Source organism: Polaromonas sp. (assembly GCF_035638815.1).
Taxonomy (GTDB): domain Bacteria; phylum Pseudomonadota; class Gammaproteobacteria; order Burkholderiales; family Burkholderiaceae_C; genus Polaromonas.
Window position 1 is genome coordinate 57,274 of record NZ_DASQZG010000005.1, and the last position, 55,316, is coordinate 112,589.

Annotated in this window: 58 protein-coding genes and 1 pseudogene (2 of these 59 only partly in view); 28 read left to right on the forward strand and 31 right to left on the reverse strand. The window is 61.0% G+C overall.

Annotated elements, in window-relative coordinates; genetic code table 11:
* From VE934_RS02465 to VE934_RS02525, 13 genes and pseudogenes are all read left to right on the forward strand, one after another.
* A protein-coding gene (locus tag VE934_RS02465; RefSeq protein WP_324883985.1) for a CopG family transcriptional regulator crosses the window boundary here: on the forward strand, positions 1 to 90 show its final stretch. Its footprint begins 399 nt before the window's first position; only the last 90 of its 489 coding nucleotides appear in the window; its start codon lies beyond the left edge, outside the window; it ends in the stop codon at positions 88 to 90.
* Between the two features lie 40 nt (positions 91 to 130).
* The gene (gene trbB / locus VE934_RS02470) at positions 131 to 1,096 is read left to right on the forward strand and encodes a P-type conjugative transfer ATPase TrbB (RefSeq protein WP_324884105.1); all 966 of its coding nucleotides are present in this window, start codon (positions 131 to 133) and stop codon (positions 1,094 to 1,096) included.
* A complete protein-coding gene (locus VE934_RS02475) occupies positions 1,093 to 1,422 on the forward strand; it encodes a TrbC/VirB2 family protein (protein WP_324883987.1) in 330 nt (109 codons plus the stop codon). The genes trbB and VE934_RS02475 overlap by 4 nt, the downstream gene beginning before the upstream one ends.
* On the forward strand, positions 1,419 to 1,691 hold the full coding sequence (locus VE934_RS02480; RefSeq protein ID WP_324883989.1) for a VirB3 family type IV secretion system protein: 273 nt from the start codon (positions 1,419 to 1,421) through the stop codon (positions 1,689 to 1,691). The genes VE934_RS02475 and VE934_RS02480 overlap by 4 nt, the downstream gene beginning before the upstream one ends.
* Positions 1,692 to 1,698: 7 nt before the next feature.
* Positions 1,699 to 4,066: pseudogene (trbE, locus tag VE934_RS02485) on the forward strand (conjugal transfer protein TrbE).
* On the forward strand, positions 4,063 to 4,791 hold the full coding sequence (gene trbJ / locus VE934_RS02490; RefSeq protein ID WP_324883990.1) for a P-type conjugative transfer protein TrbJ: 729 nt from the start codon (positions 4,063 to 4,065) through the stop codon (positions 4,789 to 4,791). The pseudogene trbE and the gene trbJ overlap by 4 nt, the downstream one beginning before the upstream one ends.
* Before the next feature lie 11 nt (positions 4,792 to 4,802).
* Positions 4,803 to 5,084, forward strand: coding sequence for an EexN family lipoprotein (locus tag VE934_RS02495; RefSeq protein ID WP_324883992.1), 282 nt, complete (start codon positions 4,803 to 4,805; stop codon positions 5,082 to 5,084).
* Between the two features lie 3 nt (positions 5,085 to 5,087).
* Positions 5,088 to 6,455: a P-type conjugative transfer protein TrbL gene (trbL, locus tag VE934_RS02500; protein ID WP_324883994.1), complete on the forward strand. Its 1,368-nt coding sequence runs from the start codon at positions 5,088 to 5,090 to the stop codon at positions 6,453 to 6,455.
* A 9-nt stretch (positions 6,456 to 6,464) separates the two neighbouring features.
* The gene (gene trbF, locus VE934_RS02505) at positions 6,465 to 7,178 is read left to right on the forward strand and encodes a conjugal transfer protein TrbF (protein ID WP_324883996.1); all 714 of its coding nucleotides are present in this window, start codon (positions 6,465 to 6,467) and stop codon (positions 7,176 to 7,178) included.
* Positions 7,175 to 8,185, forward strand: coding sequence for a P-type conjugative transfer protein TrbG (gene trbG / locus VE934_RS02510; protein ID WP_324883997.1), 1,011 nt, complete (start codon positions 7,175 to 7,177; stop codon positions 8,183 to 8,185). Before trbF ends, trbG begins: the two co-directional genes overlap by 4 nt.
* Positions 8,182 to 9,468, forward strand: coding sequence for a TrbI/VirB10 family protein (locus tag VE934_RS02515; RefSeq protein WP_324884107.1), 1,287 nt, complete (start codon positions 8,182 to 8,184; stop codon positions 9,466 to 9,468). Before trbG ends, VE934_RS02515 begins: the two co-directional genes overlap by 4 nt.
* Positions 9,465 to 9,722 (forward strand): DUF2274 domain-containing protein, encoded by a 258-nt coding sequence (locus tag VE934_RS02520; RefSeq protein WP_324883998.1) that lies wholly within the window; start codon positions 9,465 to 9,467, stop codon positions 9,720 to 9,722. Before VE934_RS02515 ends, VE934_RS02520 begins: the two co-directional genes overlap by 4 nt.
* Positions 9,723 to 9,770: 48 nt before the next feature.
* A complete protein-coding gene (locus tag VE934_RS02525) occupies positions 9,771 to 10,673 on the forward strand; it encodes a nucleotidyl transferase AbiEii/AbiGii toxin family protein (protein ID WP_324883999.1) in 903 nt (300 codons plus the stop codon).
* Here VE934_RS02525 and VE934_RS02530 read toward each other — a convergent pair.
* Complete coding sequence (locus tag VE934_RS02530; RefSeq protein ID WP_324884001.1) at positions 10,650 to 11,540, reverse strand: hypothetical protein; 891 nt, start codon at positions 11,538 to 11,540, stop codon at positions 10,650 to 10,652. The genes VE934_RS02525 and VE934_RS02530 overlap by 24 nt on opposite strands.
* Before the next feature lie 399 nt (positions 11,541 to 11,939).
* Between VE934_RS02530 and VE934_RS02535 the strand changes: the two genes are divergently transcribed.
* Positions 11,940 to 12,464 (forward strand): hypothetical protein, encoded by a 525-nt coding sequence (locus tag VE934_RS02535; protein ID WP_324884003.1) that lies wholly within the window; start codon positions 11,940 to 11,942, stop codon positions 12,462 to 12,464.
* Positions 12,465 to 12,584: 120 nt separating this feature from the next.
* Here VE934_RS02535 and VE934_RS02540 read toward each other — a convergent pair whose 3' ends face one another.
* Entirely contained in the window at positions 12,585 to 13,454 is an 870-nt protein-coding gene (locus VE934_RS02540) for a LysR family transcriptional regulator (RefSeq protein WP_324884005.1), read from the reverse strand.
* A gap of 32 nt (positions 13,455 to 13,486) precedes the next feature.
* Here VE934_RS02540 and VE934_RS02545 point away from each other — a divergent pair, with 32 nt between their 5' ends.
* From VE934_RS02545 to VE934_RS02560, 4 genes are all read left to right on the forward strand, one after another.
* Positions 13,487 to 14,449, forward strand: a complete 963-nt coding sequence (locus VE934_RS02545) for a DMT family transporter (protein ID WP_324884007.1) — start codon at positions 13,487 to 13,489, stop codon at positions 14,447 to 14,449.
* Between the two features lie 605 nt (positions 14,450 to 15,054).
* On the forward strand, positions 15,055 to 15,813 hold the full coding sequence (locus VE934_RS02550; RefSeq protein WP_324884009.1) for a type IV toxin-antitoxin system AbiEi family antitoxin: 759 nt from the start codon (positions 15,055 to 15,057) through the stop codon (positions 15,811 to 15,813).
* Positions 15,806 to 16,720 (forward strand): nucleotidyl transferase AbiEii/AbiGii toxin family protein, encoded by a 915-nt coding sequence (locus VE934_RS02555; RefSeq protein WP_324884011.1) that lies wholly within the window; start codon positions 15,806 to 15,808, stop codon positions 16,718 to 16,720. Before VE934_RS02550 ends, VE934_RS02555 begins: the two co-directional genes overlap by 8 nt.
* 107 nt (positions 16,721 to 16,827) lie before the next feature.
* On the forward strand, positions 16,828 to 18,132 hold the full coding sequence (locus VE934_RS02560; protein ID WP_324884013.1) for a hypothetical protein: 1,305 nt from the start codon (positions 16,828 to 16,830) through the stop codon (positions 18,130 to 18,132).
* Between the two features lie 69 nt (positions 18,133 to 18,201).
* Here the strand turns inward: VE934_RS02560 and VE934_RS02565 are convergent, their stop codons facing one another.
* Both VE934_RS02565 and VE934_RS02570 read right to left on the reverse strand, forming a co-directional pair.
* Entirely contained in the window at positions 18,202 to 18,606 is a 405-nt protein-coding gene (locus VE934_RS02565) for a response regulator (protein ID WP_324884015.1), read from the reverse strand.
* A 129-nt stretch (positions 18,607 to 18,735) separates the two neighbouring features.
* Positions 18,736 to 19,017 (reverse strand): hypothetical protein, encoded by a 282-nt coding sequence (locus VE934_RS02570; RefSeq protein ID WP_324884017.1) that lies wholly within the window; start codon positions 19,015 to 19,017, stop codon positions 18,736 to 18,738.
* 121 nt (positions 19,018 to 19,138) lie between these two features.
* Between VE934_RS02570 and VE934_RS02575 the strand changes: the two genes are divergently transcribed.
* Positions 19,139 to 19,309, forward strand: a complete 171-nt coding sequence (locus VE934_RS02575; protein WP_414693800.1) for a hypothetical protein — start codon at positions 19,139 to 19,141, stop codon at positions 19,307 to 19,309.
* Positions 19,310 to 19,651: 342 nt separating this feature from the next.
* Positions 19,652 to 20,155 carry a hypothetical protein gene (locus VE934_RS02580; RefSeq protein WP_324884019.1) on the forward strand — a complete coding sequence of 168 codons (504 nt, stop codon included), beginning with the start codon at positions 19,652 to 19,654 and terminating at the stop codon, positions 20,153 to 20,155.
* 179 nt (positions 20,156 to 20,334) lie between these two features.
* Here the strand turns inward: VE934_RS02580 and VE934_RS02585 are convergent, their stop codons facing one another.
* The gene (locus tag VE934_RS02585; RefSeq protein WP_324884021.1) at positions 20,335 to 21,081 is read right to left on the reverse strand and encodes an aspartate/glutamate racemase family protein; all 747 of its coding nucleotides are present in this window, start codon (positions 21,079 to 21,081) and stop codon (positions 20,335 to 20,337) included.
* An 80-nt stretch (positions 21,082 to 21,161) separates the two neighbouring features.
* A complete protein-coding gene (locus VE934_RS02590; protein WP_324884024.1) occupies positions 21,162 to 22,046 on the reverse strand; it encodes a transporter substrate-binding domain-containing protein in 885 nt (294 codons plus the stop codon).
* Positions 22,047 to 22,320: 274 nt separating this feature from the next.
* Here VE934_RS02590 and VE934_RS02595 point away from each other — a divergent pair, with 274 nt between their 5' ends.
* Together VE934_RS02595 and VE934_RS02600 are read left to right on the forward strand one after the other, a co-directional pair.
* Positions 22,321 to 23,532 (forward strand): D-amino acid dehydrogenase, encoded by a 1,212-nt coding sequence (locus VE934_RS02595; RefSeq protein WP_324884026.1) that lies wholly within the window; start codon positions 22,321 to 22,323, stop codon positions 23,530 to 23,532.
* An 85-nt stretch (positions 23,533 to 23,617) separates the two neighbouring features.
* The gene (locus VE934_RS02600; protein ID WP_324884028.1) at positions 23,618 to 24,541 is read left to right on the forward strand and encodes an ornithine cyclodeaminase family protein; all 924 of its coding nucleotides are present in this window, start codon (positions 23,618 to 23,620) and stop codon (positions 24,539 to 24,541) included.
* Positions 24,542 to 24,577: 36 nt separating this feature from the next.
* Here VE934_RS02600 and VE934_RS02605 read toward each other — a convergent pair whose 3' ends face one another.
* The 5 genes from VE934_RS02605 to VE934_RS02625 form a co-directional block, all read right to left on the reverse strand.
* Positions 24,578 to 25,477: a LysR substrate-binding domain-containing protein gene (locus tag VE934_RS02605; RefSeq protein WP_324884030.1), complete on the reverse strand. Its 900-nt coding sequence runs from the start codon at positions 25,475 to 25,477 to the stop codon at positions 24,578 to 24,580.
* 68 nt (positions 25,478 to 25,545) lie between these two features.
* Positions 25,546 to 26,898: a cation:proton antiporter gene (locus VE934_RS02610; RefSeq protein ID WP_324884031.1), complete on the reverse strand. Its 1,353-nt coding sequence runs from the start codon at positions 26,896 to 26,898 to the stop codon at positions 25,546 to 25,548.
* A gap of 120 nt (positions 26,899 to 27,018) precedes the next feature.
* The gene (locus VE934_RS02615) at positions 27,019 to 28,236 is read right to left on the reverse strand and encodes a phospholipase A (protein ID WP_414693801.1); all 1,218 of its coding nucleotides are present in this window, start codon (positions 28,234 to 28,236) and stop codon (positions 27,019 to 27,021) included.
* Positions 28,230 to 28,769 (reverse strand): hypothetical protein, encoded by a 540-nt coding sequence (locus tag VE934_RS02620; protein ID WP_324884033.1) that lies wholly within the window; start codon positions 28,767 to 28,769, stop codon positions 28,230 to 28,232. The genes VE934_RS02615 and VE934_RS02620 overlap by 7 nt, the downstream gene beginning before the upstream one ends.
* Positions 28,770 to 28,780: 11 nt before the next feature.
* A complete protein-coding gene (locus VE934_RS02625) occupies positions 28,781 to 30,949 on the reverse strand; it encodes an ATP-dependent helicase (protein ID WP_324884034.1) in 2,169 nt (722 codons plus the stop codon).
* Positions 30,950 to 31,069: 120 nt separating this feature from the next.
* On the opposite strand from VE934_RS02625, the gene VE934_RS02630 reads away from it, so the two are divergent.
* Positions 31,070 to 32,023 carry an AEC family transporter gene (locus tag VE934_RS02630; protein ID WP_324884035.1) on the forward strand — a complete coding sequence of 318 codons (954 nt, stop codon included), beginning with the start codon at positions 31,070 to 31,072 and terminating at the stop codon, positions 32,021 to 32,023.
* Between the two features lie 94 nt (positions 32,024 to 32,117).
* Here VE934_RS02630 and VE934_RS02635 read toward each other — a convergent pair whose 3' ends face one another.
* The 7 genes from VE934_RS02635 to VE934_RS02665 form a co-directional block, all read right to left on the reverse strand.
* Positions 32,118 to 32,951, reverse strand: coding sequence for a hypothetical protein (locus VE934_RS02635; RefSeq protein ID WP_324884036.1), 834 nt, complete (start codon positions 32,949 to 32,951; stop codon positions 32,118 to 32,120).
* A gap of 296 nt (positions 32,952 to 33,247) precedes the next feature.
* On the reverse strand, positions 33,248 to 35,371 hold the full coding sequence (priA, locus tag VE934_RS02640; RefSeq protein WP_324884038.1) for a replication restart helicase PriA: 2,124 nt from the start codon (positions 35,369 to 35,371) through the stop codon (positions 33,248 to 33,250).
* Positions 35,372 to 35,737: 366 nt separating this feature from the next.
* Entirely contained in the window at positions 35,738 to 36,838 is a 1,101-nt protein-coding gene (gene hemE / locus VE934_RS02645; RefSeq protein WP_324884040.1) for a uroporphyrinogen decarboxylase, read from the reverse strand.
* Positions 36,839 to 36,987: 149 nt separating this feature from the next.
* The gene (locus VE934_RS02650; RefSeq protein WP_324884042.1) at positions 36,988 to 37,734 is read right to left on the reverse strand and encodes a hypothetical protein; all 747 of its coding nucleotides are present in this window, start codon (positions 37,732 to 37,734) and stop codon (positions 36,988 to 36,990) included.
* Between the two features lie 71 nt (positions 37,735 to 37,805).
* Entirely contained in the window at positions 37,806 to 38,249 is a 444-nt protein-coding gene (locus VE934_RS02655) for a CoA-binding protein (protein WP_324884044.1), read from the reverse strand.
* Between the two features lie 8 nt (positions 38,250 to 38,257).
* Positions 38,258 to 38,845, reverse strand: a complete 588-nt coding sequence (locus VE934_RS02660; RefSeq protein ID WP_324884109.1) for a redoxin domain-containing protein — start codon at positions 38,843 to 38,845, stop codon at positions 38,258 to 38,260.
* 94 nt (positions 38,846 to 38,939) lie between these two features.
* Positions 38,940 to 41,087, reverse strand: a complete 2,148-nt coding sequence (locus VE934_RS02665) for a protein-disulfide reductase DsbD family protein (protein ID WP_324884111.1) — start codon at positions 41,085 to 41,087, stop codon at positions 38,940 to 38,942.
* Positions 41,088 to 41,199: 112 nt separating this feature from the next.
* On the opposite strand from VE934_RS02665, the gene VE934_RS02670 reads away from it, so the two are divergent.
* From VE934_RS02670 to VE934_RS02685, 4 genes are all read left to right on the forward strand, one after another.
* Positions 41,200 to 42,837, forward strand: coding sequence for a B12-binding domain-containing radical SAM protein (locus VE934_RS02670; protein ID WP_324884046.1), 1,638 nt, complete (start codon positions 41,200 to 41,202; stop codon positions 42,835 to 42,837).
* Between the two features lie 432 nt (positions 42,838 to 43,269).
* The gene (locus VE934_RS02675; RefSeq protein WP_324884048.1) at positions 43,270 to 44,118 is read left to right on the forward strand and encodes a creatininase family protein; all 849 of its coding nucleotides are present in this window, start codon (positions 43,270 to 43,272) and stop codon (positions 44,116 to 44,118) included.
* 88 nt (positions 44,119 to 44,206) lie between these two features.
* A complete protein-coding gene (locus tag VE934_RS02680) occupies positions 44,207 to 44,629 on the forward strand; it encodes a DUF3995 domain-containing protein (protein ID WP_324884050.1) in 423 nt (140 codons plus the stop codon).
* Between the two features lie 160 nt (positions 44,630 to 44,789).
* A complete protein-coding gene (locus VE934_RS02685) occupies positions 44,790 to 46,094 on the forward strand; it encodes a sorbosone dehydrogenase family protein (protein ID WP_324884113.1) in 1,305 nt (434 codons plus the stop codon).
* Positions 46,095 to 46,173: 79 nt separating this feature from the next.
* Here VE934_RS02685 and VE934_RS02690 read toward each other — a convergent pair whose 3' ends face one another.
* Together VE934_RS02690 and VE934_RS02695 are read right to left on the reverse strand one after the other, a co-directional pair.
* The gene (locus VE934_RS02690) at positions 46,174 to 46,842 is read right to left on the reverse strand and encodes a histidine phosphatase family protein (RefSeq protein WP_324884051.1); all 669 of its coding nucleotides are present in this window, start codon (positions 46,840 to 46,842) and stop codon (positions 46,174 to 46,176) included.
* A 109-nt stretch (positions 46,843 to 46,951) separates the two neighbouring features.
* Positions 46,952 to 47,710, reverse strand: a complete 759-nt coding sequence (locus VE934_RS02695; RefSeq protein WP_324884053.1) for an SDR family oxidoreductase — start codon at positions 47,708 to 47,710, stop codon at positions 46,952 to 46,954.
* A 122-nt stretch (positions 47,711 to 47,832) separates the two neighbouring features.
* On the opposite strand from VE934_RS02695, the gene VE934_RS02700 reads away from it, so the two are divergent.
* Positions 47,833 to 48,441 (forward strand): TetR/AcrR family transcriptional regulator, encoded by a 609-nt coding sequence (locus VE934_RS02700; RefSeq protein WP_324884055.1) that lies wholly within the window; start codon positions 47,833 to 47,835, stop codon positions 48,439 to 48,441.
* 14 nt (positions 48,442 to 48,455) lie between these two features.
* Here VE934_RS02700 and VE934_RS02705 read toward each other — a convergent pair whose 3' ends face one another.
* The 11 genes from VE934_RS02705 to VE934_RS02755 all read right to left on the reverse strand — a co-directional run.
* Complete coding sequence (locus VE934_RS02705) at positions 48,456 to 49,454, reverse strand: threonine dehydratase (RefSeq protein ID WP_324884056.1); 999 nt, start codon at positions 49,452 to 49,454, stop codon at positions 48,456 to 48,458.
* Positions 49,451 to 50,089, reverse strand: a complete 639-nt coding sequence (locus VE934_RS02710; RefSeq protein WP_324884058.1) for a LysE family translocator — start codon at positions 50,087 to 50,089, stop codon at positions 49,451 to 49,453. The genes VE934_RS02705 and VE934_RS02710 overlap by 4 nt, the downstream gene beginning before the upstream one ends.
* Positions 50,089 to 50,805, reverse strand: a complete 717-nt coding sequence (locus VE934_RS02715) for a VOC family protein (protein ID WP_324884060.1) — start codon at positions 50,803 to 50,805, stop codon at positions 50,089 to 50,091. Before VE934_RS02715 ends, VE934_RS02710 begins: the two co-directional genes overlap by 1 nt.
* Before the next feature lie 2 nt (positions 50,806 to 50,807).
* Positions 50,808 to 51,734 carry a PhzF family phenazine biosynthesis protein gene (locus VE934_RS02720; RefSeq protein WP_324884063.1) on the reverse strand — a complete coding sequence of 309 codons (927 nt, stop codon included), beginning with the start codon at positions 51,732 to 51,734 and terminating at the stop codon, positions 50,808 to 50,810.
* Between the two features lie 22 nt (positions 51,735 to 51,756).
* A complete protein-coding gene (locus tag VE934_RS02725; protein WP_324884065.1) occupies positions 51,757 to 52,377 on the reverse strand; it encodes a glutathione S-transferase in 621 nt (206 codons plus the stop codon).
* A gap of 44 nt (positions 52,378 to 52,421) precedes the next feature.
* On the reverse strand, positions 52,422 to 53,615 hold the full coding sequence (locus VE934_RS02730; RefSeq protein ID WP_324884067.1) for a PLP-dependent aminotransferase family protein: 1,194 nt from the start codon (positions 53,613 to 53,615) through the stop codon (positions 52,422 to 52,424).
* Positions 53,616 to 53,703: 88 nt separating this feature from the next.
* Positions 53,704 to 53,964: a cupin domain-containing protein gene (locus VE934_RS02735; RefSeq protein WP_324884069.1), complete on the reverse strand. Its 261-nt coding sequence runs from the start codon at positions 53,962 to 53,964 to the stop codon at positions 53,704 to 53,706.
* Positions 53,961 to 54,419 (reverse strand): DUF6196 family protein, encoded by a 459-nt coding sequence (locus VE934_RS02740; protein ID WP_324884071.1) that lies wholly within the window; start codon positions 54,417 to 54,419, stop codon positions 53,961 to 53,963. Before VE934_RS02740 ends, VE934_RS02735 begins: the two co-directional genes overlap by 4 nt.
* A 7-nt stretch (positions 54,420 to 54,426) precedes the next feature.
* Positions 54,427 to 54,756, reverse strand: coding sequence for a DHCW motif cupin fold protein (locus tag VE934_RS02745; protein ID WP_324884073.1), 330 nt, complete (start codon positions 54,754 to 54,756; stop codon positions 54,427 to 54,429).
* 68 nt (positions 54,757 to 54,824) lie between these two features.
* On the reverse strand, positions 54,825 to 55,157 hold the full coding sequence (locus tag VE934_RS02750) for an antibiotic biosynthesis monooxygenase (RefSeq protein ID WP_324884075.1): 333 nt from the start codon (positions 55,155 to 55,157) through the stop codon (positions 54,825 to 54,827).
* A gap of 24 nt (positions 55,158 to 55,181) precedes the next feature.
* Positions 55,182 to 55,316, reverse strand: the end of a protein-coding gene (locus tag VE934_RS02755) for a LysE family translocator (protein ID WP_324884077.1). It continues 504 nt past the right edge of the window; 135 of the gene's 639 nt are visible here — the last part of the coding sequence; its start codon lies beyond the right edge, outside the window; the stop codon is at positions 55,182 to 55,184.

A 55,316-nucleotide genomic window follows, 5' to 3' on the forward strand; every position in this document is an offset into this window, starting at 1 on the left:
GGCCCCGCTGAAGGCGCCGAACCAACGCAGCCTGGCGCTCAGGCAGGGCCTGGTGCCGACACTGAGGAGATTCAACGTGAATCTGCCTGAGCCTATCGCCAAGGACGCCTCGTTGGAACGGCGCATCCGCATGCTGCGGACGGCCATGGGGCCGGAGATCGCGGCAGCGTTGGAGGACCCGGAGGTGGTCGAAGTCCTGCTGAATCCCGATGGCTCGCTATGGGTGGATCGTCTGGGTACGGGGCGCGAGCCGACCGGGACTGCGCTGCCGCCGGCCGTGGCCGAACGGATCATCCGCCTGGTGGCCGCGCACGTGCGCACCGAGGTGCATGCGGGCGCGCCAATCCTGTCGGCCGAGCTGCCGGAAACCGGAGAACGCTTCCTGGGCGTGCTGCCGCCTGTCGTGCGCGCGCCGTCCTTTGCGATCCGCAAGCGGGCGCTGCGCATCATGACGCTGGCGCACTACGTGGCCGATGGCGTGATGACCGAGGACCAGGCAGCGTTCCTGCGCCGCGCGGTACGCGAGCGCCTGAACATCGTCATCGCGGGCGGCACCAGCACCGGCAAGACGACGCTGGCCAATGCCTTGCTCGACGAGATTGCCGAGACGCGCGACCGGGTGTTGATCCTTGAAGACACGGTGGAGTTGCAGTGCCGCAGCGACGACCACGTGGGTATGCGTACCGAACCGGGTGTGAGCAACATGGCCGATCTGGTGCGTGCCACGCTGCGGCTGCGGCCGGACCGCATTGTCGTCGGCGAGGTGCGCGGCTCCGAAGCACTCGACCTGCTCAAGGCCTGGGGTACCGGGCATCCCGGCGGCATTGCCACCGTGCATGCCGGCTCCGCACACGGCGCGCTGACGCGACTGGAGCAACTGGTGCAGGAAATCAGCGTGACGGTGCCACGCGCCCTGATCGCCGAGGCTGTCAACGTCATTGTCTTCATCGCCGGCCGCGGCCGTGCGCGCCACGTGCGCGAGATCGCCCGCGTCATCGGCCACGACAGCCACGGCTACCAGCTCAGCACCGAGCTGCTGTCTGTCTTCCCGTCCCTTCTTTCATCCATCCCTTCCACCACCGGAGAAACTTCATGACGACTTCACGCCTTTCCGTAAAACCGCTTCTGCACGTCGCCGCCGCAGCGCTGCTGCTAGCCGTGGCCCTGCCCGCGCAGGCGGCCGGCTCGAACATGCCTTGGGAAGCACCGCTGCAATCGGTGCTCGAATCCATCCAGGGGCCGGTGGCACGGATCATCGCGGTGATCGTCATCATCTCGACGGGCCTCGCTCTGGCCTTTGGCGATACCAGCGGCGGTTTCCGCAAGCTAATCCAGATCGTGTTCGGTCTGTCGATCGCCTTCGCCGCGTCCAGCTTCTTCCTGACCTTCTTCAGCTTCACGGGTGGGGCGGTGCTGGCATGAGCGCGGCGCCCGGAACCATCGCCGGCTTTGAAGTGCCGCTGCACCGTTCGCTGACCGAACCCATCCTGCTGGGCGGGGCGCCTCGCACCGTGGCGATTGCCAACGGCACGCTGGCCGCCGCCGTCGGGCTCGGGTTGCAGCTTTGGCTGCCCGGCCTGGTGCTGTGGATCGTCGGGCATTCGCTGGCCGTCTGGGGTGCGCGCCTCGACCCGCAGTTCATGCAGGTCTTCTCACGGCATATCAAGCACCGGCAGTTGCTGGACGTGTGAGGTTGCCATGTTGAACCTCTCCGAATACCGCAAGCGCCCGGCGCTGCTGGCCGACTGGCTGCCTTGGGCCGGACCTGGACAGCGCGACCCAGGGCGAACTGGTCGCTACGTCGGCTCGCCTCAACAACGCGCTGCGGCGTCTGGGCTCCGGTTGGGCGCTGTTCGTGGACGCCGAGCGGCGCGAAGCGGCCGACTACCCAGAATCGGCTTTTCCCGAACCCTTGTCTTGGCTGGTCGACGAAGAGCGTCGCGCCGCTTTTGAGGAGGACGCCAGCCACTTCGAAAGCAGCTATCACCTGACGCTGCTGTACCTGCCGCCCGAGGAGTCGACGGCACGCGCCGCCCGGCTGCTCTACGAGAACCATCATTCCCAAGGCGTTGATTGGCGCGAGCGGCTGGAAGCCTTCGTATCCGAGACAGAACGCCTCTTCGGTTTGCTCGACGGCGTGATGCCGGAGATTTCGTGGCTCGACGATGCGCAGACCCTGACCTACCTGCACGCCTGCGTCTCCACGCGCCGGCATGCGATGGCCGTACCCGAGATCCCCATGCACCTGGACGCGCTGCTGGCCGATCAGCCGCTGGTGGGCGGTCTGGCGCCGATGCTGGGGAATCAGCACCTGCGGGTGCTGTCGATCCGCGGCTTTCCGACCTCGACCTGGCCGGGCCTGCTGGACGATCTGAACCGTCTGGGCTTCGCCTACCGCTGGAGTACGCGCTTCCTGTGCCTTGAGAAGGCCGAGGCGGAGAAGGAGTTGCGCCGCCTGCGCCGCCAGTGGTTCGCCAAGCGCAAGAACATCGTCGCGCTGCTGCGCGAGACCATTTTCCAGCAGGAGAGCCCGCTGGTGGACTCGGATGCGTCGAACAAGGCATCAGACGCCGACGCAGCCCTGCAGGAGCTGGGCAGCGACCAGGTGGCTTTCGGCTACGTCACGGCGACCGTGACGGTGCTCGACGCCGACGCGGCGGCGGCCGACGAGAAGCTGCGTGCCGTGGAGCGAGCTATCCAGGGTCGCGGCTTCGTCACCATTCCCGAGACCTTGAATGCGGTTGACGCATGGCTGTCCTCAGTGCCGGGCCACGCCTATGCCAATGTCCGGCAGCCGATCGTTTCGACGCTGAATCTGGCGCACATGATGCCGGTGTCGGCAGTGTGGGCAGGGCCGGAGCGCAATGCGCATCTGGATGGCCCGCCCCTGATCGTCACTCGCACCGATGGTGCGACGCCGTTTCGGCTGGTCACGCATGTCGGCGATGTGGGACACACGCTGGTCGTGGGTCCGACCGGCATGGGCAAGTCGGTGCTACTCGCGACGCTGGCGATGCAGTTCCGCCGCTACCCGGACTCGCGCATTTTTGCTTTCGATATGGGCCGGTCGATGCGCGCCACAATTCTCGGGCTCGGCGGAGAGCACTATGACCTGGGCACCGACGGCGCCATTGCATTCCAGCCTTTAGCCCGCATCGACCAGCACGGCTACCGCGCCTGGGCGGCCGAGTGGATCGAAGGCCGGCTGCTTCAGGAAGGCGTGGCCGTAGACCCGCCTGATAAAGACGCCGTCTGGTCCGCACTCAACAGCCTGGCCAGCGCGCCGGTCGAACAGCGCACCATGACCGGGCTGTCGGTGCTACTGCAGTCCAACGCCCTGCGTCAGGCCCTGCAGCCCTACGTTCTGGGTGGCGCCTACGGCAAGCTGCTTGATGCCGACACCGATCGGCTCGGTGCTGCATCTGTGCAGGGCTTCGAGATGGAAGAGCTGATGCACAGCAAATCGGCTGTGCTGGCAGTGCTCGGCTACCTGTTTGCCCGCCTCGACGAGCGCTTCGACGGGGCGCCTACCTTGCTGATCCTGGACGAGGCCTGGCTGTTCCTGGATGACCCCGTGTTCGCCTCGCGCATCCGCCAGTGGCTCAAGACGCTGCGCAAAAAGAACGCCTCGGTGATCTTCTCCACACAGTCGCTCGCAGATATCAAGGATTCGACCATCGCGCCGGCCATCGTGGAAAGCTGCGCGAGCCGCATCTTCCTGCCAAATCCGCAAGCGACCGAGCCGCAGATTCGCGTGATCTACGAAGGCTTCGGACTCAACAGCCGGCAGATCGAGATCGTCGCGACTGCGCAACCCAAGCGGGACTACTACTACCAGTCGCGGCTGGGCAACCGCGTCTTCGACCTCGGGCTCGGGTCGGTTGCGCTGGCCTTCGCCGGCGCGTCCTCGCCCGAAGACCAACGAGCCATGGACGCCGTGTCCGCTGGCATCACCTCCTCGGACTTCGCAGCAGCCTGGTTGCGCCATCGGAGCCTCGATTGGGCCGCCGGCCTCATCTCCTCGTTTCCGCCTATTCCTTCGTCACCTCAGGAGAACTCACCATGAAGAAGCACCTTCTTGCCGCCTTTGCGGCGTCGCTCATTGCGCTTGCGCCAGCCGCTCAGGCGCAGTGGGTCGTGATCGACCCGACCAATTTGGCGCAGAACATCATGACAGCCGCCAACACCCTTGAGCAGATCAACAACCAGATCAAGCAACTTCAGAACCAGGCGCAGTCGCTGACGAACCAGGCGCGCAATCTCGCAAGCCTGGATTTCAGCGCGTTGGGTGAGCTGCGGGCCGCCTTGTCGGCGACAGCCCAGTTGATCCAGCAGGGCCAGGGTCTGGCCTTCAATGTCACTCAGATGGAATCGGATTTCCGGCGGCTTTATCCCGAGTCGTACACGGCGGCAATCTCGGGTACGCAGATGGGGGCCGATGCGCGCACGCGCTGGACCCATTCGCTCGAAGCACTGCGCACCGCGACCAAGGTGCAATCGCAGGCGGTGCAGAACTTCACGTCGGACGAGCGGACCTTGACTGACCTGGTGAACCGCAGCCAGTCGGCCACAGGCGCATTGCAGGCGATGCAGGCGACGAACCAGCTGCTAGCCCTGCAGTCGCGCCAGGCGATGCAGGCCCAGCAACTGCAAATCACGCAAGACCGTGCGGCGGCGCTGGAGCAGGCCCGGCAGGTCGCGGTGCAGGAGCGCGCGCGCGAGGTGCGTCGGCGCTTCCAGGGCGATGGCACGCCGTACACGCCTTACACGGTCAACTTCTACGGCAACTGAGGGGAGCGACCATGAAACAGCCTCTAAGCATGATCCTGGCCGCAGTCGCAGCCATGTTGCTGGCCGCCTGCGGCAAGCCCGCGCCTATTGAGTCCGTCGAGTCGCTGGTGGCCAATCCCGAGCGCCTGAAGGAACTGCGCGCGCAATGCAAGGCCGACCACGCAAAGGTCGGTGACGACCAGTGCAATGCCGTGGCCGAGGCCACGCGCCGGCGCTTCTTCCGAAGCGGCGGGCCGAAACACACACCGGAAGCGCTGGCACCCGCGGCTTCGGCACCAGCGCCCAAGGACTGAGCAATGAATGATCTGTCGGTCATCGATCGCTTCCTTGACGTCTTCTCGCGCTACATCGATTCCGGGTTCGGTCTGCTGGGCGGAGAGGTGGGGTTTCTGACCGCCACGCTTGTCGTGATCGACATGACGCTGGCAGGCCTCTTCTGGGCGATGAGTAATGCCAGCGGCGGCGGTGGCGACGATGTCATCGGCAAGCTGATCAAGAAGGTGCTGTATGTCGGCGCCTTCGCCTTCATCCTGAACAACTTCAACAGCCTCTCTAGCATCGTGTTCCGATCCTTCGCCGGGCTCGGCCTGGTGGCGTCCGGTTCGTCGATGACCCAGGGCGAACTGCTGCAACCCGGTCGACTGGCGCGCGTAGGCGTGGAGGCAGGCGCGCCGATCATGAAGCAGATCAGCGACCTGACGGGCTTTCCAGAGGTGTTCGCCAACCTCGATGTCATCACCGTGCTGTTCCTGGCGTGGCTGGTGCTGATCGTGAGCTTCTTCGTGCTCGCGGTCCAGCTTTTCGTCACGCTGATCGAGTTCAAGCTCACCACGCTCGCGGGTTTTGTGCTGGTGCCGTTTGCGTTGTGGAACAAGACCGCCTTTCTGGCCGAACGGGTGCTGGGCAACGTGGTGTCTTCGGGCATCAAGGTGCTGGTACTGGCCGTGATTGTCGGAATCGGCACGGGCCTGTTCGCCGAGTTCACGGTGCCGCCGGGTACCGAGCCGTCCATCGACCACGCGCTGGTCATCATGCTGGCCGCGCTGGCGATGCTGGGTTTGGGGATTTTCGGGCCGGGCATTGCCACCGGGCTCGTGTCTGGTGCGCCGCAGCTTGGCGCCGGAGCGGCAGCGGGGACGGCATTGGGTGCCGCGGGTCTGGCCGTCGCTGGCGGCGCGGCCGTGGCGGGAGCCGGTTCGGCGGTGGCTGCAGGGGCTCGCATGGCGCCGGGTGCTGCGCGTGCTGCCATCGGCGGGGGCGCCGCCGCAGCACGGTCCGCCAGTTCAATGGCCAGCGGCGCGAAGTCGGCCTATCAGGCCGGCGCCGCCGCATCGGGCAGCGGTGGCGTGCGTGCAGCCGGCGCCGGCTTGACCAACGTCGCGCGCAGCGGTGCCAGCACCGTCGGCCAGCGTGTGGCGTCCGGTGCGAAGGCGGTCAAGGACGGTGTGGGGAGCTTTGTCGCCGATGCCGCTGCACCCGCCTCAGCCAAGTCGACGGACGCAAGCGAATCGAGCAGGCCAGCGACTGAGCCCGCATGGGCCAAGCAGATGCGCCGTAAGCAGCAGATAACGCACGCGGTCACAACGTCCGCCCACGCATTGCGCTCCGGCGATGCCGGCGGCAGTGGCGCCAGCCCGAGCTTGCGCGATGACTCAAATTCTTAGGAGATCCAGATGATGTTCAAACGTCCCCAGGTGCGGTACTCGGCGACGCCCGAGCCCGTCACTCCCTACCAGGCCGCTGCGCAGGTCTGGGACCAGCGAATCGGCAGCGCACGCGTACAGGCCAAGAACTGGCGGCTGATGGCTTTCGGTTGCCTGTCCCTCGCGCTGCTGATGGGCGGCGGTCTCGTGTGGCGTTCGGCCCAGTCCATCGTGACGCCTTTCGTCGTCGAGGTGGACAACGCCGGCCAGGTGCGCGCTGTCGGCGAAGCCGCCTCGCCCTACAAGCCCAATGACGCCCAGATCGCGCACCACCTGGCGCGCTTTATCACTGACGTGCGTTCCCTGTCCATCGACCCGATCGTGGTGCGGCAGAACTGGCTTGAGGCCTATGAGTACACGACGGACCGTGGCGCCGCGACGCTGAACGATTACGCGCGAGCGAACGATCCGTTCTCGCGCATTGGGCAGAGCTCGGTGGCCGTCGAGGTCACGAACGTGGTGCGGGCCAGTGACACGTCGTTCCAGGTGCGCTGGATTGAACGCAGCTATGCGAATGGCGCGCCTTCCGGCATGGAGCGCTGGACAGCCGTTCTGTCCGTGGTGCTGCAGCCGCCGCGCACCGAACAGCGCCTGCGCAAGAACCCACTCGGGATTTACGTCAACGGCCTGTCCTGGAGCCGTGAGCTCGAAGCCACCGATGCAATGAAAGGAACAAAGCCATGAATACTCATCTCCGTGAATCCGTACTGCCGCTGATCTTGCTGGTCCTCGCTGGTTGCGCCACGCGGGGCAAGCCGCCGCCGACGATCTCTCTGGACGAACCCGTTGCCGTCGCTGCGCATCAACTGCCGGATCCACCCAAGCCCATCGAGGTGGTTGAGGTTCCAAAGCCCTTGCCGCTGCCCGACCAGATGAAGGCGCTGCCGAGCGAGTCCGATGCGAAGTTAGCACCGGAACCCGTAGATGAAAAAGTCCGCGTTGCCCGTGCGAACATGGAGGCCCGGATCGCGCCCTCACGTGAGGGCTATGTCAACGCGATCCAGGTCTGGCCCTACGCCGATGGCGCGCTCTATCAGGTGTATGCCAGCCCTGGACGTGTGACCGTCATAGCCTTGCAGCAGGGCGAAGAGCTGGTAACGGTGTCGGCCGGGGACACGGTGCGCTGGGTCGTCGGCGATACGGCCAGCGGAGCCGGTGCGACGCTGCGCGTGAATATCCTGATCAAACCCACACGCATTGGCTTGAAGACCAACCTGGTGGTGACAACGAATCGTCGCACTTACTTGCTCGAACTCTCATCGACGCCGCAGGCCTGGATGGCTTCGGTGTCCTGGGACTACCCGAAGGACCGGATGTTGGCCCTGCAGAAGCAGGCGCAGCAGGCCCAGGCCAGCGCGCCAGTGGAAACTGGCATGACGCTGGAGCAGATCAAATTTCGCTACGTCGTCAGTGGTGACAACCCGCCTTGGAAGCCCTTGCGCGCCTTCGACGATGGTGAGCGTGTCTACATCCAGTTTCCCGGCGGCATCTCGCAGGGTGAGTTGCCGCCGTTGTTCGTGATCGGTGCGCGAGGCGATGGGCAACTGGTGAACTACCGTTTCCGCTCGCCGTACTACGTGGTGGACCGGCTGTTCGGCGCGGCTGAGTTGCGGCTGGGTGGTGACAAGGCGCAGGTGGTGCGCATCGAGCGCACCGACGGTGTGAGCTCCGGAGCCACGCGGAGGAACTGAGTATGAACACATCCCCCGATGCAGCGCCAGCCGCGGCGCCGAAAGTAGATCCTGAATCCGTGGCCTTACGCGCTTCGCCGCGCCCCGTCACGCGCCTGAATCGCCGCATGCTTGCGCTCGGCGCCGGCGCCCTGGCCGCTATCGTACTTGGCGGCACCCTGTGGTCGCTGCAGTCGAACAAGCGCCAGCGCAATCCAGCCACCGAGCTGTACAACGTTGATCGGGTCTCGCGAGCTGAAAACCTGGACCAGCTGCCCAAGGACTATGCCGGGATTCCACCAGCCGTGAAGCAGGGGCCGCCCGTGCTGGGCGAGCCGCTGCCCGGAGACTTGGGGCCCGCCATCGTCAAGGCGCAGCAGCCGATGGAGATGCGGCCTCCGGGTGGCGGCGTCGATCCTGCGCAAGCCGAGCGACTGGCATCCGAAGAGGCTGCGAGGTCTTCGGTGTTCTTCCGAAGCGGTGCAAGCAGCGGAGGACCGAAGCCGAGCGCCGCGCATGCCGTCGTCGATCCTCCGGCATTGGCTTCAGGCAATCAGCCGTTCAATCCGATGGGGTCCACTGCTCCCGCAGCGCAGCCCGTCGATCCTACGGCGGTGCAGAATCGGCAGGATCAGAAGGAATCGTTCATCGCGAAGGCAGGCGACACATCGGCGCGCAATCCTGGCGGTTTGCAACTGCCCGCGTCGCCCTACCAGGTGATGGCGGGCACGATTATCCCGGCGGCGCTGGTGACAGGGATCAACTCTGACCTGCCTGGGCAAGTCATCGCAAACGTGTCGGAGGCGGTCTACGACACCGCCACGGGTCGCCATCTGCTGATTCCACAGGGCTCGCGCCTGATCGGCCGCTACGACAGCCAGGTGGCCTTCGGCCAGCGGCGAGTGCTGCTGGTGTGGACGCGGTTGATCCTGCCCGACACTTCGTCCGTGGCGCTCTACCGCTTGCCGGGCATCGACCCTGCCGGCTACGCCGGCCTCGAAGATGGCGTCGACTGGCACTGGGACCGCATCCTGGCCGGCGCTGCTTTGTCTACGCTGTTGGGCATCGGGGCCGAGCTGGCGGCACCGGAGAGCCGCACCGATGGCAACCGCATCGTCATTGCTGGGCGCGAGAGCGCGCAGGACACGGTGAACCTGGTCGGGCAGGAGATCACGAAGCGCAACATGAGCATCCAGCCGACGCTGACGATCCGGCCGGGCTTCCCGATGCGGGTGATGGTCAGCAAGGACCTGGTGTTGCGGCCTTATCAGCCTCTGTTTTTCCAGCGAGGATCGTCGCAATGAGCACGAACAAGCTGCGGCTGGGACCTTTGCCAAAGGCTGAGAGCGTCAAGCTTACGGTGACCCTGCCGGGCGAATTGAAGCAACGCCTCGAGCGGTACGCGCAATTGCACAGCCAGGCGCATGGCGAACCGGTCGATGCGGTTGCACTGATTCCGCACATGCTGGATGCGTTCATTGCGCGTGACCGGGAGTTCCTGAAGCGCAGCCGCAAGAACGACGCGTTGTCTGCCCTGCCGCCTAAGCCAAGCCTTTGAATGCTTCGGCGATCGGCTCTCGATACCGGCTGTGCTACCGTCCTTGTCATGAAGAAAGCTGGTGTGAAGGCCTCTGAGGCGGCCGCGTTGCTGGACAGGATCAAGATCCTTGCAGTTCAGGCGATGTTTTCGGACGATGAGCTGCTGGAGCAACTGGTTCTTAAGGGCGGCAACGCCATGGCCCTGGTGCATCAAGTCAGCGCCCGCGCCTCAGTTGACCTGGACTTTTCGTTGAAGCAGGACTTCGGTCATGACGTCGCAGATGCTGAAGCTCGTATCCACAAGGCTTTGACCGAGACGTTTCGCGCAAGTGGGCACGAGGTATTTGACTTCCGCATGATCGAGAAGCCGCGGGCAATTTCAGAGGACATGCGCCATTTTTGGGGCGGCTACGACGTCGAATTCAAGCTGGCAAGTGCCGAGGTGTTCGCGGAGCATCGCGACGACGTGGAGGTCTTGCGCCGGCGTGCAGTGAACCTCGGGCTGGGCACCAAGTTCCTGATTGACATCAGCCGCTTCGAGTATGTCGACGACAAGCAGCCAGTCGACTTCGAGGGCTACATGATCTACGTGTACTCGCCCGTCATGATCGTGTGTGAGAAGCTCCGGGCGATCTGCCAACAGATGCCTGAATACGGTCCCATCATCAAGCGGGATCGCGCTGGCAGCGCTCGCCCGCGAGACTTCGTTGACATCTTTGTGCTGATGGATACGCTGAAGCTGGACCTGACGACGGACAAGACGGTCCAGATCTTGAAGTCGATGTTCGAGGTCAAGAAGGTGCCACTGGCATTCTTGGGCAAAGTGCCGGAGGTGTACGAGTTCCACCGGGCCGGCTTCGCCGCGGTGGAGGCAACTGTCACGCCAGGGTTCGATCTCAAGGAGTTTCGCTTCTACTTTGACTATGTGTTGGCCCTGATCGACAAACTAAAACCCGCTTGGGATGTGTAGTCGCCAATCGCTGTCGTAGCGCGTATCGTTCATCTCGTGCGTCAGATAAAAGTCTTGCTCCTGGGGCAGGCGCCGCACCAGGTCGAGCTGGCTAGGCTTGTAGTCCGCGCGCTGCAGGTAATAGCCGACGGCCTGGTGGTAGGGATAGACAAAACTCAACTTGTGCAGCATCGCCACCAGCTTGTTGATGGACACGCGCTCCTTTGCCAGCTCGTACGCTTTTGCCACCTCAAAGACGCCGCCCGCATAGACCGGCCGCACTGTGATGTCGATCAAGGTGCGTTCTAGATTCGTCAGTCGGGCTTGGACCTCGGCCCCGCTTTCGTCTGTCATCAGTTCGGTGACGACGCCCAGGTGGCCGGTGTCGGCGCCGTTCAGCAAGTAGATCTTCTTGTCGTCGTATTCCACCCAGTTACTTGAGGCGCGTGCCGGCTTCTTGAAGGCGTTGTCAATATCTGCCTGGCTGATCTTGCTGTCGCGTTCGCTTGCATTCGAGGCGGTTCGTTCGTCCGTGAGATAGATGGACTTGGGTGACTGCTCGGTCAGCCCGTGTGCGCGCATCGCCGTGTAGTGGCTGAAGTGCAGGTCTTTTTTCAAACCAAGCAAGATGGCGAGCAAAGGGGCCTGGTCCCAGACGTAGCACTTCTCAGCCCGCTGAGGGAAGCGAAACTCATACTGTTTGAGCTTCGAATGCTTCTCCAGAAATTCGATAAATTGTTCAGCAGTTGTGTTTTGTGCGAGGCGCCAGAAATCCCGCTGTTCCGCGAGGATTGCGTAAATCTCTTTCGGCTTCAGGACATGGTCGGGAAGCGCGTCAAAGTGTCGAACGATGTCCGGCTTTGCGATCTGGATTCGAGTGCGATTCATCCGAGGGGGTGAGCCCGCGAATCGATGTGATCGGCGTACTTAGCAGCATGCATGCTGCTAAGTATGCCATTGACGAAGCAAGGCTACAAGGCATTTACCTCGAAGTCCATAGGGGGAATGAGCTGTTGCAGCGCTGTGCTGTGCAGCGTTCACGCTGCACAGCATAACATTGGCATCATGGCGAGTCAATCGCATCTTCGCCAAGGAGCCAGGTTGAAGCGCTGTTTACAGGGGGGCTCGCTGACTGCTAGGCTGGGGCATATATGCCCCAGCCTAGCAGTCAAGCCATAGCCCTGCGCTTGCAATTTCTCTCTGGAGTGGTTATGCTGTGGAGCGCATGCGCTCCACAGCACCGTGCATCACTTGCGCATACGGCCCAACAGATCTCGGGAGATAGTCATGACGATAGGCACGATCGAACTGGCCGAACAAGAGCTTGCCCTTCTTGAACAAATCGATTTCAACTGGCACTCCCATGACAGCGGCCGGCGTTCGTGTGACGCGGCTGCGAGGTTGATGCCGTTGCTTTTGCAGCGCAAAGCGATCCCGGAGCGCCGTTTGCGCTACTTTGACGATCCGGAGCTCAATGGAGGAAGAAAGTCCCGCCTGCAAGTGTTCGAAGGCAACGGAACTGTGGGAGCCGACATCTTTGGACACGGAAACTTTCTCCGTCATCTCCGCTACTTCATCCATGGGGCGGCTTTGCCTGAACGCATCAAAAGCCAGATGGCCGAGCTGGTCGGCGACCCCTCGTACTTCACCAGCGGCGACCTTGAGCCGGCGCGCAAGCTCGCTCGACAGTTGGCTCGATCGTCCGGGCTCGGATCTGCTTCGTCGGACAGCTTTTTCCAGTTGATGAATGACCTTGGGTTAAGTCCAAGTTGCGCGGACTCTGTGCGACGAGCGGTACTTTCCGTGCGGTAGGCGACATCTGGGTTGCCACGGGGTTTCGCTTGGCACCTGGCCTCGCAATGAGCTGGCAACGATTAATCGCTCTCGATAATAAGGTGGCGCAGAAAAGGGGCTGACGCACCCGCGAGACGGTCAGGTGGGGACTGACTGGCGCAAGGTGTTCACCAACAGCGCCTGCAAGCCGTCGACTGCCTTGTTGCCGTGCGAGGCACGACTGCGGTACACCGATACTTCCATCGGCGCCAAGGGTCCCAGTCCATGCTCGGCTCCAAGGATCTGCAGGTGGTCCGGTGCGCTGCAACGCGTCAAGGCGGCGATGGCCAGCCCGCTCTCCACGGCCGCGAGCTGTCCAGCGAGGCTGGAGCTGTGATACACCACGCGGTAGCGTCGTCCTTGCAGCGCAAGCGAGTTGATTGCGCTGCGGCGGGCCAGGCTCAGGTCCTCGTAGACCGCAATGGGCAGCGGGTCACTGTGCCACGCATCGAACTGGGGAGAGCCGACCCAGACCATCGGTTCATGGAAAAGCAAAGTGCCGCGACGAGAGTGATCCCGCGAGACCAGAGCGAGGTCCAACTCGCCACGTCCAACCCGGGGGATCAACGAGGTCGATTGCTCGCAGTCGAGCTCGATTTCGACGCCTCTGTGCCGGGGCGCAAAGCGCTTGAGCACGGGCGTCAGATAGCTGCTCGCATAGTCGTCGGGAACCCCGAGCCGCACGCGCCCCGTGAGCACCTCCCCCTGGAATGCGGCCTGCGCTTCTGCGTGGAGGGCAAGCAAGCGCCTGGCATATCCCAGCAGCTGCTGCCCCTCGGGGGTTAGCTCGTGCTGGCGGGGCCCGCGCAGGAGGAGGGGGTGGCCGCAAGCGACCTCCAGTTTTTTCAGCTGCATGCTTACGGCGGACTGGGAACGATGCACCACGGCGGCGGCAGCCGACAGCGAGCCTGCCTCCACCACGGCAACAAAGCACTTGAGCCAATCGACCTGCAAATCCTGTTGCGCCATCCCGGTAGGCCATTCGATTAGCGAATGGTTATGTGCTGAATTATGCGCTTTTCTACTACGTTCCGCTGCTCCACACTGCGGCGATGCATCACCAGTCCACAGCCAAAGTGCCCGAAGCGAGCAGCACGCGATCGCGCTCCGGCGCTCTGCCTTTCGTGGCCGGCAGCATGTTGCTGGGGACGATCGGCATCTTCGTGCATGAAGCCAATGTGGATGCGATCACGGCCACTTGGTTTCGCTGCGCGTTCGGGCTGCTCACCCTCACCGCCTGGCTTGCGGCACGACGGGACCTCGGCGCGCTGCGTCTCGCGGCGGCTAACGGTAGATGGATTTTTGCTGCCGCTGTCCTCATGGTGGCGGCATGGACGCTTTTCTTTGCTGCCATCGCTAGAACTTCCGCCGGCGTGGCCAGCGTCCTGTTCCATGTGCAGCCGCTGTGGATGCTGGCCCTTAGCGCCTGGTTTCTAAAGGAGTCGGTTACGCGCCGGCGCCTAGTGGCCGTGCTAACCGCCATGGCGGGGCTGGTCCTCGCCACTGGGGTTCTCGACGAGCTTGCCGCACGCTCGCCTGTGCTGTTTGCACCCGGCTATTGGATCGGGATCGTCATGTGCCTCATCGGCGCGCTCTGTACTGCGGTCGTCACCCTTATCGCCAAGAGGGCCGTACGCGCCCCGGCCGGCGTGCTTGCGTGGTGGCAGTGCGCGGTGGGGACAGTGATGTTGCTAGCGTGGCCCGCGACCCAGGGCTGGCCTGCCTGGGGAATGACCTGGGCCTGGCTGGGCGGACTCGGCATCGTCCACACAGGCTTGGCCTACAGCTTGATGTACCTGGGCCTGCCACGCTTGAGCACGGACCGGATCGCTGTCCTGCAGTTCGTGTACCCCGCGCTGGTGATCCTGCTCGATTGGCTGCTCTACGATCAGCGGCTTGGCCACCTCCAAGTGGTCGGGATGGCGCTCATGGCAGCGGCCATTTGGTTCGCAGAGCGGGAATAGGGACGATCGAACGGGCACACTCAGCGCCAGCCTGTCCGATAGCTTGGCAGAAGGCAGACGGCTGCTTTGGGTCGAAAGCGGCAATTGCGGCGGCTACTTCAGATTGTCATCCTTGGCTGCCGCTAGCCAGTTTTGGTGTACTCCAACGTGTACCCGGCAGATAGGACGAATTGGTGAAAACGAGTACTGGTGCGGGCTGCAGGCGATCTTAGGATTCCGCCCCAGTTTTGGACGCTGCCGGGATCGCTCGAATGGTCTAGGGAAATCAATGACTTACGGCTGCGATCCGAAGTCTGTGGTTCGATTCCAAGTTTCCGCAAGACAAGCTGCCCATTGTTTTGCGTCGTCCATCAAGCCCCTTTCATGCCGCCTTCAATTGTTCGGAAGGCCGCCAGCTTCGCTTTTTCACTCTAAGTGAGCTTTTCAACATTCGTTGAACACGGCATTTCTGGTGAATGTCCCAGCAAACCGTTGAGAGCGATACTATGCCCAACCGCAGTGATTTGATTGAATAATGCATAAAAAATAGTACAAGACACTAAAAATCAAATGATATTCAATCGTCGTTCTTTGAAATTGATTAGAAAATGTGTTATTTTTAGCACATGGATAGAACTCCACGACACGCTCTAATCAAGAAGCTCCAGACCAGCCTGCCGCGCGGGATGCCGTTCGATCTGGCCGCGCTGGAGCGTATCGGCGTGTCGGCCCAACTGGCGGCTCACTACGCTGAAAGCGGCTGGCTGGACCGCTTGGGCCAAGGCGTTTATGCGTTTGCCGGTGACACCTTGAGCGCGCATGGCGCGATCAAGCTCCTGCAAACCCGTGTCACCGGCCTGCATGTGGCGGGCAGGAGCGCGCTGACGCTTCAGGGTGTGCGCCACAACCTCGCGATGCGCGAGGCGGTGGTGCTGTGGGGCGACGTGCGCTTTGTGCTGCCGGAGTGGTTCACTTCGCGGTTCCCATCGCGTTACGTGTCGGCCAGGTTGTTCAACTTGCCGGATGGCACGCTTGCCAGCAAAAGTTTGACGACGCCGCCGGGCGTGACGGATGGCTTGCGCGTGTCAGTCCCCGAGCGTGCGGTCCTTGAACTGCTTTACGAGGTCGGTACGCATCAGGGGCTGGAGGAGGCGCGTAACCTGTTCGATGGTCTTCGCAATCTGCGCAAAGAGGTTCTGGGCGAGCTGTTGCAGTCCTGTACCAGCATCAAAGCCGTTCGACTGTTCCTGACCTGGGCGCGTGAAACCAGTGTGGTCGACGTGGAAGCACTGCAAAACCGGTACACGTTGCCTGTCGGCAGCGACAAACGATGGATCACCCGCATGAAAGATGGCAATTTGCTGACCCTGAAACCTCATGGATAAAACTTACGCCGATACAGTGCGCCTGCTGCTGACAGCCGCGCCCGACGTGTTTGCCAACGACATCTTCGCCATGAAGGGTGGCACCGCCATCAACCTGTTCGTGCAGGACATGCCGCGCTTGTCAGTCGATATCGACGTGGTCTACACACCTTGGCAAACTCCGCGTGAGCAGGCTTTGAAAGCCATCAACGATGAAATCGATGCCATTGCCGGTCGCTTGGCCCGACTGGACCTGACCACACGCAAGGTGAACTCCAGGGATCTCGGCGACACCAAGCTGCTGATCGAAAACGCCAAGGCCCAGGTCAAGGTTGAAGTCAACGTGGTTTTTCGAGGCACGGTGCTCCCGATCGAGCGCCATCCCTTGAGCCCGAAGACAGCCGACCTGTTCAGCGTGGCGCTGGAATTGCCAGTCCTGGCACCCGCAGAGCTGTATGGCAGCAAACTGGTCGCGGCCATGGACCGTCAGCACCCGCGTGACCTGTTTGACGTGCAGAAGATGTTCGAGTCCGGTGGTATATCGGACGCGGCGGTGGAATGCTTCGTGACTTACCTAGCCGGGCACAACCGACCTACCCACGAGGTGCTGTTCGGGAACGAAAAAGACATCGCTCATGAATACCACCAGCATTTTGTCGGCATGATCACCGAGCCGGTGAGTCTTGACGTTCTGCTGGAGACACGCGCCAGACTGCGCGAGGAACTTCCGCGACGGTTTACGGGACAGCACAAGCAGTTTCTGACGGGTCTGGCCCGTGCACAACCTGATTGGACATTGCTCCAATGTTCGCATGCGTCTGAACTACCGGCATTACGCTGGAAACTGGGCAACTTGCAAACCTTTGCCCAGCGTCGTCCTGCGGACTTTGAAAAGCAGGCGGCAACATTGGAGGCTTTGCTGGCCTGAACAACCGTTCCGCTTGGACGCATGCCCACTCGCGCCGCTATTCGGGAGCCCAAAGTAAGAAGGAGCGCCCAGTCCAAAATACGTCCAAACGCCGAAAGGGGGGCGGCATGAAGCGCAGTGAACTCTACGCAAAAGTCTGGTCCACGCCGATGACCAAACTGGCGGCTGAACTGGGCATTTCCGATGTCGGATTGGCGAAAGCGTGTCGGAGGCACGCCGTTCCGGCGCCGCCGCAAGGCTACTGGGCAAAATTGAGTGCCGGGCAGACGCCGCCGAAGACGGCGTTACCAACTCCCGAACTGGATGTGCAAGTCAATTTCGCGACCACAGACCCCGAAGAGCGTGCCCGCCAGCAAGCGGTCGAACGCAAGCGCGTTGAAACCCTCAATGCATATGCACAAGCCGCAGTGGTAACGGTCGATGTGCCGTTTGCTCAGGACTTGGACGATGCGCATTCACTTATCAAGGCAACCAAAAAATACACTGACCGCATCCCCAAGCTAATTGAGCAGTACAAGCGGCGCGGCGTAAATGCTTGGCAGACGACGCGTGACGAAGACCGACCTCCTGGCGACAGCAACGGCAGGTACAGCTTGCTCCATCACGGGCTACTGGACATCACAGCGTCGCTCGAATCGATGGATTGGGTCCTGCGCTTCCATGCCTCCGTCTTCAAGGGGCTCATGGCTGGCGGGATGGTTATCTCTCGCCGCGAGGCTGAGCCTGCAAGGCGTGGAACTCAGCCCGAAGGCCCGGTCATTGAAGCGCGGCTAAAAGGCGAGGTTTTCAAGATATCCTTCTCACAAGGGTACCGCCGGATAACTCTTGACGCGCAGGAGCTGGCACGAAAGAGGAAGGAAATCTCCTGGGCGAAAGAGTATGAGTACCGGCCCTCGGACAAGCTGACGTTCAGCCTCGACGGAACCGAATACCAAGCCAGAAAGGCTTGGGTAGGCACGCAGGCAAAACTGCAGGAGTTGCTACCGGAGATTGTTCGAGCCGCGTTCCAGCTCGTACCTTTGCAGGTGGAAATGCGTAAGCAGCGCGAGGCGGCAGCAGTGATTGCCCAAACGGCAGCGGAAGCACGAGCCCTTCAGGAAAGGCGGGCGCGCGCGAGAGCTGAGCAACTGAAACAAGCGTTCCAGATGGCCGAGGTGGAGACGCGAGTGCAGCAGTTGACGGAGTTTTTAGCGCGTCTGGAGGCCACTGCCGATAGTCGGCCGGCGCCCTCTAGCGAGCGCATCAAGGTGTGGCTCGACGTAGTGAGAAAAGAGCTGGACGCGAGGAATCAGGTCGAATCCATGCTGCAGCAATGCCTGTCGGTCCCGTCCTGGGGCAACTGGCCGCCAGATTGGTGGCCCACCGAGCCGGCGCCAGATGCGCCCGACGCTGCTGACGACGCAGAGGAGTAGTGTGACTCACTGTCAAGATTCAATCGGCGCCAACATCTCAGAATCTCAGAATCTCAGAATCTCAGAATCTCAGAGAGGCAGGGTGGCGCAATATTTCCATAGCTCTTCAAGATCGTCTGATTTCTTAAGAACGGTATCAGCACCGAGACGTTGGGTGTGATCAACTATGTCCGGAATATAGTGATTGGTGACTACAACAATCGGTTGAAGATAACCCCGTCTGCGCGAATAGCGAACAACACCAGCACCGGTACCCTCACGCAGAAACAAGTCAACGATTGCGAGGTCCCAACCGTCCGGGTTTGCATCAAGCCAGACTTTCGCATCGTCCTCACAATCGGCAACACCGACCACTTCAAAGTTCAAATTCTGAAGTCCATCAGAAATTGTTGCCCTGGTTAATGGGCTATCTTCGACGATAAAAACCCGACGGGCCATTTGCAAAATTATTTGACTTCCGTGGAGGGATTCCAAACGGTTTCAGAAGTGTAGGGAATGCGTCCGCTGAAGTCGCGGGACAAACTCTTAGTCCCTTGTAGGATATTTGCTCGCTAAACATTTGAAGTCATATCTGTCGGGAGCGCAAATCCTTTGGCTGGGTCATCACTTCTGCGCCGACGCAGCCACATGGCGTTCAAGAACTTCAGTAGCGTCCTCTAACTTGGTGGCTGCATGGGCGAGTTTCGTCCGGATGACTTTAGTGCGCTTTACGGCTTTTTTCGTATCTTGAGAAGGGCTTAACTTCTCATTTTCAACGGTTAACACAGCATGCACCACTGTGAGGTCGTCTACAGCCTTTTTTATGTCTTCCGCTACTTGCTTGTTTTCTTCCACGACCTCCTGCAACGGCGCAGGAGCACTCAGAGGGCTATCGGTTGAACTCATATAAAAACCTTTAACAGCAGGACTATTGGCACGAAGTGGTCGCGTCATTTTAGTTCGGACCCGCGATCCTGCAACTTCCCGATGATCGCTCTATAGAGTGAGCGTGGTCTTGCCTGACTAGATGAAGGCTCGCGAGCCGACAAAAACCGCTCTCGCTCTGAAGATGCATGCGAGCCGGGCGGCGGTCAATCGCCTTCTTGACGCGGAGGACGCGACTCTGACGCTGGACACGCCGACTGGCGCCGCGGCTGCGCTGGGCAAGAAGATCAAGTTCGAGCTGGTGGCTGCTTGAGGAATCGCGGAGGGCCTGCGGTCCCTTACTAGCGGGGTGCAGCGATGGTGGGATAATGCCTTTCGGCAACGAAATTGTCGGCGGTTCGAAGCCGCGATTTTTCGATTTGCCGTAGGCCAGTTTGGTGTACCCCAAGGTGTACCCGGCAGATCGGACGAATTGGTGAGAGCGAGTCGTGGTGAGGGTTGGGGCCGGTTTTAGGATTCCGCCCCAGGCCACCAAATTTAATGCGCCCCAGCGCCCTTTCGGGTTCTGGGGCGTTTTTACATTTCGGGGTTGTTCTTCTTAAAACGCCCGGTTTCTGCGGAATAGGTTGGATACACAACTGCAACTGAATGCAATATGATTTCCGCCAGGTTGAGCGATGTATGGCCTTGGATTGATAGGAAAAAAGTGCTTTTAACCACATTCATCGAAACGCATCACGTCGAAATACTCGCGGGGTGGGACAACTTCGCAGCAAAGTTATTTGGTGAGTCAAGCAAAACAAATCATTTCTTGCTTCGGGATCACGCCGCCGAGATATTGCGCGAGCTCGTTGTGGACATGCGGGAAAAAGAAAGCACGCAGCAGCAAAGGGAAAAGTCGATGAGGGCTTTGTTGCCCCCTCATTTGATCGAGACCGCAGCCGACGTGCATGGGACTTTGCGACACAATGCCGGACTCAGCATGTCTTTTTTATTCGCGGAATTCCGTGCGCTTCGCGCATCTGTCATAGCGCTTTGGCTGCCAAAAATTGCTTCAATCGGAGACGAGCATTTTGCCCAGATGTTGAGATTCAATGAGGCCATTGATGACGCACTGGCCGATTCGATCGCTACCTTTGAATTGAGTAAGGCCGCTTGATGTACAGGCGCTAACGCAACGGCCGAATTCGTTCGCGAGTCCTTGCTTTAACGCAGCCCCCAGTCATATCGCGATTCTTGCGCCCTCGTGGTTTTTGCGGTCTTGGCGCACCTCGCTTCCTTTTCGATAGCAAATTTGCCCCGCCATGGCTGGGCAAGAATCGGATTTTGTTTAAGGGCTCAGCTACCAACGGCTCCGTAAGCACGCCCCGCCAATGCCCGGGCCAGCAGGTCCGCCGGGTCTACCAGATCCAGATCTGCCAGGTCGGGGTGGGCGCTGATGGCCAAAGGAATCTCTGTGCATCCCATGATCAGTGTTGACAGGCCGTGGCGTTGCGCCATGGCCTTGGCTACGCTGCTAAAACATTCCTGGGCCAGCGCCATGTTGCCTGTCTTCACGCCCTTGTAAATGCCGTGCATCAGACGCTCGCGTTCTTCGGCTTGCGGGGTGTGGCATTGCAGGCCCGCTTGCTGAAGCGCCTGGTCGTATAACCCGTTGCGGTAGGTGCCTGTGGTTGCCAGCAGGCCGACTTCCTTGACGCCGCGTGCGGCCAGGGTGTGAGCGACTTCGCGGGCAACGTGCAGCACTTCAAGCTGGGGGAAGCGGTCTTGCAGTGCGGCGTGCCATGCGTGGGCCGTGTTGCAGGCCACGGCCACTGTGGTGGCGCCCAGCGCAGCCAGCTTGCCCATGGCTTGCAGCATGGGGTCCAGTGGCTGGTGGCCACCCGGGCCGGGGGACTCCAGGGCGTTGCTGCGATCAGGCACGGGGACCTGGGCCAGCCAGTGTTCGGGAAAGGCCTGGTCTGTCACCGGGATGTGCAGATGCCGCATGTGGTCGGCGCAGGCCCGGACGAACAGGCGCACAAAATCCGCGCCGGCGGCCGGGCCCATGCCGCCCAGGATTCCTACGACGCGGGTGTTGTTCATGTTTTGCTTTTTTGAGCTGGAAAAGCAGCGGCCCGACTGGCGTGCGCCAGCCGAATCGCGTGCTTGGCTGTTCGGCTCTTTTACAGTGCCGGCTTGTCGCTCAAGTCTTTGAGGTTGGCCTTGAGCTCGGCGGCCATGGGCAGGTTCAGATTGACGCCCTTGGGAGGAATCGGCGACATGAACCACTTGGTGTAGAGCCTGGTGAACTCGCCGGTTTTGATCAGGCGGGTGATGGTGCCGTCCACCAGTTTTTTGAACTCGGGATCATCTTTGCGCAGCATGCAGGCGTAGGGCTCGACTTGCAGCGCGTCGCCCACCACTTCCAGCGATGCCGGATTTTTGGAGTTGGCCATCAGGCCGAACAACAAGATGTCATCCATCGCAAATGCAACAGCGCGGTCGTTTTCAACGAGCAGCAGCGAGTCATCGTGGTCTTTGCCCAGAATGATCTGCATGTCGAGTTTTTTGTCGGTGTTGTACTTGCGGATCACCTGCGAGTTGGTGGTGCCGGTGGTGCTGACAACGGTTTTCTTGGCCAGGTCTGCGTAGTTCTTGACGCCCGATGATTTCTTGGCCAGCAAGCGTGTGCCGGTGTAGAAGTGGTTGATGGCAAAGGTGACGTCCTTGGCACGGATGGAGTTGTTGGTGGTTGAGCCACACTCCAGATCGTAGGTGCCGTTAACCAGCAGGGGGATGCGGTTTTGCGAAGTCACCGGCATGTAAGCCACTTCAAGATTTGGCTTTTTCACCTTTTTGCGCACATCGTCAATGATGGCTTCGGTGAGTTCCACAGAAAAACCAACCGACTTGCTGGACCCGATGAGGTAGCTGAAAGGGACCGATGCCTCGCGGTAGGAAACGGTCATCTTGTTGCTGTCGGCAATTTTTTTCAGCGTCTGCGCGTTGGCTGTTGTTGCAAGGCCGGTAGCGAGCAGCATGGCTGTGATGAGTAGGGTGGGTTTCATGCGAATCCTTTTCAAGGGTTGTTGGTTGCGGAGTTTCCTGGGGTTGGCAGCGCTAGTGTAGGAACGCCCTGCCAACTTGTGCATTCATTTTCGCGGCAACGTCATAACGAAAACTCATGGTTTACCCGTTTAGCTTCTGGACGATGGCCAGCATCTGGATGGGGCAAAACTGCAGGGGCATACGGTCAGGTTATGGGCACTGGTCAATTCAGCATTGTTCAGATTCGCCCTCATTGCGTAGAGTCGCTTCCACTGAATTGATGAGAGACTTTTTATGCATGTGTGTGTCATGGGCGCCGGTATCGTGGGCGTGGCCACTGCCTACTGTTTGCGTAGCGCAGGGCACGAAGTCACTGTTGTGGACCGCGCGCAGCCCGGTCACGGGGCCAGCGGCGGCAACGGCGCGCAGCTGAGTTATTCCTATGTGCAGCCGTTGGCTGACCCGGCTATCTGGCGCCAGCTCCCCAAGCTGGTGCTTTCCCCTACGTCCCCGCTCAAGTTACGTCCTCGCTTGGACGTCAGGCAATGGCTGTGGGGTTTGCAATTTCTTGCGGCGTGCACCGGTACGGTGTCAAAGCGCAGCACCGCCTTGCTGCTGGAGCTGGCCGCCGCCAGCCGCGCAAGCTTTGACGCCATGATGGCCAAGGAAAAACTCGACTGCAATTTTTCAAGCAGCGGCAAGCTGGTGCTTTATGCCGATGACAGCTCTCTGGCCGCAGCCCACCGCCAGATGCTGCTGCAGCGCGAGATGGGTTCTGCGCAGGAGGCTCTCAGCGCCGACCGCTGTGTCGAAATTGAGCCCGCGCTGAAAAGCCGCCACCGGCATATCAAGGGTGCAATTTACACGCCGGGTGAGTGCGCCGCCGACTGCCAGAAGGTCTGTGACGCTCTGCTTGTTGTGTTGCGCGCGCAGGGTGTGCAGTTTTTGCTGGACACACCCATTACGCAAGTGGTGCTGCGGGGCAAGTCGGTAGCCGCCGTTGTTACGGCTCAGGGTCATCTGGAGGCCGACCGCTATGTCATGGCGCTGGGCGCAGAGTCTGCGCCGCTTGCGCGCACTTTGGGTGTGCACCTTCCCGTCTACCCGCTCAAGGGCTACAGCATCACGGTGGATGTCAATCCTGCGCCGCACGCTGCCCCGGTCGTGAGCGTTACCGACAGCGCCCGCAAGGTCGTGTTTGCGCGCATAGGCTCGCGCCTGCGTGTGGCTGGCATGGCTGAATTGTCTGGCTACGACACATCGGTATGCCCCGCGCAGATTGCGTCGCTCAAGGGCTCTGCCCAAGCGGTCTTCCCCCAATGCGGAAATTTTTCAGAGCTCAGTCCCTGGGCCGGTATGCGGCCCGCCACACCGACCGGATTGCCGGTGATTGGCAGACACCCCAAAGGCCCTGTCAATTTGCTTTTCAACACCGGGCACGGCGCCCTGGGTTTTACGCTGGCCTTTGGTTCTGCTGAGCGTGTCAGCGGCCTGCTGGGTCATTGACTCCGTCACCGATTTTTGTGCATCCCAAACACCCGTCCGCAACGCGTGCACCGCCCCACCATTCATCAACCCGGAAAGTCCTTTCATGAATTTCATCAGTGACACCCAGGTGCGCGCAACTTTGAGCAATGCCGATGTGTATGCGGCCATGGAGCAGGCGTTTCGAAGCTACGGTCAGGACCAGGCGGTCAATCTGCCCCGCGCCCGTGCGTCTGTGGGCGGCAGGACCATCAGCACGATGGGCGCCGTGCTGCTCGACGGGCCGCTGCCCGTGATGGGCGTCAAGAGTTACCCCACGATTGAAGGCAAGTTCAATTTCATGATCAGTCTTTTTTGCGCCAACACCGGTGCGGCTTTGGCCATGGTGCAGGGCAACGCATTGACAGAATTCCGTACGGCTGCGGTGACCTTGCTGGCCTCCCATCATCTTGCCAACAAGGAGCCAGAATGCCTGGCCATTTTTGGGTCAGGCGCCCAGGCCCGCGCGCACGCCGCGGCGCTGGTACCAGCCTTCCCGTTCAAAGAGGTGCTGGTGATTGATGACTTTGGGAACGCCGGGGAATTTGCAGCCTCATTGAGCGATGCGCATGGCGTGCCCGCCCGGGTTGCGACCAGCGCAGAAGCGGTTCAGCGCGCTGACTTCATTGTCACGGCTACCCGCGCCAAAACCCCGCTCTTTGACGGCAGGTTGGTGCGCCCCGGGACGTTTGTTGCAGCCATAGGCTCCAGCAAGCCGGATACACGCGAGCTTGACGACGCACTTTTGGGGCGAGCCGCCTGCATAGCGGTTGAAGATACGCGTCAGGCCCTTGCAGAGGCCGGTGAATTTGTGATGGCCACCCCCGATCTGCGTAGCGCCTTGCCTGTGGTGCCACTGGGCGCCTTTGTCAACGGCACGGCGACTTATCAGCGGCATGCGCAGGACATCACGATTTATAAGTCTGTGGGTATAGGTCTGGAGGATGTCGCACTGGCGCGGATGCTGCATCAACGGCTTTCAATGGCGTGACGCGATTCATGGCGCGCGGAGAGTGTGCCCGGAGAATCAGGTCGTGTGCGCCAGCGCCTGCTGAAAGCAACGGACAAAGGTGCGCACCACCACAGAGTCCGGTTTGCCCGCAGGGCGCAGGGCCTTGATGGGCACCGGCACTGCCGGCTCCAGCGCCAACACATCCACCCGCGTGCGGTCAGCCGAGACAGCTGTGCAGGTATCGACCACGGCGATACCCAGGCCGTGATGCGCCAGCGCCAGCGCCGAGTGATAGGTCTGCACCGTCAAGGCAAACTGCAGGCCCACACCGGCTTCGCGGCAAGCCTGGTTGAGGCTGCGCCCCACCGGGTCTGACACGTCCAGCCCTATCACCGGCACCTTGGTCAGGTCCGCCAGCGTCACGCTGCCGCGCTTGAGCAGACGCGCGGACAACATGCCCTTGGGTGCGATGCACACCATGCGACCATCAATCAAATGCTCCTGCTCCAGTGCGGAGTGCACCATGGGGCTGAACATGAAACCGATGTCGGCTTCCTGCAGTGCCAGCGCAGTCACGATTTGCGGTGAGTGCAAAGCCTTGACGGTGATGGCCACATCAGCGTGTTTGACGCGAAACAGCTTGATGGCGTGCGGCAAGATCTCATAGCTCAGCGCGAGGATGGTCAACACGCGCAGTTCTTTGGCGTCGTCTCCAGTTTTCAGATTGACCGAGAGGCGTTGCACTTCATCCAGTTGTGCAAACAGGCGCTCAATGTGCGGGTACAGGGTGAGCGCTTCCGAAGTTGGCGACAAGCGGCCCTTGGCCCGCTTGAACAGCGCAAAACCCAGTTGCAGCTCGGCATGCTGCAGGATTCGGCTGACCGCAGGCTGCGTGACATTGATCAGGCGCGCAGCAGCACTCACGCTACCGGTGAGCATGACGGCGTTAAAAACTTCAATGTGGCGCAGGCGCATGGGTGTTGCGGAAAAACCGGCTATCAGGTTGATCTGTCGTGCCGATTATCCAGTGTCCTGCTGCAAGCTTAAACCGGCGGCTCCTTGGCCTTGCCACGTGCAGACCTGCGCTTTTCATAAGTGCGCATCAGCGGCGTCACCGATACCCCGTGCGCAACGATGGACGCCACCACCACCGCCAGCGTTAGCGCAAGCAGGCGGTTGGCCAGCTCGGGCTCCAGCCCGTGAGTAATGGCGTACATCAGGTAATAAATGGAGCCAATGCCGCGTATGCCAAACCAGGCGATCAGGCGGCGCTGCGAAGGCAACACCTGTGTACCCAGCAGGCCCACGTAAACCGCCAGCGGGCGAATGACAAGAAACAGCACAGGAATAAACCACAACACTTCATTGCTGAATTTCACCACCATCAGCAAGGCGCCTATTGCCAGCACAACAGCCACTTCGGCAAAGCGTTCGAGTTGTGCGTTAAACCGCTCGACCTGCCGCATCATGTGGCCGGGCGCTTCCTCGGTGCTTGGTTCCGCATCTGCCGTGGTGCCTGATTTGGCTTTGTCAACTGGGTTAGGGGCTGCACTCTGGCCGGTCTCGACCGGGGTGGACACGTCGTCAATTCGCCGCAAGGCCAGCGCAGCAGCAAACACTGCCAGAAAGCCGTAGCTCTTGCACAGCACAGCGACGCCGTAGGCCAGTGCGATCAGCCCCAAAGCAATAAATTCGTCCGAACCCAGCGCCTCGCGGTGACGAACGCGCAGGTAAAGAATGGCCCGGCCCACCAGTGCGCCCAGCAGGTAGCCTATGCCCAGCCCGCCGACCACCCCCCACACCACGTCAATGGTCCACCAGCGCCAGCCGCCATCGCCCAGATCGTGCAGTGACAGCAGGCCCAGCCCCAGCATCACAAAAGGGAAGGCCGTTCCGTCGTTGAGTCCACCTTCACCGGTCAAGCCAAAGCGCAGCCGGTCCCGGTCCCCGGGGTCTGATACCTGCACATCAGAGGCCAGCACCGGGTCCGTGGGTGCCAGAATGGCGCCCAGCAGAACGGCGGCGCCCAGCGGCAAATTCATCACCCAATAACCCAGCGCGGTGATGGCTGCAATGGTGAGCACCATGGAGACAGAGGCCAGTTGCACCGGGATGCGCCAGCGCCTGTCGCGCAGCGGCATCTCCAGCTTCAGCCCCGCCGTGAAGAGCGAAATCAGCACGGCGATTTCGGTCAGCCGCTCCAGCAGGTCGGCATCAAACAGTGGGTCCAGCGTCAACAGGCCAAGGCCGGCCGGACCTATGCCAATACCCACCAGCAGATACAGCATGGCAGCGCTCAGCGGCAGGCGGGCAATAAAAGAGCTGCTCATGGTCATCACGATGAGCAGCAGGCCGACGACGATCACGCCCAGCGTGAAAAGGTGATCCTCATTCATGGACGTAAAACCGTGCTTGTAAATGTATTCGGGCAGCAAAAAGGGCCAGGCGCATGGGTGCAGCTTAGCCCAGTCCGCTGGGTGCCATGCAGGCGCATGGCCTACAGGGCTGTCAGTGGCTTACCAGTCCACCAGGCTCAGGCCGACGCTGAGCACATTGCGCCGGCGGTTGTAGTCCACCAGGCTGTCGCCGTAGCCGCTGAACAGCTGGACGTGGTAGCGCAGGCTGGCACTGTTGGCAATTGCAGTGGACGCTTTCATCCACTCCAGCTTGACGGAGCCGCGTGCGTCGGACTTGAGCGAGTGCCGTACGGTCAGCCCCAGGCTGTGGATCTTGTTGAGCTGCCACAGACCCGCCACTTCGGCCCTGCCGATAAAGTCAGAAATCCCGGGGTTGTCATCACTGCCCGACGACTCGCGCAGGCGTTGCCACACGCGCCCCTGCAGGGACAGGCTGGCATCGCCACCCAGGTCTTTTTCAACTGCGCCCATTAAATAAACCCTGTTCCAGCTGCGCGACAGCGGCAGGCTTTGCCCGTTGGACTGGTGGTTCAGGCCCAGGCCGCTCAGGCGGTACTTCCAGCCGCCGGGCAGGTCGATCTGATGCGGGTAGATGTAGATGACTTCAGGCTCATGGTCCGTGGTGCGAAACGGCCGGGACATCGCGCCATTGAACAACTGCCAGTAACTTTGCTGCGTGTAGCCTATCCACACTGAATCGCTGTTGGCGTCATCGCTGGTCCCCGACGTCAGCAAACCCTTGGCAACTTTGGTGCGCACCGACAGCTGCAGCCGGGTCTCGGCCCGCTTGTAATTGAAAGGTGTGGTGACCGTGTGCCCGGCCGAGGGCGACGACGGCTGGTTGTTGACGCTGTCCGAACCCACCCAGGCGACGGACGTGGGGCGGTAGCTGCGCAGGCCAAAGGTGTCGCAGTCGCTCCCGCGCTGCAGCTCCCAGAAGCGGGAGAGTGCAGAGTATTGCTGGTCCCTGCAGCCGATTTTTTTACCGTCCGGTGCTTCGGTGTTGACCGTGGGCAGCAGCAGGATGCCTGTGGATGTTTGTCCTGTTTCCGCGTTTGCCGGCGCAGTGGCCACGTTGGGCTCTGACCCGGCGGGCAGTTGCGAGGCCGCCCAGCTTTTAAAACAGGCCAGCTGTGCGGTGGGGTCGTTGCCCATGGCATGGCAGGCCTGCCAGCCCAGCTTGTGGCTGCGTTCGGGCGCGGCAGACGCAGCATTGCCCGATTGAGCGTGGGCGGTGCTGGTAGCCAGGGCCGCGAGGCAGAGCAGCCCGAAGGCCATGCGTGTTGGTGCGAGCGGATCGTTTGTCATGGTTACCATCCCGGGACTTTTTCCAGGGTAAAGGGGATGTCGGGCGCGTCAGGCGGCGCGCTGTCGCTGGTGTCTTTCCACACGCCGGTGACTTTTCTGCCGCACGAGTTGGCCACGAGCTCCCCGGTCCAGGTGCCGGTGATGCTGATGCCGTTGGACGATTCATCAAGCGTCACCAGCCCTTCTTCAATATCGCCAGCCAGTTGCGCTTTGGCGCGGTGCCCCGCAACAGCTGGCGAGCCCGCCGCGGCGCCAAGGTCACGGTTGACGAAGCCTGCCACGCTTTCACTGAACTCGGCATGCCGCTCCAGCAACATGGTGGCTTTGTCCGGCAGCCCGGCGGGTGGCTTGGTGAACTGCACACGCCAGAGCCCGTACATCTGCTCTGGTTTGATTTGCTTGGCTGGGGGGCAGGGCGCCACAGCGGGCGCAGCCGTACCTGCGGCGCGTTTTGTTGAATCATTTTGGGCCTGGGCCCAGGACGGGTGGGCGGAGGCAGCTATCAAAAGAGTAGCAATTCTGAGTGCTGGGCGAAATCTCATGGCGTTCCAGTCTACAAGGCGGAGCGGGCCGCTTCGGCCACCGCATTGGCTTCAGCGCTGTCAGCGGCGCGTTTGGCAAATTCGGCCCGCAGCGCCTTGATTTTTTCGCGCGGGTCTTCCTTCACCGTGTTTTTGTCCAGCGCCATCTCGGCGATAAAACGGCTGGGCACGCCAGCCACCGTGTCGCGACCCTTTTTACGCCGGCGCACCCAGTTGACCGACAGCGTGCGCTGCGCCCGGGTGATACCCACATACATCAGGCGGCGCTCTTCCTGCAGGCGCAGCGCAATGTTTTCTTCGCTGTTGGTTCCACTTTCGTCGCCGTTTTTGTCTTCGAGCTTGAAAGGCAGTGAGCCTTCATTGCAACCAGCCAGCACAACGTGTGGCCACTCCAGCCCCTTGGCGGCATGCAGGGTAGACAGCGTCACCACGTTCTGGTCGCCTTCGCGCTCGCTGATGGTCGACAGCAGCGCAATCGTCTGCACCACCTCCAGCATGGTTTTCGTTTCAGCGGTAATCACAGCGCCTGAGGTGTCGTCAATCTGCCCGCCGCAGCGCTGGGCCATCCAGTCGCAAAAATCCATCACATTGGTCCAGCGCGCAGCGGCGAGTTTTTCGCTCTCCTCGCCGTCGTACAAATGCTTTTCGTAATCGATGTCCTTGAGCCAGTCGTTTAGAAACGCACGCGCATCTTCAGCGCCCACCGTGCTTTTGGCGCGGTACTCCAGGTCGTTCACATAACGGCCAAACTCGTGCAACGATGCGACGCCCTTGGCCGGTACCGCGGAGCTCAACGAGTTGCTGAACAGCGCCTCAAACAGGCTGAGCTTGTAGCGGCTGGCAAACACACCCAGCGCGCCCAGGGTGGTATGGCCAATGCCGCGCTTGGGTGTGGTCACCGCGCGCAAAAACGCCGGGTCATCATCGTTGTTGACCAAGAGGCGCAGCCAGGCGCACAAGTCCTTGATCTCGGCGCGGTCAAAAAAGCTTTGCCCGCCCGAGACCTTGTAGGGAATGTTGGCCTTGCGGAAGGCTTTTTCAAACGGTTTGGCCATGTGGTTGGCGCGGTAGAGCACGCAGAAGTCTTTCCACTCCTTGTGCTGGCTGCCGACGGCCTGCAGCTCGCCGCCCACACGCAGGCCCTGAATACGCGCCACCACACGCTCGGCTTCGTGCTCTTCGCTGTCGCAGTCCACCACGCGCACCGGCTCGCCTTCGCCCAGTTCGCTGAACAATGTTTTGGGAAACAGCTTGGGGTTGGGCGCAATCACGTTGTTGGCTGCCCGGAGGATGGCGCCGGTACTGCGGTAGTTTTGCTCCAGCTTGATCACGCGCAGAGTGGGGTAATCAACCGGCAGCTTTTTCAGGTTGTCCAGCGTGGCGCCGCGCCAGCCGTAGATGGACTGGTCGTCATCACCCACAGCGGTAAAGCGCCCACGCTGGCCCACCAGCAGTTTCAGCACTTCATACTGCGTGGCGTTGGTGTCCTGGTATTCGTCGACCAGCACATGGCCCAATGACTGCTGCCATTTGTCGCGTACCGCATCGTGCTCCTGCAGCAGCTTGAGCGGCAGGCCAATCAAGTCGTCAAAGTCCACGCTCTGGTAGGCCGTCAACCGCTCTTCATACCGCGCCATGATGCGGGCGATCAGCTTGTCGTTGTCAGTGGCGGCCTGTGCCTCGGCTTGCGCAGCGTTGAGCCCCATGTTCTTCCACAGGCTGATGGTCCATTGCCATTGCCGCGCCGTCGCTGCATCGGTGCTGCCGCCTGCGTCTTTCAAAATGCTGGTCACGTCGTCGCTGTCCAGAATCGAAAACTGTGGCTTCAGGCCGAGTGCCTCGCCGTCCTGGCGCAACATGCGCACACCGAGCGCATGAAAGGTGCAAATCACCACGCCCTTCGCGGACTTGCCAATCAGTTTTTTGGCACGCTCGCGCATCTCGGCTGCGGCTTTGTTGGTAAAGGTGATGGCGGCAATTTCTGTGGCGGGCAGCCCCGCCTGGATCAACCGGCCAATCTTGTGTGTGATCACCCGTGTTTTGCCCGATCCTGCGCCCGCCAGCACCAGGCAGGGGCCGTGCATGTAGTTCACCGCCTCTTGCTGGGCAAGGTTGAGTCCGGCGGTAAGGGAAGGAGCAGCTGATGAAGCTGCGGAAGAACCAGAAGAGGGTGACGACATGCAGGCAGACGGCGGAATGGCAACCGGAACAAAACGAGGAATCAGGCAATTAAATGCGTGGGGCAGCGGGCATCATAGCCAGTCAGCCTGTTGCCAACATTGCAAGAGACAATATGCACTGTGCTAAGCATTCTCCTGATCACTTTCCCCTTCTTTGCGCTGGTGCTGTGCGGCTATGGCGCCACGCGCCGCGGGCTGTTGCCGCAAGCGGCGATTCCGGGCCTTAACAGCTTCGTTCTGTACTTCGCATTGCCTTGCATGCTGTACCGGTTTGGTGCCAGTACGCCGATCAAGCAGTTGCTGGACGGCAGCCTGGTAGCCGTGTATCTGTTGTGCGCACTGGTTACCGTAGCCTTCACCATTGCGGTAACGCGCAGAGGACGCACGGGCTGGAACGACGCATCGTTTGGCGCCCTGGTGGCGGCCTTTCCCAACACCGGCTTCATGGGTGTGCCCTTGCTGGTAGCCCTGCTTGGCGCTCAAGCCGCAGGCCCGGCCATTCTCACCATCGTGGTTGACCTGATGGTGACCAGTTCACTGTGTATTGCGCTCTCGCGTCTGGACTCTGCCGATAGTCATGGCGCCGGGGTGGCGGCCAAAAACGCGTTGCGTGGTGTGGCCTTCAACCCCATGCCCTGGGCGATTTTTCTGGGCGCACTGTCCTCCGGTCTGCAGTTCACCTTACCCGCCCCCGTGATGCAGACCCTGGGCCTGCTGGCCGATGCCGCTTCACCCGTGGCACTGTTCACCATAGGGGCCGTTCTCGCACGCTCCCAAATGAATAGCGTTGAAGTCATACCGCTGAGGGACTATGTGCCTGTTGCACTCATAAAACTGATCGCGCACCCTGTGCTGGTCGGCCTTGTGGGCTTGGGCGCCGTCCACATGGGTGTGCCGCTGGATCCGTTTGCACTAACGGTGATCGTGCTGGTGGCCGCCTTGCCAAGCGCCAGCAATGTGTCGCTGCTGGCAGAACGCTTTGGCGCGAATAATGGCCGCATTGCGCGGATCATTTTGGTGTCTACCGTGCTGGCGTTTTTTACTTTTTCTGGGGCGGTGGCCTTATTGACGTGAGCGTTTTGACTTAGGTTTGGCGGGGGACGGTAGCGATTGCTTTGGAGTGGTAGCGGGCAAGCCGTTATGTCATTGATGGACTAAGCTCCTTCCGTCACGGCGACTGCGTTACGCGAATTTTTTCTATGAATAGGCCTAAGAATGAACTTCGGCCATGAAGTGAAACGGTGCTGCCGGCCTCAAGCGCTGGCCCGAGCACTTTGCCTTCGATACAGACATTCGTTTGAACTCCGTCAATGTCCAGCATTGCCTTCTGATCGCATTTCCCAAGTTTTGTCTGCGTTGGGACAACCGATAAAACCTTTGCCTGTCGAGGCGGCGCTGCACTGCCGATAGCCCATCCGCCGAACGCAGACCAACCAAAAGGGGCGAAAACAACAAGAGACGACGCGAGCACAACGACCAAGGGAAATATCACAAGCCATCGAACTGCCCAGGTAGGGTAGCGTAAGGACCATGCGCCATGGTTTTTCTCGATGCGATAAAACATGAGTGCGAAGGATGGCAACGCCACGGCAAAGAGCATCGGCAACACCGATTTGTAGGCATTGCTGTAGGAAAAGACAAAGCTCTCTCCAATGGTGAGCTCTAAGGGCATGCCGATGAATGCCAGCAAACACAAGAGCGCAATAATCCAGCTTCTTGGGGTTGCTCGCGGCGCCACAGTGTTGCCGAGGCGGAGATCGGCGAGGGCATTTTCAACGTGCTCGTCGAGTCGCTCCGAGATGGCTTGCAGCTGAGCGTCGAATCGGTTCGTAGCCTCTTCGTCTAGCTTCCCTTCGCGCTCAAGTTGAATGACCGCCTGAAAAACCGCCTCCATCTCGACGTTGGCCCGGTCAAATGCCGCGCTCGTACCTGAGCTCTCATTGCTCGCGCGATGCGAAGATCGCCCTGCAGAGAAAGTGGGGGGTCGTTCGAGATCGCTCATGCTCAAGGCACTGTAGATAGGCGCGAATTTCCGGAATTAAGCATGTAGTTCATCAGGGAGCGAGGCGCGGGTAGGTGGCAGCTAGCGAGTTTTCGAGAGGTTAGATTCATTTTTGCATTTTGAAGCGTGACCGGATCTCGCCCAAATCGCTCACAAATTGGGTTGCGTCGAGCTTACTTTGTTGACGGCTTGGGACTTGCAACTTGTTTTTTTGACATTCACTCCTGAATCTGCGTGATACCACCATGGATCCCGGATCAAGTCCGGGATGACAGACGGATGCGGGGACAGAGTTTCTAAATTGCCAACGGATCCACATCAATCGCCCAACGGATCAGGCTTTTGAATTCTGTTTGCTGCCGCGTCTCATGCAGCACCGGCTGCCATGCCGCCAGAAAGCGCTGCAGCGCGGCGCGGGAGGGGCTTTCAACCAGCATCTGGGCACGCTCCACGTTGGCTACGCGTTGAATCGTCATGGGCACGGCGGGGTAGGGGGTGACCTGGTCGTGCTGTGGCAACTGCTGCGTTTGTGCAGCCTCTGCAGCGGCGTTCAAAAAGCCCTGCGCCACAGACTGCTCGCGGGCTTCGGCTCGTACCAGTGCTGAAAAGCCAAAGGGCGACATGCCGGCTGCTTCGCGCTCTTTCAGTTCTTGCGTTGCAAACACCGGGTAGTCGTGTTTTTTCAGGGCTGCAAACAGCGGATGCTGTGGATGAAAAGTCTGCACCCACATTTCGCTCACCTCGCCGTGGTCAGCGTCTCGCCCAGCCCGGCCTGCGGCCTGCATCAAGAGGCCAAACAGCCGCTCTGGCGCGCGGAAGTCGCTTGAGAACAGTGCGTTGTCCGGGTTGATGGCCGCAACCAGCGTGATGTGGCGAAAGTCATGCCCCTTGGCAATCATTTGAGTGCCCACCAGCACATCCACCTCTCCGGCGTGCACGCTGGCGAGCTGTGACTCCAGCGCGCCCTTGAGTCGTGTGGTGTCCGCATCTATGCGTGCAATGCGCAAGGGGCTACCGTCAGGCCGGGTCACCCCGGCTAGCAACTCCCCGATATGTTCTTCGAGCCGCTCTGTGCCTTTGCCAACGGGCGCAATGTCGATGTTGCCGCAGCTGGGGCAGGCGCGCGGTACACGCTCGGTAAAGCCGCAGTGATGGCAGCGCAGCGTGCGGTCAATTTTGTGAAACACCCGGTAGGCGCTGCAGTGTGGGCACTCGCTTTTCCAGCCGCAGTCGTGGCAGGCCAACACCGGCGCATAGCCGCGGCGGTTGAGGAAAATCAGCGACTGCTCGCCGCGTGCGATGCGCTGCGCGATGGCGTCGAGCAGGGGCGGTGCGATGGTGCAGTGTTTGGGCTGGTGGTTCATGTCCACCAGACGAACCGCGGGAAGTCTGCCTGACCCAGCCTCAGTGCCGATGCGCTCGTTCATGGTCAGGCGCTGGTAGCGGCCCGTTACGGTGGCCTGCCAGCTTTCCAGCGAGGGCGTGGCAGAACCCAAAAGAACACGGCACTGGACAACCGGCTTGTCGGTCTCTCCATCTTTAACCGCGCTTTCCAGCATCGCCCGGTACACCGCGAGGTCTCGCGCTGAATAACGCGCACCTTCCTGCTGCTTGTAGCTGGGGTCGTGTTCTTCGTCCACCACGATGAGGCGCAGATTGGGCATGGACGCAAAAACCGCCATGCGTGTGCCCAGCACCAGCCGCGCCTGGCCCGAATGCGCCGCCAGCCAGCTCTTGAGCCGCTGTGCGGGCGTGAGGCCGCTGTGCAGCGCCACCACCTGCGCCTTGCCCAGGTGTGCAAAGCGCTCTTCAAAGCGGGTCTGCAACTGCGGCGTGAGGTTGATCTCTGGCACCATCACCAGCACCTGGGCGCTGGTATCTTGCTCCAGCACTTTGGCGGCGGCGCGCAGGTAGACCTCAGTTTTGCCGCTGCCGGTGGCGCCAAACAGCAGTGCGGGCCGGGTATCAGCATCAAATTCGGCAATCGCCCTTTGTTGCTGGGCGCTGAGTGCTACCAAATTGATAGTGTTTGAGGTCTCCGCTTCGGCGGCGGGTACGCGCTTGAGGCGGCGCGCCAGTTGCACGGTGCTCAGTTCACGCAGCTGCGGCGGCAGCGCTGCCAGCGCCACCTCGCCGATGGAGCGCTGGTAATAGCTGGCCGTGAAGCCCACCAGGCGCCGCCAGGTGTCAGACAAGAGGCCCAGCCCCTCCAGCGCGCCCAGCACGTTTTTGGCCTGGGCAAGCGGCAAGTCACCCGCGTCTGGCAGCACTTCCCACACCACGCCCAGCACCTCCCGTTTGCCCAGAGGCACGCGCACCAAAGTTCCGGGCGCAAGCGCAGACTCACTTGCGTAAGTCAGAGGGCCGGCCACTGAGCTGTGCGCGGGCGTTGCCACCACGATGCTGAGCCAATGGGTCATGGAGCGCAGCCGTATCCAGTAGTCGTAAAGTTGTAAGTCGTAAGAAACATCTTCGAAAAGCGCTGTAAGTGCTTGATTTAGAAACGCTTTGAAGGTCTTCCAAGGTTTCTGTGGATAACTTTGTTGATAGATTGTCCGACCGGCCTTGCGAGGCCTTGTAAATCAAGGGTTTTCCTAGAATGCCCGTAAAAAAAGCAGTTCAAAGATCCTATATAAATCAACCACTTAGAAGCGCTATGGCTTTGATAGCGGTGTGCGACCTGTTACCGCCCACATGCCGCACCGCAACACAAATTTTGTGAATAAGTCTGACTTTCGGCGCCGGATTTTGTGCTAGCCGTGGCAAAAATCACCGTGAACAGGCCATCAGTGCGGCGTACCTGTCCGCATCCTGCGTGAGTAAGCGTGCACTGCGCGGACCAGAACCTCGACACTTTCGGGTGGTGTGTACTGGCTGATGCCGTGGCCCAGATTAAAAATATGGGTGGCGCCGGGGTTACGGGTGTCGCTATGCGGCTGGCCAAAACTGTCCAGCACCCGAGCGACTTCCGCTTCTATTTGAGCGGGATTGGCGAACAGCACATTTGGGTCCAGGTTGCCTTGCAGGGCCATACGGCCGCCCACCCGCTCGCGTGCCTGGGCCAGGTTGACCGTCCAGTCCAGGCCCAGCACCTCGCAGTCCAGCTGGGCCATCGGCTCCAGCCACAGGCCGCCGCCTTTGGTGAACACCAGGCGCGGAATGGTTACGCCGTCGTGGGTGCGCTTGAGTTGTTTCAGAACCCGCTGGGTGTAGGCCAGGCTGAAGGTGTGAAAGGCCGCATCGGCCAGCACACCGCCCCAGCTGTCAAAAATCATCACGGCCTGGGCGCCAGCCTCAATTTGCGCGTTCAGGTAGGCGGCCACGGCATCGGCATTGATGGCCAGCATCTGGTGCATCAGGTCCGGGCGCTGATACAGCATGGTTTTGACCAGGCGGTAGTCGTCTGAGCCGGCGCCTTCAACCATGTAGCAAGCCAGCGTCCACGGGCTGCCGGAAAAACCAATCAGCGGTACCCGGCCGTTCAGGGCCTTGCGGATGGAGGTGACCGCGTCAAAGACATAACGCAGCTTGTCCATGTCGGGCACCTGCAGCCTGGCCACGGCCGCTTCGTCGCGCACCGGGGTGGCAAAACGCGGGCCCTCGCCCAGCGCAAAACTCAAGCCCAGACCCATGGCATCGGGCACGGTGAGGATGTCGCTGAACAAAATGGCTGCGTCCAGTGGGTAACGCTCCAGCGGCTGCAGGGTCACTTCGGTGGCGTAGTCTGGCGAGGTGGCCAGGCCCATGAAGCTGCCGGCTTTGGCGCGGCTGGCCCGGTACTCAGGCAAATAACGCCCGGCCTGGCGCATCAGCCAGACGGGGGTGTAGTCGGTTGCCTGACGCAGGCAGGCACGGAGAAAAGTGTCGTTTTGGAGGGGGGCAAACATGCCTCGATTGTCTCAGAGCCGCGAATCTTTCTACTGCGCGGACCGATCGGGCGCCTGCGGTGCTCGCCGTACGCTTGTACGGCTGCGCTCCTCGACCCCACCTCGGCCCGCTCGCTACGAAATCTTCACGACTCTGTGCGGGCGAAAAACTACCTCACGGGCAGAAACTGCAAGAAGGATGCGCCGGCCAGGTTCTGCACGTAGGTGATGACGGCGCGGCGGTATTTTTCGGTCAGCACTTCAGACAACAAATCAAGGCGGCCAATGATCTTGCCGAACTCGCGCTCAAAGCTAAGGTTGCGCTCCCGCTCTGAAATTTCATCAGCCAGCAATAAGGGTTGGCCGCTGGCGTTGCGCCGGGTGGCCAGAAGCCACACGGCTGATTCAATATTGCGCGCGGCGTTGTAAACATACTGTGCATCCACGCCATCCACCAGGTAAAAAGTTGTTTTGCCGCCGTGGGCCACGATCAGCATGTCGGCGCTGGCATAAATAAAGGCTGCGACGCGGTCGCCCTTGAAGTCGGGACTTAGCGCCAGTGACAGGGCGGCGATATCGCGTTTGCCTTGCAGTTCGGGCCAGGGGCTGCGGTTTTCTACTGCAGTGCGCACCTGTGCGATGGCCGCATCGCGGCTGCTGGCCCCGGTCTTGCGCCATTCGGCCGGGTTGCGCCTGTACAGCTTGTCCAGCAGGCGGTACAGGCTGTCCAGGTTGTCGCGCATGCCCAGCGTGGCCATGCGGTTGGCGTCGGACTGCCCAATCTCGGAAGCGGTCAGCGGCGCTACCTGTGTCTCGCCGCGGCTCACGGGCGCTTGGCCCATGGTGGAGCAGCCACCCAGCAACAAGGTCAGCAGACTCGCAAGGGTCAGGGCGGCAAGCTTGCAAACAACGCGCATGCGCGCATTATCCGGGACGGTAGCCGGCCCGGCCCTAGGGGCAAGTGCCAATGCTGGAACGATGGTCGATATCAGCTGCCTTGCAGCAAGCCGCGTGACTGCAGCCGCCGGTGATCAACCATGATGCAGTGGTCTTGCACTACCAGCAGGCCGGCGGCTTCTGCCTTGGCCGCTGCTGCGGAATGGCTGATGCCCATTTGCATCCACACGGCCTGTGCGCCTATGGCAATGGCGTCATCAACGATGGGCGGAATGTCTTCACTGTTGCGAAAGCAGTTCACCAGCTCAATCTTCTCGTGCTTGGCAGCGTCGTGCAGCGTGGCATAGGCTTTTTCGCCGAGCACCTCGGTCGCGTTGGGGTTGATCGGGATGATGCGGTAGCCCTGTGATTGCATGTAGCTGGACACGTCGTAACTGGCACGGTGCGGTTTGGGTGACAGGCCCACCACCGCAATGGTGCGCAGCCGGGACAAGATGCGCGGAATCTGCTCTGCCGCGGGAATTGTTTGCGTCATGCCTTGAGTCATGCCTTGTACTTCACCGAGCAGCCGTAGGGTCGGGTAGACGACATGCTGATGGCCTTGCCGCCCAGCGCTTCATTCAGGCCCTGGCGCACATAGTTGGTCGCTGTCTTGATGTCGTCCACACGGGCAGAAGGAATGCTGTCGATGCCGCCGGCATACACCAGCTGGCCTTGCGGGTTGACGATGTACATGTGCGGCGTGGTTCTGGCGCCGTAAAGTTGACCAATCTTGCCGGACTCGTCCATCAGCATGGCCGAGGGCTGGGCCTGCTTTTCGCCGACCCATGCCGCCAATTTGGCTGGCGCCAGGTACTCGCTGCTGCTGCTTTCGGTGGAATTGATGGACAGCCACACCACGCCCTTGGCGGTGATCTCTTTTTGCAGAGCCTGCATGTTGCCGCTGTAGTGCTTTTTCACAAAAGGGCAAGCCGGGTTGGTCCATTCCAGCACCACCAATTTGCCTTTGTAGTCGCTGAGCTTGCGGGTCTTGCCAGAGGTGTCAACGGTTGAGAAGTCTGGTGCTGCCTGGCCAACGGCGGCTGTGGCTGCAAGCGCAGGCGCTGCGATGGACAGAGCCCACGGCGCCATCACCAGTGAGCCAGAAAAAACCCTGCGGTTGATGACGCGGGGGAGGGGACGATTCAACATGGCATGAACTCCTTGTTCAATTCGGTTTGCAAATCTAAAGCTTGGCCAATTCGGCCCGGACATCACTGACTGACAGAATTTCGGACAACAGCACGGGCGCGCGGCCCGGTTTGTAAATCACATACAGCGGCACACCATTGCGGCCCAGTTGCGCCAGCGCTGCAGTCACAGCCGGGTCGCGGCGGGTCCAGTCGGCGCGCAGCATCACCACTTGTTTGGCATCGATGTCGGCCAGCACCGACGCGTCAGCCAGCGTGGTCTTTTTGTTGTACTGGCAAGTCACGCACCATGCGGCGGTGAAATCCACAAACACGCTTTGGCCTTTGGCTGTCAGCTCTTCCACGCGGTCCGGCTCCCAGGCTTGCCAGCGGTCAGAGGCCAGGGCGACAGTTGAAGTCTCCAGCGGCTTGACAAGATTTGAGCCTACGGCCCAGGCGGTGAGGGCGCTGATAGCTATCGAAAAAGTAGCAATCACAGCGCGGGTACGCCCGGCCAGTGTCAGTGACCACAGCACCAGTGCCATCAACACCAGCAGCGCCAGCAGGGCGCCCGCACCGTCGATACCGGTTTGCTGGCCCAGCACCCAGACCAGCCAGGCCACCGTGGCAAACATCGGAAAAGCCATCAGCTGACGGAAAGTGACCATCCACGCGCCGGGCCGCGGCATCGCGCGCGCAATCGCGGGGACGGCGCTTGCGGCCAGGTAAGGCAGAGCCATGCCCAGGCCGATGGCCGCAAAAATCGCCAGCGCCTGCAGCCCCGGGAGCCCGAGTGCATAACCTAGCGAAGCCCCCATAAAAGGCGCGGTGCAAGGGGACGCAATCGCGGTGGCCAGTACACCAGTCAAAAATGAATTGACCGTCGGGTTTTTGCTTTGCAGGCTGGCGACGCGGCTGGGCAGGATGTTTCCAAATTCAAACAAGCCTGCCAGGTTCAAGCCCAGCAGCGTGAAGAGCGCAGCCAGCCCCGCCACCACGGCCGGGCTTTGCAGATGAAAGCCCCAGCCCAGTTGCTCGCCAGCTGCGCGCAGGCCCAGCAGCAGCGCACCCAGCGCCAGAAATGAAAGCAATACACCGGCGGTGTAGGCCAGGCCGCCCGCCAGGCGCGTGGCCCGACTTTTCTCCTGCGCGAAGTTGACAACCTTGATAGCGAGCACTGGAAACACGCAGGGCATCAGGTTGAGGATCAAGCCGCCCAACAGCGCGCCAAGCAGCGCAGCCAGCAAGCCCAGCGGTGGCGAAGTGCCAGCGGACGAAGTGACGGCCGTGGCATTGGCCTTGAGAGCTGCTTCCAGCGCGGGAGACATCACGGCAGCGGCAGCCACGGCGGGCCACTCGCCCTTGACCGGCGCCTCGACGCGGTACGCCTGCTTGTCCAGCGCCACCACCACCGGCATCACCCGTGGGCTTTCGGTTCGCTGTGCCGAGAGCGGCACTTGCGCCGTCCACACCGCGCCTTGCCAAGCCTGTTGCAACTGGCCGGCCGGCTCAATCACGCTACCGGTTTCAGGATAAAACTCAAGCGTCTTGCCGCGCAATGCTGCTGGCAAACCAATAAGCGAGACCTTGATGTTTTTGTCGCCGACTTCCACCTGGCTGTCGGCAGCGGCAAGTGTTTTGGGGCTCGCTGCAAAGGCGGCTGCGAAGGCGGGACCACTTGCCGCCGTGGAACCTCTGACCGGAATTTGCAGCGCAAACTCACCTTCTTGCGGGATACATTCTTTTTTGCAAACCAGCCACGCGGCCTTGAGCTTGATGTCGAGTTGATTGGCATTAAAACCGGGCGCAACGGTAAGTGGCACTGGCAGCAACACCGTGTTTTCATAGCCATAGTTGGCCAGCGTGCCGATGGGAATTTTCTTGGGGGTGGGCCAGGCAATATCGCCAGCCGTTATGCCTGTGGGCAACACCCACTCCAGCACCGTGGGCAAACCGGAGTCGCCTGAGTTTTTCCAGTAGGTGTGCCAGTCGGGGATGTGCGCCAGCTGCAGGCCCAACCAGACAGGTTTGCCCGGCTCCACGCCATCGGGCGCCCAGGCCCGCAGCTCAGCCCGCACCTGGTCGGTGGTGACCACGGCGCTGGTGCCCGCTTTGAGTGAGAAGGTGTTTTGGGCACTGGCCCAGGTAGACAGGGTGCTACCTGCTATCAAAAGTAGAGCAAACCAAATGCGCTTGAAAGTCATCGTCATGGTCGGAGCGGCGACGCCGCGGTAAGTTCCTGGGCCAATGCCGTCGGCAGTTCGTTGCGGTGGCCGGGTGCCACCCGATCGGGGGCTGCCGCTCGATAATACCGGCATGACCCAATCAGCACCCCCGCCGACGCAAGCCCCGCCGTCTGGCCGCGCCCGCATTGTGCTGGCCACGCTGAATGCCAAATACATTCACGCATCGCTGGGTCTGCGCTACCTGCTGGCAAACATGGACAAACACGGCGGCGCCGGGCTGCGCGCGCAGACGGTGCTACGTGAGTTTGTGATTGGCCAGCCTGCTACGCGAATGGTTGAAGAGCTGCTGGCACTGGAGCCTGAGGTGATTGGTTTCGGGGTGTACATCTGGAACGTGGTCGAGACGACGCAACTGGTGAGGTTGCTTAAAACCTTGCGGCCTGGCATCAAGATCGTGCTGGGCGGCCCCGAGGTCAGCCATGAGGTGGAGCAGCAGGAAATTTGCCGCCTGGCCGATCATGTGGTGACCGGCTGGGGTGATGTGAGTTTTCCCAAACTCTGCCGCGCCTTGCTGGATGGCCCGCAGCCGCTGATGAAAGTCATCGTGGGTGAGCAACCTGCGCTCAGCGAGCTGGCGATGCCGTACTGCGACTACACCGCTGAAGATCTGGCGCAGCGCCTGTTGTATGTGGAAGCGTCGCGTGGTTGCCCCTTCAAGTGCGAGTTTTGTCTGAGCGCACTCGACAAAACCGCCTGGGCTTTTGATCTGGATCTCTTTATGGCGGAGATCGAGGCCTTGTACCAGCGCGGTGCGCGCAACTTCAAGTTTGTAGACCGCACTTTCAACCTGAAAATCGACAACTCGGTGCGTATCCTGCAGTTTTTTCTGGACCGCATCAAAACGACGCCCGAGATTTTTGTGCACTTCGAGGTGGTGCCTGACAGCCTGCCGGACCGTTTGAAAGATCTCATCGCGCAGTTTCCCGATGGCTCGCTGCAATTCGAAGTCGGGATACAGAGCTTTAATCCTGAAGTGCAGCAGCGCATCTCGCGCAAGCAGGACAACGACAAGACTGCCGACAACCTGCGCTGGCTGGTCGTTCAGAGCCGGGCGCATGTGCATGCGGACCTGATTTTTGGCCTGCCGGGTGAGACGCTGGAGAGTTTTGGCGAGGGCTTTGATCGCTTGTACGCGCTGGCGCCGCATGAAATCCAGTTCGGTATTCTGAAGCGGCTGCGCGGCACACCCATCACCCGGCACACGGATGACTTTGCGATGGTCTATGACCCGCAAACGCCTTATACGATTTTGCAAAACTCAACAGTTGATTTTCAAACCATGCAACGCATCAAGCGTTTTGCGCGCTACTGGGACATGGTTGCCAACTCAGGACGTTTTTCAGCGGCGCTCAGGCTGCTATTGGAGCCCGTTTCGGCCTTCGGGCATTTCCTGGCTTTTAGTGACTGGCTGTGGCTGACCACGGCCAAGACGCATGAATTTGCTCTGGAAAAACTGGTCGATTTGATTTTTCACCACCTGACTGAGGTGCGCGGACTCAGCGAGTCAGAGGTACGCACGGCGTTGCTGGCCGACTATCTCGCCAGCGGTGCGCGCGCACGGCCCCAGTCGCTCGCGGCATTGCTGCAAGCGCGCCCGCAGGATGCGTCGTCAAGCCCAAAAGCAAGCCGAACGGCGCGACAAGACCGGCATTTGCAGGCGGCACCGGGCTTGCGGTCAGAGATTCAAAAGGCCGCCGCAGCGGCCTGACTTCAAGGCTTGGTTGCCGGTGGGCCCGGGGGTCCGGGAGGGCCAGGAGGCCCTGGGGGGCCAGCTTCACCAGCCGGGCCAGCGGCGCCGGGTTTGCCTGGTTCTCCGGGGGGGCCGGGTTTGTTGTCGCATGCCGCAAGTGCAAGCGCCATCAAGAGGGGAATCAAATATTTCATCGTCAAGTCCTCTGCAAGTTGTCCAACTTTTTAGCTTGCGCCCTGTACTAAAAAAGCGCTCACTATTCGGGGCAGATGATGCATGGGCGGCGGCCTCATCCTTGTAGGCCAACATCCCTGTCGGCAGAAAAGTTGTGTGAATTCGTTGCGATGAAGCGAGGGTCATCAAGCTGCAAAAACGAGTGGGCGGAATTGCCGGGAAATGACGGAAATGGCCGAAACCGAACGGGCCAAAAAATGGCCTCAAAATACGCCCATGACGCCCGCCTCCACCTCCGCAGCCCCCTCGCGCTTCTGGGCCGACCTTAAAAGCCCCGATTTTGCCCGGCTGGACCTGGCTCGCACCATCGCCGTACTGCCGGTGGCCGCCATTGAGCAGCATGGCCCCCACCTGCCGGTCAATGTGGACGCCACCCTGGTTGAAGGTGTGATCGCCTCCGCCATCCCCTATTTGCCGCCAAGTCTGTCGGTGCTGTTTTTACCAACCCAATCCGTCGGCTTGAGCCCAGAACATGCCCGCTTCGCCGGTACGCTCACGCTCAAGGCCGAGACCGTGATTCACCTCTGGACCGGGATTGCTGAGTCGGTGGCGCAAAGTGGCGTCAAAAAATTGGTGCTTCTCAATTCACACGGCGGACAAGTCGGCCTGCTCGACGTGGTGGCGCGCGACCTGCGCGCGCGCCTGGATATGCTGGTCTACAGCGTGAACTGGTTCAACCTGCCGCTAACGAATGAAAAGGGCGAATCAATTGCCGACATGTTCAGCGCCGACGAACACCGCTTCGGCATCCACGCCGGCGACATTGAAACATCGATGATGCTGGCCTTGAAGCCCGCGCAGGTGGACATGGCCCAGGCGAAAAACTTTCATTCGACCTCGCAAGACCGCGCAGAAAAATTCAGCATCCTGGGCAACGGCCGCAGCGCCAGGCTGGGCTGGCAAATGCAGGACTACAACCCGCACGGCGCCGTGGGCAATGCCGCCGCTGCGACTGCGGACAAGGGCCGTGCCTTGTTGGATGCCGCCGGCCGCAACTTTGCGCAGCTACTGGGCGAGATAGACCAGTTGCCCGGCGATACCTTAAGCAACCAGACGGCATGCTGAGGTATTGCGTGTCGGGTTGCTTCGTAATTTATAGCAAACCAGGTCCGTGATTGATCGGTCAGACGCCTGTTTCATCAACATCAATTCCATGAAAGTCTTTCTGCCCTGGCTGCTCATTACAGTTTTTGTCCTCCTGGCCATCTGGCATTTCCGCATGGCGCTTTTGCCAACGCAAGGCGCCAGCGGCGCGGTGCCCAGCGTGGACGGCAAGCCGCTGTTTGTGCCCTCTGTGGCATCCACAGTGGCCGTTGGTGTGGTGCTGCTTGTATTTGCAGGATTGGTAGCTGCCACCGCGGATCTGGTGCAGGTCGGGTTGTCGACGTCAGTGCTTTCATGGATCTCTTACGCCCTCGCGCTTGGATTACTGGCACGCGCATTGGGCGAGTTCAAATACGTTGGCCTCTTCAAGCGGGTACGCGGCAGCCGCTTTGCTGAACTTGACACCTGGGTGTATTCGCCGCTGTGCCTGCTGCTGGCTATTGGGGTGGCGCTGGTGGCCTGCCAGAAGTAAGTTCAGGTCAAGCGGCTGACACCTGGTTGGGTTTGTGGATGACGTTTGCCCCCGCCGGCGGAAATCAAACTAATTGGATCGCGGCCATGTTGGTCGTTCTGACCCAAGATCGCCTGTCATGTCGCCTACCCTCTCCCCTACGCCCGCTAGTGCGGCGGTAATGCTTGCAACTATTGGGTTGCTGGCATCCCTTGCTGCCTGCGGTGACACCGCCAAACTTCCCGCGGCAGCCGACATGGGGGCGAACCCGACACTGCCACAACCTAACAAGACACTGATTCCGACCGTGAACATTGCGCCGGCCACAGGCTGGCCCTCAAGGTTGATGCCAGTGCCCATGGCGGGCTTGAGCGTGACGGCCCTGGCCAGTGGGCTGGACCATCCGCGCTGGATCCATGTGTTGCCCAATGGCGATGTGCTGGTGGCTGAAAGCAACAAGCCGCCCAAGGCCGATGAAGGCTTTAGCCTGAAGGGCTGGATCATTGGAGTGGTGATGAAGCGGGCCGGTGCGGGCGTGCCTTCTGCGAATCGCATCACCTTGTTGCGCGATGCGGATGGGGACGGCGTGGCCGAGATGCGCACTGTGTTTTTGCAGGGTCTTAACTCCCCGTTTGGCATGGCGCTGGTGGGGAATGATTTTTATGTCGCCAATACGGACGGCGTGGTGCGCTATCCGTACCAGGCCGGCCAAACCAGCATCACGGCCCCGCCGGTCACGCTGACCGAATTGGCAGGCGGTCCCATCAACCACCACTGGACCAAGTCGCTGATTGCCAGCCCTGACGGCAGCAAGCTTTACGCCACCGTGGGCTCCAACAGCAACGTCGGCGAGGCCGGCATGCCTGCCGAAGAGGGTCGCGCCGCCATCTGGGAGATCAATCGCCAGACGGGCGTCAAGCGCCTGTTTGCCACCGGGCTGCGCAACCCCAACGGCATGGGCTGGGCGCCGGGCACGGGTCAACTGTGGACAGTGGTCAACGAGCGTGACGAGCTGGGCAGCGATTTGGTGCCCGACTACCTGACCTCTGTGAAAGACGGTGCGTTTTACGGCTGGCCCTACAGCTACTTTGGCTCCAACGTTGATGTACGTGTGCAACCGCCTCGCCCAGACCTTGTTGCGCGAGCGGTGGTGCCCGACTATGCGCTGGGCGCACACGTCGCGCCGCTGGGCATGGCGTTTTCTGAGGGCAGTGCGCTGCCCGCAAATTTGCAGAGCGGTGTGTTCGTCGGTGAACATGGCTCGTGGAATCGCAAGCCCCACAGCGGCTACAAAGTTGTGTTTGTGCCTTTCAGGAACGGCAAACCGGACGGGCTGCCTGTCGACGTGCTGACCGGCTTTTTAAGTCCCGAAGGAAAAGCCTATGGCCGCCCGGTCGGCGTGGCGATGGACAAGCGGGGCGGGCTGCTGGTGGCTGACGATGTTGGCAACGTCATCTGGCGCGTGAGCGGCACTGTACCGCGTTAGGTTTTATATTGTCATGCCGGACTTGATCCGGCATCCATGACGCGCGGGCAGCGATTGTCGGTCGAGCCCGCAATAACAGTCAGGCGTAAGTGATCCAGCTGGCATGTTCTGGCCCATCCAGGTGTGGCAGCGTGTTGTAGGTCACCAGCATGTGCCGCTTGGGCGTGAAGGCAAACTCCGTCACTGAGCAATTGCGTATGCGCAGATTCAGCTCAATCGTGGTTTCTGGCGCCGTGCCAAGCACATGGCCTACGGCGGTAGAGATCGGCCCACCGCTGGAGACCAGCAACACATTGCCGGTGTAGCTTGTGCGGATATGGTCCAACGCATCGGTGATGCCGCTCACAAAGTCACTATAGCTGGGCATGCCGTGCGGGCTGACCACGCCATCCATCCACTGCTTCAATCCGTCACGCAGCAAACGAAAGTGGGCGCGGAACATCTCCGGGGAGTCGGGCTTTTCCAGCTTGTGCGGGTGAACGGTTGCAATCACCGCCTCGCTGTCGTACTCATTCAGCCCACCCCACGGCATACCCTGCAGCTCCGCGTCCATCCCTTTGCAGATGCCCGCAAAGGTTTGCAGCTGCCGGTTCAGGGTGCCGGTCAGCGCGGCATCAAACGTGATGCCCTTGTGTTTGAAATACTCGCCCAGGCGCACGCTTTGCTGGTGCCCCATGGGGCTGAGCACGTCGTAGTCTTCTTCGCCAAAGGAGGCCTGGCCGTGGCGCACGAGGTAGAGGGTTCCCATCAGCAAATTGTGAGGTAGCGCTGGCTTGCCCTCAGTCGCAAGGGTGACGCCCCCTTGTTGATTGCGCTGCAACACAGCCAGCATCAAAGCCTGCCCCGTGGCCCTGGCTTTACTCCACCAGCAAGCCGCCATCCACCCGCAGGTCCACACCATTGATATAGGACGCAGCGCCCGAGCACAGAAACACAATGGCTTTGGCTACCTCTTCTGCAGTCCCAAACCTTTTGAGCGGATTTGCTTCCAATTTCGCTTTGCCAACTGCTTCCACAACGTCTTGTGGCAAACCGGTTTTACCCCAGGCCGGTGTTGCAATCGTGCCGGGGCTGATGGTGTTGACGCGAATGCCCCGGCTGGCCAGCGTCGGGACAAGCCCTTGCGCCATGGAGGTCAGCGCTGCCTTGGTGCCAGCATAAACAGCTGTTGCTGCGCCGCCGCGGTGGGCCAGGAAGGAGCTCACCATGGCGATGCTGCCGCCCTCAGCCAGGCGGCTGCTGAGTGATTGCACGGTGAACCAGGGGCCGCGTGTGTTGACGGCAAAGGCCTCGTCAAAGGCAGGGGCTGTCCAGCTGCCCAGCGGCGTGAAGGGGACGATGCCTGCGTTCAGCACCAGCACATCGATGGGGCCAATCTGCTTTTGGGTCAGGGCGGCCTCAAGCGCTTCAGCATCCGCAACGGATGCTGCGTCACTCTGAAGCGCAATAAAACCGTTGGTGGCGGCAGCTTCATCAAGCCGGGCCTTGTCACGCCCGGTGATCACCACCCGTGCGCCCCGCGCCGCGAGAAGTTGCGCCGTTGCCAGGCCGATGCCCGAGGAGCCTCCTGTTACCAGTGCGGTTTTGCCTTTGAAATCCAGTTCTGCATTGCTCATCATTTTTCCTGTGTGTTGACGTCGACTGGGTTGCACCGATTGCGCAACCATCTTGTACCGACCGGTTCATCATAGTTTGTTAGACTGATCAGTGCAAGATAAATTTTCAGATCGGAATGGTCATGAGCGGAACGAAACAGTTTGATGAGGAGGCGGCGGTCCTCCATGCGGCTCATGCTTTCTGGCAAAAGGGTTTTGCCGGCACGTCCCTGTCTGACCTGGAGTCTGCAACCGGGCTGGGGAGGTCCAGCCTGTACAACGCCTTTGGCTCCAAGGAAGCCTTGTATGAGCGCGCGCTTGAAACCTATTCAGCGGTGTATGCGCGGCCCATATTGCAGGCCTTGGATGGCCCTGACCTGCGTGAAGCCATTGGGGAATTCTTCGCACTGGCGGTCAAGGCCTTGCTGGACCCGGCGACACCCCCGGGGTGTTTGGCGGCGATGGCTTGCCTGGAGACCGGAGGCTGCGAAGGGCCCGGTGGAAAGTTCACGGCGCTTCAGCTGAAGACCATCACCAGCGGACTGCGAGCCGCGCTGGACCGGGGTGTTGCGTCGGGTCAGATCGATGACAAGACCGATACCGCCGCGCTCGCCTTAGCCTATACGGCACTGCTGCGTGGCCTGGCCTCGCTGCACAAGGGCGGGCAGCGCGCCAAGGAGCTGGAGGCCATTGTCAGGGTGAGTGTGGCCATGCTGCCGGCCAAAACGGGAGGCCGGCGCAAATCCGCTTAAATTGGCTTTCGCTGTCAGTAACCCGCGGAGGTCAGCACTTTGGCAAACACTTTCCCGTCAACATTGCCGCCGCACAGCGTGGTGCCCACCACTTGCCCCTTCAGTTGGCTGCGCTCCTGCATGGCGGCTGCAAAGCTGGCCGCGCCCGCGCCTTCAGCGACGTTGTGGGTATCGGTGAACAGGTCGCGCATGGCCTGGGCGACTTCATCGTCTGTGACCTGCACGATGTGATCGATATGGGGCGCAATCACATCCAGTGCAGACTGATCAGCAATACGGCAGGCCATGCCATCGGCCAGCTGGGTAGTCACTGCGGACTCAACCACACGGCCGGCGGCAAGCGAATCCACATAGGTCGTCGCGTGTGCGCTCACCACCCCAACGATCCGCAGCTTGCGGCCCAGCGCCAGCTTGGCTGCAATTGCCGAGCAGGCCCCGGAGCCCTGGCCGATGGGAACGTAGACCACGTCAAGCTGCGGCACTGCCAGCATGAACTCCCACCAGTAAGTACTGACACCACAGAGCAGCTCGGTGTGAAAACTGGGCACCATGTGGGCGCCGCGCTCGCGTGCCAGCCGCATTGCATACTCGCGGCTTTCCTGGAAGTCCGTGCCATGTTCGATCAGCGACACACCCAGCGCCCGCATGGCTGCATTCTTTTCAAGCGAGTTGCCCTGCGGCACGACGATGGTGCAGGCCACGCCATTTGCCCGCGCCGCCCAGCCAATGCTTTGGCCGTGGTTGCCGCGCGTGGCGCTGATGACTTCCGCCGGAAGGGCATTGTTGCGTTTGAGCGCGTCAAAGTAGGTGAGACCGCCGCGGATCTTGAACGCGCCGACCGGCGTGTGGTTTTCATGCTTGATCCAGCAGTCGGTGCCCAGCCGCTGGCTGGACAGCCCCCAGCGGTACTGGGGCGTAGCCTGAAACTCACGGTAGACGACACGGGCCGCAGCCTCGATGTCGGCCAGACAAGGCAGCGGGCTGACCGGGACTTCTTTCAATACGGCGTTCATGTGGCCGCCCTTTTTTCGGTCAACAAGCGCAGCGCCAGCAGGCCCAGCACCGTGCCCATGAGGTAGCGTTGAACGCGCATCCAGCCCATGTTGCGGTTGAGGAAACCTGCAATCACAGCTGCAAAGCAGATGAGCAGGGTGTTGACACCGGCACTCACCGTAATCTGAACAGCACCGAGAGTCAGACTTTGCAGCAGCAACTGGCCGCGCTCAGGGTGCAGAAACTGCGGAAAGAAAGAGAGGTAAAACATGGCGACCTTGGGGTTGAGTAAATTGGTCATCAGGCCCATCACAAACAGGGTGCGCGGCGGGTCGTGTGGCAGGTCGCGGGTCTCAAAGGGCGCATGCCCGCCGGGCTTGACGGCTTGCCACGCGAGCCACAACAGGTAAGCCGCGCCGAGGATCTTGATGGCGTCAAAAGCCAGCGGGACTGCCAACAGCAGTGCTGTCAAACCCAGCGAGGCCGCCAGCAGGTGAGCCACAAAACCCATCACCACACCGCCAAGCGAAATCAACCCTGCCTTGTGGCCTTGCGCCAGCGTGCGTGAGATGCAATAAATCATGTTGGGGCCGGGCGTGAGCACCAGCACCAAAGCGGCGAGTGCAAACCAGGCCAGCTCCTGAAAAGTAAACATCAAATTCCTCCGGATTCAAGAGTGACCACGCCACGCGGTGTTTGCAGCGTGGCCACAAGGTTGGGTGCGCCGTTGACAACCTCGACACCGGTGAGTCCGATGGCCGCGTAGGCCTCCCGCAAAGTGTCGGCCCGTGGATGGCTGGCGCGCAGGGAAAGCAGGGTGACGCCCGACGGCGGCATGGTCCGCTCGGGATGTATGTCGCCCCACTCGATCAGGGTGGGCAGCGTGCCGAAAAACAGCCGTTGGCCGTCTTCGCGTACGGTGATCTTCCAGCTCAGCTCGCCTTGCGGTGTCATGCGCGAAGCTGGCAGAACCTCGCCCCGATCCAGGCCGATGCGGGCCAGTGCGTGAACGCAACCCTCAGCCCGTGGCGTGCGAGCTGCGAAGTGCACGAGTTGCGGTCCGTTTTTTGCCAACATGTGCTGCATCGCCGGGTCATCGAAGTCAAACCAGCGCTTTGCCCTTTGATGACGGACGAAGTGCGCTCCACTATTGATAGCGATGATTTCAAAGTACACGCCCGGGTACGTGGGTGAGGAAACCGTGAACAGGCGGTTGTGTGTGCCCATCAAAGGGTGCTCTCCGCCAGGTCCGGGCGTCACGCCCAGCACGTTCTGGCACCACTGCACGCCTTCGTTCAGGCTGGCCGCCGCAACCACCAGATGATCAACCTGTGAGGAGAGCGGGTGAGAAGGTGTGTGTGCGGCTTGCATGTTCACAGCGTCACCGACCCGTCGATGCAGGTCACAGATTCACCGCCCACCCACACCTGTCCCGAAGCGTCCCGGTTGATGTGTACCAGCCCCGCGCGGCCAAGGCATATGCCTTGCGACGCAACATATTGCTCAGGTGCGTGGCCTTCGGCGATCAGCCATTGGGCCAAACTGGCATTCAGGCTGCCGGTGACCGGGTCCTCATCGATACCAACGGGCGCGACGAAAGCCCGCACTTCAAAGTCGGGCGCAATGCGTGTCGCGACAGCGTCTGTGGAGGGCGTAAAGGCTTTTGCCTCGCGATTCGCACGCGATATGAGCGGCGTACCCGGCTCCTGCGGATAACGCGCCACCACCCCGACTTTGGCGTCGAGTTTGACCAGCGCCTTGTGGTCTGGCGCAAGCTGAAAAACGGTCTCGGGGCTGTCAAGCAGCAAGCCGAGCCACACCGGCCCGTTATCCAGGCATTGGGCGGCCAGGATGCTTGTTGCCTTCAGCCCCAAGGCACCCGCCACCTGGGCTAAAAGCGCGGGGCTGGGTGCGGAGCGCTTCAGCGTCGGGGCGGCAAACGCCAACCGCGGTGTGCCTGTCTCGCGCCGAATTTTCACCAGACCCACTTTGCACTCCTGCACGATGAAGTCTTTGGCCTGCGGATGCCCGCCCGCTTGCAACCAACTGTGGCAGCTGCCCAGCGTAGGGTGACCTGCAAAAGGAAGCTCGCCGCCGGGCGTAAAGATGCGAACGCTGTAGTCGGCCGACGGGTTGGTGGGGGGCAGCAAAAAGGTGGTTTCGGACAGATTGGTCCAGTGTGCAAAACGCTGCATCGCGGCATCGTCCAGACCGCTACCGTCCAGAACCACGGCCAGTGGGTTGCCGAAATAGGGTGTGCCGGTGAAGACATCGACTTGTTTGAAAGGACGGGTTTTCATGGGTGTTCAGTGGAAAAAAAGATCAGGAAAGCTGCAGATCCAGCACACCGCGCGTGGCGGGCCTGGCCAGGATGGTTTGGTACCAGCGGTCTACGTTCGGCCACGTGCCGCGAGGCTGCGGCAGGCCAAACCACCGGTGCATTTCACAGGCCAGCGGGACGTCGACCATGGTGAAACGCTCGCCGCCTACAAAGGCATGGTCCGCCAGATGTGCGTCCAGCAGGGACAGCAGCGCTTCGGTGGCGGCCACCGACTGCGCAATCAGCGCTGGGTTGCGTTGATCAGCCGGTGTGCGAATCCACTGAATAAAAGCGTTGCGGCCCGCCGGATTAAAGGTGGTCTGTTGCCAGTCCATCCATTGCTCTGCGGCAAAACGCTCTGGCAAGCCAGCCGGATAAAAATCGCCGTGTGAATATTTGGCGCACAGGTAACGCACGATGACGTTGGACTCCCAGATCCGCACCTCGCCGTCTTCAATCAGCGGTACCAGCGCGTTCGGATTTTTCTGCAGGTAGTCCTGTTCTTTCACGATGCCAAACTGACCACCGGCATCGGTGCGCTGCACCGTAAGCCCGAGCTCCTGCACGGTCCACACGACTTTTCGCACGTTGATGGAGCTGATGCGCCCCCAGAGATGAAGCATGGGTCAGTTTCCTTTGGATGGGCGGCCTAACAACGACGAATTCATCATGCGGCCCGCCGTTCTTCAGCAGGGCTGACCGGTAGTTGATCCCGGATGGCCGCCGCCAGCGCAGTGATGCCTATGTTGATCTGCTCCACGCTGGAGGTCACAAACGAAAGCCGCAAGGTGCGCGCATCGGCATGATCAGCGTAAAAAGCCCAGCCGGGTACAAAGGCCACGTTGCGCTCAACTGCTTTGGGCAGCAGGTCGATGGCGTTCATGCCTTCGGGCAGACGCACCCACAAAAACATGCCGCCAACGGGCGTGTTCCAGCTCACGCTTTCTGGCATATCGCGCTTCATGGCGGCCAGCATCGCGTCGCGCTGCGATTTGTACAGTGCGCGGATGGTGGGCACGTGGCGATCGAGAAAGTTGTCCTTCATGGTCTCCACCACCATGCGCTGGTTGAAGCCGGGTGTGTGCAAATCGGCGGCCTGCTTGGCCTGCAAGAGCTTGGGGTACAAGGACTTGGGCGCGACCAAAAACCCAAGGCGCAAACCCGGCGCCAGAATTTTGGAGAAGGAGCCCATGTAGACGCAGCCCTCGGGATTGCGCGCAGTGAGCGGCAGCGGCGGCGGGTTTTCAAACCAGAGGTCGCCGTAGGGGTTGTCCTCAACAATGGGCAGGCCCAGGCGTTTTGCTTCGGCACTCAGTGCAGCGCGGCGCTCTTCAGACATGGTGCGGCCGGTCGGGTTCTGGAAGTTGGGCAGCACGTAGAAAAAACGCGCGCCGGCGGCCTTGGAAGTCAGATCGCTGATATCAACGCCTTCCTCGTCGCTGGCCACGCCCACCACTTGCGGCTCCATCGGTGTAAAGGCCTGCAACGCACCCAGATAAGTTGGCGTCTCCACCAGCACCTTGCTGTCCGCGTCGATCAGGATCTTGGCGATCAAATCCAGCCCCTGCTGCGAGCCGGTGGTGATCAGCACCTGCGCCGGGTCCACCTCCCAGGGCAACATGGCGGCGACCATTTCGCGCAGCGGGGCGTAGCCTTCGCTGGCGGCATACTGCAGCGCGGCACTACCGTCTTCGCGCAGCACCTTGTCGCAGGCTTCCCGAATGGCGGCGACCGGAAAGGTCTTGGGTGAGGGCAGTCCGCCCGCAAAGCTGATGATGCCGGGCTTCTCCGTCACCTTCAGGATCTCGCGGATCACCGAAGGGTTCATTTTTTCTGCGCGTTTGGCCATGGTCCAGTTCATCACTTCTCTCCTCCTTGCGGGCCGTAAAAGACGACCCATGTCACAAAATCCTTGCTGAAGTTTTCAAAGCGGTGCTCTGCCCCGGCCGCTACAAAAAAGGCATCGCCGGCGCCCGCATCAAACGTTGTCCGCTGATGATGATCTCACCGTGGCCGCTGTGCACAAAATACAGCTCATCCTGTGTGTGCGGCTGCTGGCGGTCACGCCCGTCTGCATTGCTGCCGGGCGCAAACACCTCCACGCTCATGCTGCCATGGGCCAAAACCTGCGCAAAGGGCACACCCTCCGGGTAGGCACCCGCCGGCGCGCCTGGCAAGTGTTTCAGGGCTTGTTGAATAGATGCTTTCAAGCGCTTGCTCCTTGAGCCTGCATGGCGTGCATGATCGCGATGGCCTGGTCCGCCACGCTGCGCGGGATTCCCCAATAGTCAAAGATGCCGCCATCGGCAGAGTTTTGTCCGCAGACCACAAACACGCCTGTGCCCAACTGTTGCTTGAGTTCGCTGGCAAGCCAGCCTACAAAGCCGCTGTTTGGAATATCGGGTGCAAAGTGAACACACACCACCGCGTATCTGTCTTGCGCAGAGGTTGACGTCGGCGCCGGCAACAGGGCACTCCAGACCTCCTGATCGCGTACCAAAGCCAGTGCGCTGCCGGCAAGGCTGGAGGCCAGATGCGCCGGAAACTGCGCCACTGGAAATTCCGCAAAGGTATGGTCACCCGGCAAGACGTCCACACGTGCATGCGCCATCACGCGCAACAGCCTTCCGCGTGTTTGTTCGGGCGTTTCTGGCGAGATGTCCATGAGCGCGTCAATCCACGATAAACAGTTTGGCGCCCTGTGGCGCTGCAGAGCGGTGCGCTTCTGCTTTGTCTGCCACCTGGTAGCTCATGCCGGGCAGCAGCACATGCTGGCTGCCGTCTTCAAGCTCGGTGTGCAATTCACCCTCCAGGCAGAGCAGGATGTGGCCCTTGCTGCACCAGTGGTCAGCGGTGTAGCCGGCGCTGTACTCGACCATACGCACGCGCACATCGCCAAACTTGCGCGTGCGCCAGAACGCGCGCCCGGTGATGCCGGGGTGCTCAGTCCGTTCCACTGCGGACCAGTCGGTCGTAGCAAAGGGGATGTTGTCGATCTGCATGCCTTACCCAATCACCGAGACGATGGCCTCAATTTCCAACGCAAAGACTTTTTGTTCTAGCGTCATGGTCATGCGTGTGCTCGCTGGTTAGGGGTGATGTGTGCAATCCTGCCGTCGCCATACGATCGAAGCACTTGCGAGACAACGATGTGAAAGCCCTTGTACCACTGGGTGTACTGGCGTTTCGCTTCCAGGTGTTTTGGGTGGACCGAGAAGGCGCGCAGCGACTCCTCCGACTCCCAGAAGTAGGTGGCGTTCCTGAGCACGGCATCTGGCGAGAGCCACAACTCTGAACCCAGATAACCCGGCGTCGCACGCGCGGCTTCTTCAATCAAGGCATCCAGCGCGTGAAAGCGTTCGTCGTAGGTTCCTGGTTCAAAAATAAAGGCGGCTGAGTACATCTGCTTTTTGTTGCTGTTTTGAAATCAGGTGGAAGGATTTTTAAGGCGCAGCAAGCTCAGGCCCAGCAAGCCAAACGCGCCACCACACAAGCGGTTGAATATGCGGGCGCGCCGCGGTGTGCCAAACCAGCGCCGCGTGTGGCGCGCCAGCAGCACATA

Coding starts and splice junctions, on each gene's coding strand:
- trbB (WP_324884105.1), top strand. CDS start 131: ATGCTGCGGACGGCCATGGGGCCGGAGATCGCGGCAGCGTTGGAGGAC.
- VE934_RS02475 (WP_324883987.1), top strand. CDS start 1,093: ATGACGACTTCACGCCTTTCCGTAAAACCGCTTCTGCACGTCGCCGCC.
- VE934_RS02480 (WP_324883989.1), top strand. CDS start 1,419: ATGAGCGCGGCGCCCGGAACCATCGCCGGCTTTGAAGTGCCGCTGCAC.
- trbJ (WP_324883990.1), top strand. CDS start 4,063: ATGAAGAAGCACCTTCTTGCCGCCTTTGCGGCGTCGCTCATTGCGCTT.
- VE934_RS02495 (WP_324883992.1), top strand. CDS start 4,803: ATGAAACAGCCTCTAAGCATGATCCTGGCCGCAGTCGCAGCCATGTTG.
- trbL (WP_324883994.1), top strand. CDS start 5,088: ATGAATGATCTGTCGGTCATCGATCGCTTCCTTGACGTCTTCTCGCGC.
- trbF (WP_324883996.1), top strand. CDS start 6,465: ATGATGTTCAAACGTCCCCAGGTGCGGTACTCGGCGACGCCCGAGCCC.
- trbG (WP_324883997.1), top strand. CDS start 7,175: ATGAATACTCATCTCCGTGAATCCGTACTGCCGCTGATCTTGCTGGTC.
- VE934_RS02520 (WP_324883998.1), top strand. CDS start 9,465: ATGAGCACGAACAAGCTGCGGCTGGGACCTTTGCCAAAGGCTGAGAGC.
- VE934_RS02525 (WP_324883999.1), top strand. CDS start 9,771: ATGAAGAAAGCTGGTGTGAAGGCCTCTGAGGCGGCCGCGTTGCTGGAC.
- VE934_RS02530 (WP_324884001.1), bottom strand. CDS start 11,540: ATGAATCGCACTCGAATCCAGATCGCAAAGCCGGACATCGTTCGACAC.
- VE934_RS02535 (WP_324884003.1), top strand. CDS start 11,940: ATGACGATAGGCACGATCGAACTGGCCGAACAAGAGCTTGCCCTTCTT.
- VE934_RS02540 (WP_324884005.1), bottom strand. CDS start 13,454: ATGGCGCAACAGGATTTGCAGGTCGATTGGCTCAAGTGCTTTGTTGCC.
- VE934_RS02550 (WP_324884009.1), top strand. CDS start 15,055: ATGGATAGAACTCCACGACACGCTCTAATCAAGAAGCTCCAGACCAGC.
- VE934_RS02555 (WP_324884011.1), top strand. CDS start 15,806: ATGGATAAAACTTACGCCGATACAGTGCGCCTGCTGCTGACAGCCGCG.
- VE934_RS02560 (WP_324884013.1), top strand. CDS start 16,828: ATGAAGCGCAGTGAACTCTACGCAAAAGTCTGGTCCACGCCGATGACC.
- VE934_RS02570 (WP_324884017.1), bottom strand. CDS start 19,017: ATGAGTTCAACCGATAGCCCTCTGAGTGCTCCTGCGCCGTTGCAGGAG.
- VE934_RS02575 (WP_414693800.1), top strand. CDS start 19,139: ATGAAGGCTCGCGAGCCGACAAAAACCGCTCTCGCTCTGAAGATGCAT.
- VE934_RS02580 (WP_324884019.1), top strand. CDS start 19,652: ATGATTTCCGCCAGGTTGAGCGATGTATGGCCTTGGATTGATAGGAAA.
- VE934_RS02585 (WP_324884021.1), bottom strand. CDS start 21,081: ATGAACAACACCCGCGTCGTAGGAATCCTGGGCGGCATGGGCCCGGCC.
- VE934_RS02590 (WP_324884024.1), bottom strand. CDS start 22,046: ATGAAACCCACCCTACTCATCACAGCCATGCTGCTCGCTACCGGCCTT.
- VE934_RS02595 (WP_324884026.1), top strand. CDS start 22,321: ATGCATGTGTGTGTCATGGGCGCCGGTATCGTGGGCGTGGCCACTGCC.
- VE934_RS02600 (WP_324884028.1), top strand. CDS start 23,618: ATGAATTTCATCAGTGACACCCAGGTGCGCGCAACTTTGAGCAATGCC.
- VE934_RS02605 (WP_324884030.1), bottom strand. CDS start 25,477: ATGCGCCTGCGCCACATTGAAGTTTTTAACGCCGTCATGCTCACCGGT.
- VE934_RS02610 (WP_324884031.1), bottom strand. CDS start 26,898: ATGAATGAGGATCACCTTTTCACGCTGGGCGTGATCGTCGTCGGCCTG.
- VE934_RS02615 (WP_414693801.1), bottom strand. CDS start 28,236: ATGGTAACCATGACAAACGATCCGCTCGCACCAACACGCATGGCCTTC.
- VE934_RS02620 (WP_324884033.1), bottom strand. CDS start 28,769: ATGAGATTTCGCCCAGCACTCAGAATTGCTACTCTTTTGATAGCTGCC.
- VE934_RS02625 (WP_324884034.1), bottom strand. CDS start 30,949: ATGTCGTCACCCTCTTCTGGTTCTTCCGCAGCTTCATCAGCTGCTCCT.
- VE934_RS02635 (WP_324884036.1), bottom strand. CDS start 32,951: ATGAGCGATCTCGAACGACCCCCCACTTTCTCTGCAGGGCGATCTTCG.
- priA (WP_324884038.1), bottom strand. CDS start 35,371: ATGACCCATTGGCTCAGCATCGTGGTGGCAACGCCCGCGCACAGCTCA.
- hemE (WP_324884040.1), bottom strand. CDS start 36,838: ATGTTTGCCCCCCTCCAAAACGACACTTTTCTCCGTGCCTGCCTGCGT.
- VE934_RS02650 (WP_324884042.1), bottom strand. CDS start 37,734: ATGCGCGTTGTTTGCAAGCTTGCCGCCCTGACCCTTGCGAGTCTGCTG.
- VE934_RS02655 (WP_324884044.1), bottom strand. CDS start 38,249: ATGACGCAAACAATTCCCGCGGCAGAGCAGATTCCGCGCATCTTGTCC.
- VE934_RS02660 (WP_324884109.1), bottom strand. CDS start 38,845: ATGGCGCCGTGGGCTCTGTCCATCGCAGCGCCTGCGCTTGCAGCCACA.
- VE934_RS02665 (WP_324884111.1), bottom strand. CDS start 41,087: ATGACTTTCAAGCGCATTTGGTTTGCTCTACTTTTGATAGCAGGTAGC.
- VE934_RS02670 (WP_324884046.1), top strand. CDS start 41,200: ATGACCCAATCAGCACCCCCGCCGACGCAAGCCCCGCCGTCTGGCCGC.
- VE934_RS02675 (WP_324884048.1), top strand. CDS start 43,270: ATGACGCCCGCCTCCACCTCCGCAGCCCCCTCGCGCTTCTGGGCCGAC.
- VE934_RS02680 (WP_324884050.1), top strand. CDS start 44,207: ATGAAAGTCTTTCTGCCCTGGCTGCTCATTACAGTTTTTGTCCTCCTG.
- VE934_RS02685 (WP_324884113.1), top strand. CDS start 44,790: ATGCTTGCAACTATTGGGTTGCTGGCATCCCTTGCTGCCTGCGGTGAC.
- VE934_RS02690 (WP_324884051.1), bottom strand. CDS start 46,842: ATGGGAACCCTCTACCTCGTGCGCCACGGCCAGGCCTCCTTTGGCGAA.
- VE934_RS02695 (WP_324884053.1), bottom strand. CDS start 47,710: ATGAGCAATGCAGAACTGGATTTCAAAGGCAAAACCGCACTGGTAACA.
- VE934_RS02700 (WP_324884055.1), top strand. CDS start 47,833: ATGAGCGGAACGAAACAGTTTGATGAGGAGGCGGCGGTCCTCCATGCG.
- VE934_RS02705 (WP_324884056.1), bottom strand. CDS start 49,454: ATGAACGCCGTATTGAAAGAAGTCCCGGTCAGCCCGCTGCCTTGTCTG.
- VE934_RS02710 (WP_324884058.1), bottom strand. CDS start 50,089: ATGTTTACTTTTCAGGAGCTGGCCTGGTTTGCACTCGCCGCTTTGGTG.
- VE934_RS02715 (WP_324884060.1), bottom strand. CDS start 50,805: ATGCAAGCCGCACACACACCTTCTCACCCGCTCTCCTCACAGGTTGAT.
- VE934_RS02720 (WP_324884063.1), bottom strand. CDS start 51,734: ATGAAAACCCGTCCTTTCAAACAAGTCGATGTCTTCACCGGCACACCC.
- VE934_RS02725 (WP_324884065.1), bottom strand. CDS start 52,377: ATGCTTCATCTCTGGGGGCGCATCAGCTCCATCAACGTGCGAAAAGTC.
- VE934_RS02730 (WP_324884067.1), bottom strand. CDS start 53,615: ATGAACTGGACCATGGCCAAACGCGCAGAAAAAATGAACCCTTCGGTG.
- VE934_RS02740 (WP_324884071.1), bottom strand. CDS start 54,419: ATGGACATCTCGCCAGAAACGCCCGAACAAACACGCGGAAGGCTGTTG.
- VE934_RS02745 (WP_324884073.1), bottom strand. CDS start 54,756: ATGCAGATCGACAACATCCCCTTTGCTACGACCGACTGGTCCGCAGTG.
- VE934_RS02750 (WP_324884075.1), bottom strand. CDS start 55,157: ATGTACTCAGCCGCCTTTATTTTTGAACCAGGAACCTACGACGAACGC.